Raw genomic sequence first — 57,671 nt, forward strand, 5'->3', positions numbered from 1 at the left:
CACAGCCTTGCCGGATTGGTGGCCACAGCCTTGCCGGATTCGAAAACTCACTCGCATATGTATAGCTATGGTATTGAGAGCTATACGCGGAGAGCCCATACAAGATATACTTATAGGGAATATGCGTACCCTCCGGTTGAGTCAGAAAGATTCCCGGACATTCACGGTACATTACCACCAGATCGAGGAGATTCATGTCTGAGACCCCCCGCCCGGAACGCAACTCTTCCGGAAACAACCGCCCCGCACGCAACGGCGGCCGTAAAGATTTCGGCAAGGGTAAGGGCGGCTTTGCAGGTCGCGATTCTCGCGGTGGCTTTAAGCGTTCTGACCGTGACGATAAGCGCGGCGGTTTCAAGCGCTCCGATCGTAATGAGAGCCGTGACGATAAGCGCGGCTCCAAGCCCGGTGGTAAGCACCAGGGCAAGGGCTTCAAGAAGGGTGATTCTCGCGGTCCGAAGCGTGGCACCGGCCCGGCTGAGGCGCCTCGTGAAGAAGCAGTAGTACGTTCCATTGGTGGCCGTGCAGGCTACCGCCCCTCCAAGTCCCGCGCGCCCGAGATCGATAGCGATGTGACCGGTCGTGAGCTGGACGGTGCAACCTTCCGTGAGCTGCGCGCCCTGGAGCCTCGTAACGCCGAGACCGTAGCGAAGCACCTGGTTATGGCTGGTCGCTACCTGGACATTGACCCAGAATTCGCGCTGGCACACGCCGTAGCTGCATCCCGCAGCGCGGGCCGTATTGCCGCTGTGCGTGAGGCCGTGGGTATTGCAGCCTATGTGGCTGAGGATTACGAGGTGGCTCTGCGTGAGCTGCGCACCCACCGCCGTATTAGCGGCTCGGTGGATCACCTGGCTCTGCTGGTGGACTGCGAGCGTGCGCTGGGTCGTCTGCCCAAGGCTCAGGAAATGATTCAGGAAGCTAAGGGCGAGAAGCTGCCCGCAGCTGTGCGTGTTGAGCTGGCCATTGTTGAGTCCGGTATGCTGCTGGATTCCGGCGACGCGGCGGGTGCTGTGAAGGCTCTGGAGATTGAGCAGCTGAACCCGAAGCGTGCCTTTGACTACAGTCCGCGCCTGTACACCGCGTACTCTCAGGCCCTGGAGGCAGCCGGGCGTGCGAAGGAAGCAGACCGTTGGGCTCGCCTGTCTGTGATTGCTGAGGCGGCACTGGGTCAGGGCGACTACAGCGAGCCGAGCATCTTCGATATTTTCGATGAAGAAGCTGAGCTGCTGGAACCGAAGGAAGTTGTTATTCAGGAATCTGCTGAGACTGATTCTGCTCAGGCTGAAGCTGATACTGTCGTTGAGGACCAGGCTGCAGCTGAAGAAGCTGAGCAGGGTCTGACCGAGGCTGACACTGTTGAGACTGCTGCGACCTCTGAAGAGCAGGCTGATTTGAACCGTGCTGAAGATACGGTCGGTGAAGCTGAGAAGAGCGACGCTGAGATTGAGCGTGAGAAGCACATTCAGGAAGAGATTGACCTGTTTGAAAACTAGGTTTTGAGTGTGTGAGTTGAAGGCTCCTATTGATGGGTACATCAATAGGAGCCTTTGGCGTATCTGGATATGTGGTGTGTACAACCTTGTTGTACGCGGGTATGAGTTGGGAGTGTAATTGCGCGGGAGTAAAGAGCGAAGACGACAAGTATTAGCTCTATTACATGGCGCATGGGACGATGCCCAGGGATTTACGTTCCCGACTTCACGTGAGCAAGCTTCCTGCCGGTTCGTTAGAGCATTATCCCATGCGGAAAGTCGGATACTCAGCCGTAGCCTTGCCGGATTGGTGGCCGTAGCCTTGCCGGATTGGAGATAAGAGATAGGGTGTAGAGAATATGAATCACTCAGAGCATGAAGACATAAGGTACACTAGAAGAGTTGCCTCCTTAGCTCAGCTGGCCAGAGCAGCGGCCTTGTAAACCGCAGGTCACCGGTTCGAATCCGGTAGGGGGCTCTTGTCATTTCCTGGTTCGTTCTTATGAATCAGGTTTTTTCTTAGCTCGTGCATGCCCTGTAGCACAGGCGGGGCGCGCACAATAATACAGCCGAGGATCCCTATGAGCACTGATCATCAAGCCTTTACCGGCGCTTTGTCTTCTTTGCCACCCAGAACTGCAGCACAGCAGCCTGTTTCTTCCGGACAGTCGGGTGCACAGAAGGAGACTTCTCGTTACCCCCTGGAATCGTTGCTGCCTTCGCGTGGTTTCCGCCCTGAGATTCAGGGTTTGCGCGCGTTTGCGGTGCTGCTGGTGGTGTTTTACCATGTGTGGTTTGGCCGTGTGTCCGGTGGCGTGGATGTCTTCTTGTTCATTTCGGCGTTTTTGCTGTCCTCTTCGAGTATTCGCAAGATTAATGAGGGTCGCCCGCTGCGTCTGGTGAAGTATTGGCTGCATGTCTTCCAGCGTCTGCTGCCGGTGGCGACGGTGACTATTGCCGGTACTGTGATTGCCTCGTTCTTTATTTTGCCGCCTTCTCGCTGGTCGGGTATGTTGGCGGATGCGAAGGCTTCGCTCTTTTACTATTTGAATTGGCATTTGGCGGCTAACTCTGTGGATTATTATGCGCAGAATGCGGCGGCGAAGACACCCTTCCAGCATTTTTGGTCGCTGTCTATTCAGGGTCAGATTTTTATTCTGTGGCCCCTGCTTTTTGCCCTGGTGGCGTATATGGTGCGGCGTCTGCGTTGGGGCTTGCTACCGACGGTTGCGCTGGTGTTCAATAGCGTATTTGTGGCGTCGTTGACCTTCTCGATTATTGAGACGGAGCTGAATCAGGGCTACGCCTATTTTGATACTCGTACCCGCCTGTGGGAGTTTGCTGCCGGTACTCTGCTGGCTATTGTGAGCGTGAAATGGCGCGCTCCGGAGCGTGCCCGCGTGCTCATGGGCTGGATTGGTGTTGTGGGTCTGGTGACCTGCGGTTTCTTGCTGCCGGTGCAGCGCGCCTTCCCCGGTTTCTTGGCTCTGTGGCCGATTATTTCGGGTGCGCTGGTGATTATGGCTGGCGAAACCTCCTCGAAGTGGGGCGTGGATAAGCTTCTTTCTTCTAAGCCTTTGCAGGGTATCGGTAATATTTCCTATGCTCTGTACCTGGTGCACTGGCCGATTTTGATTCTGTATTCGGCGGCGACGAATCAGGAGCGTGTTGGTTTTATTGACGGCACGGTCATTATTGTGGCGTCGATGGGTCTGTCGTGGCTGCTGATTCGTTTTGTGGAAGACCCGATTCGTTACCGTAAGGATCCTTTTGTCCCGTGGGTCATGATGAAGCTGCGTTTTAAGCGTATTTTTGCGGTGAATGCTTGGGCTGATCAGGTGGCGTTTATTGGCGCGATTTTCTTGATTGCCGGTGTTCCTTTGGCTGCCGCTCAGGCGTGGTTGAATTATTCGAATGCTGAGGCGACGGCTATTGCGCAGGAGCATGTGGATACGCGTGCTGAGCAGTATCCGGGTGCGCGTGCTATCGGCACCGAACGTATGGCTCTGGTGGATTCTCCCGTATCCTTGGGCGATATTATGACTCAGTATGAGTCCCTACCCGAGAAGTGCGAGGGTATTTTTGCTGTGGATCCGAAGAATGAAGCCCTAAAGCCTGATTGCAGCGCTCGAAGCGTGGGCGATAATTCGGCGCCGAAGATGGTATTTGTGGGTAACTCGCACTCTTTGCAGTCTGTTCCTTACTATGTACGCAGCGCCGATAAGTTGCATATGAATTTGCAGGTGTTCTGGATGGGCCAGTGCAGGTATCCGATGCAAGATGCGAATGCTAGTGCTGCGTGTGTTGATTTTAACCGTATGGTCACTGAGGAGCTGCTGCGCACTAAGCCGCAGACGGTGGTGCTGATCTCTACTATTGCGCATCCGCGGACGAATGAAGAGAGCGTGGATCCTCGCCTGGATGATACGGTTCGTCAGTTGACGGCTGCCGGTATTCAGGTGGTTGGTCTGCGCGATAATCCTCGCTATGACTTCAATATGTACGAGTGTGCGCAGAAGGCCGGCGATAATTTGGATTCTTGTGCTCGTCCGAAGTCTGAGAAGTACGCTGAGAAGAATCCTGCCGATGAGATTTTCTCTCGCTATGAGGGTGCAATTTCGGTGGATTTGAGCGATGTGTACTGCCCGGATGATATCTGCCGTCCGGTGGTGGGTAATGTGTATGTGTACATGGATGAGAACCATGTAACAAAGAGCTACGGCTACACCATGTCGAAGGTGGCTCTGGAACGTACGGTGCGCGGCGGTTGGATTCCGACCGGCCGGGTATCGTTTGATTAGCTAGCCTGTGCACTGAATAGAAATATATCGGCCCGCAACTCTTATAAGAGTTGCGGGTCGATATTTTATGAAGCAGTGAAGTGCACACCACGCGGCATAAAACAGCGCAGCGGGTGAGAAGAGATAGAGCGAGTTCGCCGGATTTCCGGCTTTAGGTCACGTTAGCACGGATAACAAAAGTGCTATTTTTGAGAGAGCAAAACCAAGGTAAAGTCAAGTTATCAAAAAGATGTGCCTAAATAAGGGTTTTAGCTTGCGCATAGCTTATTCCATACGTTAGCTTTGATAAGGCTTAGGTACATCTAAGGTACGCAAACACAGACAGCGGCATAGACCGCCCCGATATAAGGAGAGACCTCAATGGCCATCTCGCGCAGCGCCTTCCTCAAGGGCGCATCCCTGACCTCCCTCGCCGGCATCCTGGCAGCATGCTCCACCGGCAACTCCAGCTCCTCCACCTCCGGTAGCAGCTCCAGCGCATCTGCAGAAGCAGGCGCATTCCCCGTTACCATCAGCACCCAGTACGGCGATGTGAAGCTGGAAAAGGCACCCACCAAGATTGCAGTAGTCAACGCGTGGAAGAACGCAGACGTGCTGCTCTCCTTCGGCGTGATCCCCGCCGGCATGCCCAAGACCACCTGGGGTCAGAACTCCAACGACTCCACCGACTGGTTCGATGCTAAGCTCAAGAGCCTGGGCAAGGACCTGAAGGACATCACTCGCTACACCGAGACTGACGGCCCGGACTACACCGCACTGTCCCAGATCGCACCGGACGCAATCTTCGCACCCTACGGCATGATGAGCCAGGAGATCTTCGACAAGCTCTCCAAGATCGCACCCGTGATTGCAGCACCCAAGGGCGATAACTCCTACGACTCCTCCTGGCAGCACGTGACCGAGCAGGCAGGCAAGATGCTCGGCCGCCCCGCAGAGGCAAAGAAGATCATCGAAGACACCGAAAAGATGATCAAGGACGCAGCAGCTAAGTACTCCAACCTGGCTGGCGCAACCTACGTGGCAGGCTACTTCAACGTAGCGGACGGCACCCTGGGCGCATACAACTCCAAGGACTCCCGTCCCCAGTTCTTCAACGACCTGGGCATGACTATGGCATCCTATGCTAAGGAAGCAGAAGCTAAGGACCCCTCGAGCACCTTCCTGTCCTTCTCCAGCGAGAACCTGGACAAGGTCAATTGCGATGTCCTCTGGGCATGGGTAAACGACCCGGCAGAAATCGAGCAGGTTAAGTCCAACGCTCTGCTGGCTAAGATCCCCGCCGTGGCGAAGAACGCAACCGTGTTCGCGCAGGACAAGGCACAGGGCCTGGCAATGTCCGCAGCATCCCCGCTGTCCATTGAATGGCTGCTGAAGAACTCCAAGCTGCTGGAAGAACTCTCCGCAGCGGTGAAGGCATCGAAGGGCTAAAGCCCCGATATAACGCTACGGGCTGCCCGCTTGACCTCCTCGAATACGGGGAGGAAAAGCGGGTGGCCCGTTCGCCCTATCCTTCTCACACAGCATTCTCACCGATAGGAGTGAAACCGTGAGCACCACGGCTTCCACACCCCGCGAGCGCACCGATAACCCCGCCGATAGAGCCGCCCGAGCACAGGCTTCTTTGGCTTCCCTTTCCAGCGCGCGCCGTATTCGTCTGGGTCTGAGCGCCCTGATTCTGATGCTTCTGGCAGCCTGCGCCTTCTCCATTCTGGTGGGCGCACGCGCCCTGGATCCTTCCGTTTTTTGGCAGATGCTCTCCGGACAGCGCCCCGAGCACGCCGAAATTATTGACGCACGCATTGTCCGCACCATCTGGGGCCTCATTATTGGCGTGAGCCTGGGGCTTGCCGGGGCGGGCATGCAGGGCATTACCCGCAACCCCCTGGGCGACCCCGGTATTCTGGGCGTGAATGCGGGTGCATCCTTTGCCGTGGTGACCGGTATTGTCTTCTTCGGGGTCACCAGCGTGACCGCCTACTCCCTGCTTGCCTTTGTGGGTGCATCCCTGGCAGCGGTGCTGGTGTACGCCCTGGCAATGATCGGTAAGGACGGTGCAACCCCGGTCAAGCTGGCGTTGATGGGTGCTGCTATTACCGCCGGTCTGGGATCACTGACTAGCGCTTTTATTCTCATTAACCAGAACGCTCTGGATGATCTGCGCCGCTGGCAGGTGGGCTCCATCGCCGGTAAACACCTGGAGAATCTGTGGCCTGCGGGTCTGCTGATTATTGTGGGTGCGCTGATTGTGCTCAGCGGTGCGCGCACCATTAATAACTTCGCCCTGGGTGATGATATGGCCGCATCCCTGGGTGAGAATGTTGCCCTCAAACGCGTACTGATTTCCCTGGGTGTGACCCTGCTCTGCGGTGCCGCTGTGGCTCTTGCCGGTCCGATTGCCTTTTTGGGTCTGATGGCTCCTCACGCCATGCGCTCGCTGATCAGCGCCGATTACCGCTATCTGCTGCCCACCAGCGCCCTCTTTAGCGCCGTGATTCTGCTGGTTGCCGATACGGTGGGTCGCTTTTTATTGCCCCCGCAAGAAATCCAGGTAGGCGTGATGATTATTGCGGTGGGTGTGCCGGTCTTCATCTACCTGATTCGTACGAATAAGGCGGTGAATCTCTAATGAGCACCACTCTTGCATCTAGTCTTCACGGCGCGCAGGCCACCACGCTGTCGGGCGTGGCGAACCTACGCTCTATCCGCCGAGCTCAGGCACGCCGTCCCATCACGGGTCTGCTATTCCTTGCAGCCCTGGCGGTTGGTGCCTTCTTCGTGCGTACCCTGCTGGGCACCTACACCATTAGCTTCCCCGATTTTCTGACCCTGGTCTCCGGCGGTGATGTGCCGGTGCGCGGTGCAAAGTTCATCCTCATGGAGGATAAAATGCCTCGTGCTGTACTCGGCGCTCTTGCCGGTATGGCCTTTGGATGCGCGGGCGCTATTTTCCAGCTGCTGCTGCGCAACCCCCTGGCATCCCCGGATATTATCGGTATTTCCAATGGCGCATCCCTGGGCGCGGTCATTGCCATTATGTTCTGGGGCGCTAGCGGTGTGAATGTTTCTATTGCCGCGATTATTTTCGCTCTGGCAACTGCCGCGGTCACTATGGCTCTGGCGGCGGGTCAGGGCAATGTGGGTAATCGTTTTATCCTCATGGGTATTGGTGTGGCTGCCCTGGGTAGCGCCGTGGTGACCTATTTGATGGAACGCGCGTCCCTGGGCCAGGCAACCAACGCAACCCTGTGGATGATTGGTTCCTTGGGCCCGGCGAACTGGGACCGCATTAGCATTGTGAGCGTGGCGCTGATTGCCATACTGCCCCTGGTACTGATTGGCGTGCGACCGCTGAAAATGACCGCTGTGGGTGATGACCTGTCCCGCAGTGTGGGTGTGCCGGTGACCCTGATCCGCTGGTACTACATCGGTATTGGTGTGCTGCTGGCGGCTATCGCTACCGCAGCTACCGGTCCTATCGCTTTTGTGGCTTTTGTTTCCGGACCCATTGCACGCCGTGTGCTGGGTGGACGCCACAGCCTGCTCGGCGCTTCCCTGGTGGGCGCAACCATTATTATGTTTGCCGATTTCGCGGCGGCAAATCTGATTCCGAGCGTGCAATTCCCCGTGGGTATTTTTACTGGCGCATTTGGTGCACCGGTCCTGATTTGGTTGCTGGTCAAAAATCAGCAGAAAGGTAACTAAATGAAAACTGTCACCGAGCGCACTTTGCGTGTAGAGAACGTCAGCCTAGGCTACGGCGAAAAAACTATTGTTAAAGACCTGAGCCTGGAATTCCCTAAGGGCAAGGTTACCGCCATTATCGGCCCGAATGGCTGCGGTAAGTCGACCCTGCTGCGCGGCGTATCCCGTCTGCTCAAGCCCCTGAACGGTGATTTCACTCTGGACGGTAAGTCCACCCATTCCTACGCCATGAAGGAATTTGCGCGCATGGTGGGTCTGATGCCTCAGCACCCCATCGCTCCCGAGGGTATTACCGTTGCCGACCTGGTCTCCCGCGGTCGCTACCCCTACCAGGGCCTGTTTAAGCGCAATAGCGCCGAGGACGATGAGGCAGTGGCATGGGCTTTGGAAGCTACCGATACTTTCTCCCTGGCGGAGCGTCAGGTGACCGAGCTGTCTGGCGGTCAGCGCCAGCGCGTGTGGATTGCTATGGCTCTGGCTCAGGAGACCGATATTCTGCTGCTGGATGAGCCGACCACCTACCTTGACTTGGCGCACCAGGTGGAGCTGCTGGATCTGCTGGCTCGCCTGAATGAGGAGCGCGGTACCACCATGATTATGGTGCTGCACGAGCTGAACCTTGCCGCTCGCGTTGCTGATCACCTGGTTGCTATGAAGGACGGCGAGATTATTGCCAGCGGCACCGGTGAAGAGGTGCTGACCGCCGAAAACCTGGACACTATTTTTGGTCTGAAGGCCGAGGTTGCCGACCCCTTCAACGACGGTTCCGTGGTGGTTGTTCCTCACCCGCGCGCTCGCCTGGAGGCTGCGGCACGCGCAGCGGCGCAGCACTAATCATCTATGTGGCAGTCGGGACAGCCCCGGCTGCCGCTTTTCTATCCACTATCTATACGCCCGCATAGCGGAGCGTGTCGGGAGAATTGAGAAGATATGGCGCGTAAAGTCCGCACCTTTGCCGAGCACGCCTACGGTGTGTTTGAGTTGCGTGTTAGCCGTGTGCAGCATGTGAGCCCTTCTTTTGTGCGTGTGAGTTTAGCCGGTCCCTCTCTGGCGCATTTTAGTGCCGAGTTGGAGACTCAGGAGCCGCTGGATGCCTATGTGAAGTTCCTGGTACCTGCCGGTGATAAACCGGTGGAGATCGATTTTACGCCCTCATGGCGTCAGGATTGGTTTGCTCTGGAGACCGAGCAGCGTGGCGGCTGGATGCGCACCTACACCATTCGTGCCGCCCGCCTGGTGCCGGCTTCTGAGGCAGATAGCGCCCTGCCGAGTGCGCCCACTATTCCCGCCGAGTACACTGGCAGCCGTGAGCCCCGAGTGCTACCGGCAGGTACGGTGCCCGAGATCGATATTGACTTTGTGATGCACGCAGAGGTGGACGAATCGGGCGCCGAGCATATGGGTCCCGCCGCCGCCTGGGCGGCTTCTGCGTCCGAGGGGCAGCTGGTGAGCCTCATGGGTCCCCTGGCTGCTAGCCCCCTGTGGGCAAGCTGGGATGCTGAAGAAGCCGAGGATATTCTGATCGCCGTAGATGAGACCGCCCTCCCCGCGGCTTTATCGGTGCTGGGCTTCTATGCCCGCGCCGAGCTGGGGGAGAGCGCACCGCGCATCCGTCTGCTGGCTGAGGTGCCGAGCGTCGAAGATAGTTTGGAGCGTCTGAGTAGCCCGGAAGAGTTACCCACTACCCTGGAGATTACCTGGCTACCTCGCCAGAGTGAGCGGGGGAGCGCTTCGCGCGGTACTCTGCTTGCCTCGGCTCTGCGTGGCGCTCTCAATATTGCCGATGAGAGCGCCCCGGTCTGTGAGCGCGCCGCTGATGATGAAATTGTCTGGGGTGTGGCAGCTGGAGAGCACGTCGGTCGCTATATTTTTATTGCCGGGGAGGCCTCGCTGATCAAAACCCTGCGCCGCGTATGTGTTAACGAGGCGCAGGTACCCAAGGAGAATATTTCCTTTATGGGCTATTGGCGTGAGGGTAAGAGCGAGAACTGATAGGGCGTATTTGTACAAGGTCTACCGGTCGCGCGCTTTAAAGGCGCGTAGAGTAGAGCCTATAGAATATGTGAACGCAGATACGAAACGCAGAAAGCGAGAGATATACAATGAGCCGCGATTACCTCATTTCTCCCGAGGGAACGATTAACGGTCGGCCGATCCGCTATGTTGCCATGGGCGATTCCTTTAGTGAGGGTGTGGGAGATGAGGCCCCCAATCTACCCAACGAGGTTCATGGCTGGACCGACCGCCTGGCCATTGCCCTGGGTGAGCTGAATCCCGAAACCCGCTATAGCAATCTGGCGATTCGTGGCTATTTGATTGAGCAGATTATGGAGAACCAGCTGCAGGCAACCCTGGATTTGCAGCCTAATCTGGTGACCCTTTACGGCGGCGGTAATAATATTCTGCGCCCCGGTGTGGATCTGGACGCCGTGGTGGATCAGCTTGCTAAGGGCTTTAAGGCGCTGCGCGACGCCGGCGCGCAGGTGTTCACCATTACCGGTTTGGATGTCCGCGGCGAGGGGCCTTTTGCCCGTACCCGCCCCCGCACCGCTCTCTTTAATGAGCTGGTGCGCGAGGCAGCCGAGGAGCACGGCGTGCACATTATTGACTATTGGCGCATGCGCGATTTTATTGATTGGCGCCTGTGGGCAGCCGATAAGCTGCATATGAATAGCTACGGTCACACTCGTTTTGCGCGCCGCGCGCTGCAGGCTATGGCGGGGCCTGAGGTTGCCGAGCGTATTGCTGAGCCCGAGCTGCCTCCGCTTCAGGAGCTGACCTCCGGCCAGCAGCTGGCGGAGAATGTGCGTTGGGCTCGCGAGTTCGCCCTGCCCTGGGTGGGTCGTCGTTTGCGTGGTACCTCCAGCGGGGATAATTTGGAGCCCAAGTACCCCGAGTGGACCGACCCGGCGCTCATTGCCGAGGCTTACGCTCGTGATCCTTTTGAGGGTGTTAAGACCACCCTGGATGAGGTTTAAAGAGCGCTCTGCGAGCCCGCTTTAGCCTGGTGCGTGCGGTGCCTTTCTTACGGCGTAGAATCTGTTCTTCGGGGCAGCTTCTACGCCGTAAGAGTTTAAGATTTCGGCGGGGTAGAAGCACCCGGTGCGGGGCTGAAAAAAGCTGTGAATCAGCCCGAAAACTGCCTCGAATCCTCGACAAGAGCGCTTTAAAGTGAGCTTAAATCGGGGTTAAACCGGGGCATGGGAGCGGTTAATAGCGGGGAAAACCGGGTTAAAAGTCCTCTCGCCGGCTTAAGAGCGGGGGGATGAGCGCCTCTGTGGGTGGGCGGTTAAGGCGCTTAAATGCCTTAAAAACCTCCTTAAGCTGTTAATCTCACATTAAGAATTTCATCGATGTAATTTTAGCTAGCTCACATTGGCGGTCATAGTGACCAAAAACCCCGAAATTCCGGGCTAAAAAGCCCCATTGACTTGCAAAAACAGCCCAAAATGGTAGAATGGTCTAGTGCTCTTTTGAAGCCCCACAGGTACTTCCGGCACCTGCCGGTAGGGAGCGAAATCCGCTTAAAACAGCGGTTTTTAAGCTCAAAACCGGCGTGTAGGCTTGCGAGAGGGTACGGAATTAACCTAATATTTAACGCTGTTCGTAGTGGTGGAAACGCCTCTCGACACTAATAAGCTTCACCGTTTTTCCCGTGGCGGGGATTGACGACCGGCCTCTCACCCGGACGACAATCTCAAACACTCTAGCCCGGCGAATAACCCGGTGCTTCTACATTGGTGACGGGACGCTAACGAGTAACCTCGACTGCGCAACCCGTCATAAAAGTCAATCAATAAGGAGTGAAACATGGCAGCAGTCTGCCAGGTGACCGGAGCTGTTCCCGGCTTTGGACACAGCATTTCGCACTCGCATCGCCGCAACAAGCGTCGATTCGATCCGAACGTTCAGAAGAAGACCTACTGGGTTCCTTCGCTGCGTCGTAAGGTAACCCTGAACGTGTCCGCTAAGGGCATCAAGGTGATCGATGTCCGTGGCATCGACGCTGTTGTTGCAGAAATCATCGCACGCGGGGAGAAGATCTAGTAAATGGCATCCAAGGCTAAGGACCTGCGTCCTATCATCAAGCTTAAGTCCACTGCTGGCACCGGTTACACCTACGTGACCCGTAAGAACCGCCGCAACAACCCCGACCGTATGGTGCTGAAGAAGTACGATCCCGTTGTACGCAAGCACGTTGACTTCCGAGAGGAGCGCTAAGAATGGCTAAGAAGTCCAAGATCGCTCGCAATGAGCAGCGCAAGGTCATCGTAGCTCGCTACGACGAGAAGCGTAAGGCACTGAAGAAGGCCCTGATCGACGAGAACGCTACCCCCGAGGAGCGCGAAGCAGCTCGCGTGGCACTGCAGAAGCTGCCCCGCAACGCTTCCCCCGTGCGCGTGCGTAACCGCGACCAGATCGACGGTCGTCCTCGCGGCACCTTCCAGAAGTTCGGTATCTCCCGTGTGCGCTTCCGCGAGATGGCACACCGCGGCGAGCTGCCCGGCATCACCAAGTCCAGCTGGTAATATCTGGTAATTTCGCCGAATATGCTTGCGTATCCCGCGTGGATACGCAAGTATATAGGTAGAAATCCACATCTCAGGAAGGGGCACACCCACCATGGCTAAGAACCGCACCGAACTGGTTGCAGAGGTTGCAGAGAAGTCCGGCAAGAGCCAGGCTACCGTTAACGCAGTCCTCGATGCAGTATTCAAGGTATTCGAGTCTTCCGTCTCCAAGGGCGAGAAGATCACCATCCCCGGTTGGTTGGCTATTGAGCGCACCGACCGTGCAGCTCGTACCGGTCGCAACCCGCAGACCGGCGAAGCTATTCAGATTCCCGCCGGTCACGGTGTGAAGCTGACCGCTGGCTCCAAGCTGAAGGCTGCTGTAGCGAAGAAGTAATTCCTTCGATAAGCTATAGAGCTCAATAACCCCCGCAGTTCATGCGGGGGTTATTGCTTTAAGCATCATAGACAATGATCGGGATATTCAGCTCTTTAATGTGACACGCTGCGAATAAACGGGCTCAAATTTTAGGTTCGGCGGGGGAACTTGCTATCCTAGATGGGTATGGCTGCGCGCACAACGCAGCTTTTCTGTCACCGATATAAAGGAATATAGCTATGGCTTCTCTGAAGAAGACTTCCGCATTTCTCTCCCTGGCAGCAGCAGCTGCTCTGGCCCTGAGCGCATGCGGCTCCTCCAATAACGCATCCTCCAACTCTTCCTCGTCCGCAGCAGCAACCTCCGCTGCAAGCGTGTCCGCTTCCGCTTCCGCAGGTAGCGTGAAGGTTGACGACTCTGTGAAGGTAGACACCACCGACGCAGCAGTGTCCGTGGGTTCTGACGGCTCCATCTCCGTTTCTGCATCCGCTGGTGCTGTCTCCGGTTCCGGCGCTTCCTCTTCTGCAAGCGCTAAGGCAACCTCGAACTCCTCCTCCAAGTCCGGCTCTTCCGCTGCGAAGAACACCAACCCCGCACTGAACACCGTGCCCGGTCTGGCTGATGTCATTGACACCCTGGAGCCCGGCATTGCTGTGGTGAACCCCGACGGTAGCTGGGTTATTAAGGCTGAAAACGGCGACGTAACCGCTGTTCAGGCCAACGGCACCTGGGCTGTTATTGCAACCGCCGGTGACGTTATCCAGGTTCAGGCTGACGGCTCCTGGCAGCGCGCAAACACCGCAACCCTGGAAACCGCAAACGTTCAGGCTGACGGTACCTTCATTGCAACCAAGGGTGGCGCTCCCACCACTACCGCGCCCGAGGCTCCCAAGGTTCCGGCAAAGCCCTCCGACGCTAAGGCTAAGACCCCCGTGACCCCCGCAACCCCCAAGGCATAAGCCTAAAGGTAGCCTTTAAACTTTAAGACACACCGGATATTGTTCAGCACAGGCAATATCCGGTGTTTCTTTTAGAAGTGTGAGAGCTGAAAATCCGCGAAATTCCGGGGAAATACAGGGGATCCCAAAAATTTTCCTGAAATTCACGGTTTCACAGCTCAAACACAGTTTTCTACAGCTCTAGTTTAAGTTCACTTGTTAGAGTGTAGATATCAGCCCGGCACAAAGGCCGGAAACACCGCATCATAGTCTGCTGAGAGGCAGACGCACCGATAACGAAAGAAGGAGCGCACACCATGCGTACCATTAAGAAGACTTCCCTGTTCCTGTCCCTGGCAGCAGCATCCGCACTGGCACTGTCCGCCTGCGGTGCAAGCAATAACGTTTCGGCAACCGCGCCGACCAGCTCCGCATCTGCTGCAGCGACCACCTCGGCTGCTAGCGCATCCTCCACCGCTTCTGCTTCCTCTTCCGCGGGCGCAAGCGTTTCCGCTGGTACCGGTGGCGTTCAGATTGATGCGGGTGGCACCAAGATTTCCGCAGGTGCTGACGGCGTGAAGATTGACGCTAACGGCACCAAGATTGAGGGCAACTCGAACGGCGCTAAGGTTGAGTCCAATGGCACCAAGATTGAAGCAAATGGTGGCTCTTCCTCCGCATCAGCAGATAAGGGTGGCAATTCCTCTTCGAACTCTGCGGGTACCACTGATTACATCTCCTCCACCGCTTTTGAGCAGGGCGATAACCTGGACGTTGACGACGACAACGGTTCCTGGAATCTGCACAAGAAGGACGGTACCAACGTCTCCGTCGAGGCAGACGGCTCCTGGTCTGCTCACTACAAGAACGGTACTAATATCACCGTTAATAAGGATGGCTCCTGGACCGGTCACCTGAACACTGGCACCAATATCGAGGTCAACGCAGATGGCTCGATTCAGAATATCTACGGCACCCCCGTGAAGGCAGCACCGGCAACCCCGACCCTGCCCACCATGGGCAAGCCCGTCACCCCCGTGACTCCCGCAACCCCGAAGTAAACCTAAGGGCTAGCGACAAGAAATAGTGCGCCGGTGGTATCCACCGAGGGGTACCACCGGCACACTATCCCCCACGATTTTCGGCACTGCCCAGCTAGTGCCACTCGGGCTGAACCCCGGACGTTTCAGCCATTTATCACCCGCATACCCCTACGACGGGGCAACTGACAAGGAAAACCATGAACGCCAAGAAGACCACCGCACTGCTCTCCCTCGCCGCAGCATCCGTCCTGGCACTCTCCGCCTGCGGAACCTCCTCCGATACCTCCACCAGCGCACCCACCAGCGCAGCTGCTACCGCTTCGGTCAGCGCAGGCTCCAATGGTGGTGTGCAGGTCAATAACGGAGACGTCAAGGTCAACGCAGACGCCAGCGGTAATGTCACCGTGGCGGCAGATGGTGCAACCGTTACCGCAGGCGCCAATGGCAGCCTGAACGCAAATGTACCCAGCGCGAGCGCATCCGCTGCTTCGAAGTCCTCGGGCTCCTCCAGCTCTTCGGCAAACTCCGGCGCGGCACAGGGCAGCGCCAAGACCAGCGATGATACCTACACCAATGTCACCGTGAACACCGACGGCTCCTGGACCGCAACCACCGCCGATGGTGATCGTATTGAGGTGGCGTCCTCCGGCGCCTGGACCAAGACCGAAAAGGACGGCGATGTGGTGCGCGTAGAGGCATCCCGCGCCTGGAACGAAACCGATAAGGACGGCACCGAGGTGCGAGTGGATGTAGCCGGCCGCTATAGCTACACCAAGAATGGCGTGGATAAGGCAGGCGTGCCCGATATTCCGGATCTGCCCGCATTCCCCACTGCTTCCGGCGCCGCTGCGGTACCCGTAATGCCCATGGTTCCCACCGCCAAGGCATAATAAGGCATATATCGCTTGAGACTTCAGGAGGGGAGAAGGATGAAGCTGCTACAGCCCGTGCTGCTGGGAGTCGCGCTCACGCTGGCTCTGAGCGCCTGCGGTGCCGATAGTTCGATTTCTACGCAGCCGCCCGCCGCCACCAGCTCGGCAAAGGCACGCAGTGTATCTGCTTCGGCAAGCGCCGATTCTGCTACGGGTGCTTCTCAGGGCGCTTTGGCGCAGGTCAGTGCCTCCCCTTCCTCTAGCGCTCTGGTGATTTCGGGGGATAATACTCAGGTGACGGAAGCGTCAGCCTCCGCACCCGCTGTGTCCCAGGGGGCGCCTTCTCCCGCGGTTTCTGCCGCAGGGGGTGAGCAATCTCAGGGAGCTGGCTCCCACGCTCAGGGCTCGGATGAGAAGGGTAATACGCCCTTCCGCGGGGGAGATAGCGAGTACAGCAGCTTTGAGATTATGCCCTCCGGATCGTGGACGGGTACCACCGAGGATAATGAGCGTGTTTTTGTGAACTCTGACGGTGGCTGGATGCTCACTACCCGCGATGGCGAGAGCGTTAAGGTTGCCGCGGATGGCTCCTGGATGAAGAGTGATTCTGAAGGTACCGTGACCACGGTGCGAGCTGATGGTAGCTGGAGCAGCGTGAAGAACGGTAAAGCGAAGGATGACGCCACGGAGACCCCGGAAACCCCTAAGGTTCCAACTCAGGGTCATCCCGTGCAGCCTAAGGCTCCGGTGAAGCCCGCTAAAAACTAGCTCCTGTCTTGGCTCTAGAGCCTAAAAATAGAATAGTAATTCTTGGAAACTCTGGGTGCTGCCTCGAGGGACCCGGCATGTTTCCCGTAAAACGCCGTATATCCCGTGGATGAGGGATATGCGGCGTTTTATGTGCTCTGAGCCTGCCCGCGCTATGGGCAAGCGCAGCGTGTACCTGGAGTGTGTACCTGCAGTGTGTATCTGGAAACCCCCTGGGAGAGTGAGCGCTAGAGCGCACATGAGACGGCACGAGATAGTGCGCACGGTAGACTAATATCTAACGCTCGGGTATATACAGTGCGCGCCCGTGAACTCACTGCGCGCTTGCAGATAGCCGGCACAATACACATATGAATATGCTCAAAGGACACCCATGACTCTCTCTTTTCACTCAGCCCGCCGCGTACTGGCGGCACTGTTGACGGCTCTTATGCTCACTCTCGGTATGGGTGGCGCTATTACTATGGCTTACGCCCACGACGCGATGGTTTCCTCCAACCCCGCCAAAGACGCAACGGTCAAAAGCCTGCCGGCTGAAATTCGCTTGGACTTTAGCGGAGATCTGACCGTGATTGAGGGCGGTAACCGCGTGAGCGTAACCGACCCGAACGGCAAGGAGATTACCGAAGGATCCGCAACGATCAAGGGCTCCCAGATGACCCAGAAGCTCAAGACCGAGGGAGCTGTTGCCGGCACCTACACTGTCTCCTGGCGTATCCTCTCCTCCGACACCCACCCGGTCGAAGGAGCCTATGAATTCAAGCTCGAGGCGCAGGGTAGCGCCACCACCGAGGCAGCCGCGGCGAGCGCATCCGCCTCCTCCAACACTCAGGCAGCATCTTCTGATGAAGGCGGCGTGAACCTGTGGCTGGTGGCTCTGCTGGGTGTGGGTGGCGCCGCGGCTATTACCCTCTTTGCTGTGATTACTAAGGGCGGTCGTGAACGTCAGGAGCAGCTGCGCGCTCGCTCCCGCCGCTAAGGTACACCCCGCACGCCGGGCTATCGTGTGAGAACGAGCGCCCGACGGGCGGGGTTTTGCATGTAGGAATTGGAATAGGTTCTGGTGAGGACAATTCTGCTAAGGACAATGCGTCGCCACTCTTATCTGGCTCTACCCTCGATGATGGTGCTGACGGTGCTCTGCGCTGTGTACGCCGCCTGCGAGCCTGCGAGCGCCGGGGTGCTCATGGTACCCGTGCGTGCCCTGGCGCTGGGCGGTATGCTCTACGCCCTGGGAGCTAGTGCGCTGGTGCTCTGGAGCGCATTGCGTGGGGAGGGCACTGCTGTGGAGATCTCGCGTGTGGCGCAGCCTCTGATGCCCGGTGTGCGTTCGGCGCTGCTACTGAGCTGTATTGCCTTCATCAGCATGTGGTGCATGACCCTGGCGGATCTTAGCGGCGTGCCGCTGATGAGCTCAGCGGGTATTTCTGAACGCTGGGAAAACGCAGCCGAATCTTTTGCGCTCACTGACCCCGCTCGGGTCTTCTATCATCTGGGCGCAGTGAATAGTATTGCCCTTGCGCTTGCTGCTATTGCATGGTGGCGTTATACGCGACAGGCTGCAAGGCAACCTATCCCACCCGCCCCGGGGCCCAAGCCCAGGCTCATTCCCGGAAGCCGCGTATACTGGGCAATTGCTGTGCTGATGACCGTGAACCTGGGAACCTACGCCAGCAGTGGTCATGCCCTCTCGGCTGCCGATAGGGTGGGTGCTTCCAGCGGGCTGTGGGTGCATCTGATGGGTGTGGCTCTCTGGGCTGGTGGTCTGGCGGCTCTGAGCCTGCTGCTATGGGGGCGCGTGCCTTTGGAGACGGCAGAGGCAGACAACAGGACGGAAGAAGTTGCTAGCTTTTCGGAATCTGCTGATTCGCATAACTTTGATGATTCTTCTCAGCCCGCCCGTACACTTATTTCTCTCTATTCCCACTTGGCTCTCACCGGTGCCCTGCTCTGCGTGCTGGGAGGAGTTGGTTCGGCGCTCAGCCACGCGGAGCGGCTTAAAGATATAGAGCCCGGCTATTTGATACTGGTAGTGCTCAAAGCGGTACTGAGTCTGGTGATCATTGGCTTCGGTGCTATCTATCGTGTGCGCCTTATTCCGGCTCTAGTTACGGGTCCGGAGGATAAAAACACCGAGTCCGATAAGGAATATGAATTCGCGGTAGCTAGCCCTGCGCATCTCTTTCACAGAATGGTCATTCTGGAACTTGCGCTTATGGCAACCCTGAGCGTGCTCGGTGCCGTGCTGGCGCGCACCGACCCGGGTACCCTCAATACCTCCGCGCACACCAGCTATATCCGCCAGATCACCTGGTACGATCTGCCTCCGGCAATTACCGCCGAGCATTTGCTGACCCTCTGGCGCCCGGACTATTGCGCCCTGGCGCTCGCCGCGGCAATGATTGTCCTGGCGGTGCGTCTGTGGAGGCGCGACTATATTTTCCGCGCCACCGCCGCCGGACTGGCAGCCTGCATATTTATCTACGCGACGAGCGGTGCCCCGGCAATCTACGGGCGCATCCTCTATCACGCGGCGCTGGCACGATACACGGCAATATTCTGCGCGGGCGCGCTGATCGCCTGGGCGCTCATGCCCCTCTATAGAGTCTGGCGCGCAAAACGTGCTCGAGGATTGGAAACTACGCTTGCTGTACTCACGGCGTTCTTTGGGTTGCTGCCCATAGGTACCGTGGCGTGGAGTGATAGTTTCTTAATTTCTAAGCTCTTGCGTGACTTTATGAGCTATGAGCTGTACACGATTTTCACCCTGATTTCCGGTGCATTCTTCTGCGCGCTGTGCATTCTGGTACGTCCCGGAATACGAGCCCTTATCTGCGGTTTTCACGGCTTTGGGGCGGTGATCTTAGCTCTGTTTGGCTCCGATGAAATACCTGTGGGGCTCAAAGGCGGCGAAGCAGCGGATGGTTGGTATAGGAACGCCTATGTTGGCGTCAAGGAATATAGCACTTTTAGCCTGAGCTATGACGTGAATATTGGGGACTCCCTGTATATGGGCGCCAATATTATCTATGGGGTTGGATATGTGTTGCTTGCTATCTGTGGTCTGTCCATTCTGCAGGCATTCTATCGGGGTTTTAAAGCCCCGAGCACACCGAGAGAATACTCGAGCCCTCTGAATGAAGAGCAGACCCGCGTGGAGAATCAGGAATTGGAGGAAGAACTCGAGAGAATTTACGGGCAATCCTGGGATGAAGAGGAGGTGGAACCGGGCTTCGCGCGACCATAGCCTAATCACTTCTTGAATAAGTTCACGGGGTAGCGGGGGAGTGTATTGTGACTCTGCTCAATAAGTATATTGTGTATAACGAATAAATACATAAGAAAAGGCTCTGCACCTATTGACTTAAGGTTAGCTTAAGTTTAGTTTTAAGTTGTGGTCTGACCACGTGCCCGCACTGACACACCCGTTAGGAACGGCACGCGGCGCACGGTAGATATCACCGCCTGCACGCGCCGCACACGCAAAACACACGGGTGCCCACCGGCACCCACGCAATGAAGCCTATTGAAAGGAAAGGCGCCCATGGTACAGCGTCAATTCCCCCGCCCCAGTGAACTCAAGGAGTTCATGACCTTCCAGAAGCCCAGCTTCGACTTCGTCGGCAACCGCCTCAACAGCGCCCTGACCATCTACGATTTGCGCACAATCGCCAAGCGTCGCACCCCAGCCGCAGCCTTCGACTACACCGACGGCGCAGCAGAAGGTGAACTTTCCCTCGCCCGCGCACGCAAAGCCTTCGAAGACGTGGAATTCCACCCCGGCATCCTGCACGACGTCTCCCACGTAGACACCACCACCGAGGTTCTCGGCGGCACCTCCGCCATGCCCTTCGGTATCGCACCCACCGGCTTTACCCGCCTGATGCAGACCGAAGGTGAAATTGCCGGCGCCGGCGCAGCAGCAGCCGCAGGTATCCCCTTCACCCTCTCCACCCTGGGCACCAGCAGCATTGAAGACGTGCGCGCAGCAGCTCCCGGGGGCCGCCTCTGGTTCCAGCTCTACGTCATGCGCCAGCGCGAAATCTCCTACGGCCTGGTCGAACGCGCCGCCAAGGCAGGCTTTGACACCCTCTTCTTCACCGTGGACACCCCCGTGGCGGGCGCTCGCCTGCGCGATAAGCGCAATGGCTTCTCCATTCCGCCGCATCTGACCATGAAGACCCTGCTCAACGCCATCCCCCGCCCCTGGTGGTGGTACGACTTCCTGACCACCCCCAAGCTGGAATTCGCATCGCTCTCGTCCACCGGCGGTACTGTGGGCGAGCTGCTTGACAGCGCAATGGATCCTTCCATTAACTACGAGGACCTGAAGATCATCCGCGAAATGTGGCCCGGCAAGATCGTCATTAAGGGCGTGCAGAACCTGGAAGACTCCAAGAAGCTCGCAGATCTTGGTGTGGACGGCATTCTGCTCTCCAACCACGGTGGTCGCCAGCTCGACCGCGCACCCGTACCCTTCCACCTGCTGCCCGAGGTGGTTCGCGAGGTCGGCAAGGACACCGAGGTTATGGTCGATACCGGCATTATGAACGGTGCCGATATTGTTGCCTCCATCGCCTTGGGTGCAAAGTTCACCCTGATTGGCCGCGCATACCTCTACGGCCTGATGGCGGGCGGTCGCCGCGGTGTGGACCGCACCATCGAGATCCTCTCCGACGAAGTGCGCCGCACCATGAAGCTGCTGCAGGTCGAGAACATTCAGGAGCTCGAACCCAAGCACGTGACCCAGCTGCGCGAATTGCAGCCCGTGCAGGTGCACCGTCCCTAAGCGTCAAAACGACGCACAGACTCCGTAAGGGGCCGCTTAAATAGCGTCCGTTTTACGGACCGGGGTGTCTCGCCCCTGATCATCATACGAGGCACCCCATCTTCATTGCGCGATGCCCGGCATAGAACCCACGGATTCTGTGTCGGGCATCGCGGATTTTAACCTCCCATACATAGGGTGCGGGCGGGATAGTGCGTGCGAGCATGAACTTTTATGACAGAAAAAGACAGCATGAGTTCATCAAATGGCCAACAGCTACAGCCGAAGGCGAACAGAGGAGCGCAGCTGGCATAATAAGGGCAACACAGAATACACCGGCACAGGCCGAAGACCCCGAAGGAGCGTCAGATGACCAATACACCCCGAACCACACGCGTACGCGCCAGCGAACTCATTGGCCGTTCCTGGCTCAATACCGGCGGTAAAAACCTCGATCTGCAGGCACTGCGCGGCAAAATCGTGATCCTCGACTTCTGGACCCTGTGCTGCATTAACTGCCTGCACGTACTGGACGAACTGCGACCCCTGGAAGAAGAATTCTCCGATGTACTCGTAACCATTGGCGTGCACTCGCCCAAATTCGAGCACGAAGCCGACCCGCAGGCACTCGCTGCCGCCATCGACCGCTATTCCATTGAGCACCCCGTGCTTGACGACCCGGAACTGACCACCTGGCAGGCATACACCGCCCGCGCCTGGCCCACTCTGGTCGTCATTGATCCCGAAGGCTATATCGTCGCGCATCTCTCCGGCGAAGGCCACGTACAGGGACTGATTTCCCTGGTGCGCGAACTGGTTCAGGAGCACGAGGCAAAGGGCACCCTGCACCGAGGCGACGGCCCCTATGTACCCCGCCCCAAGCCCACCGGTGCCCTGGCATTCCCCGGAAAGGCGCTGGAACTACCGGCGGACTTTAGCGCACCCAATCTCTTCGGCCAGCGCGAGAAAAGCTACCTGGTCTCCGATAGCGCGCGCCACCGTCTGGTGCGCCTGGCACCCGACTTTTCAACCGTGCTGAACGTATACGGCGGCGGTGCCGAAGCAGCCGAAAACACCGGCACGAAGGGTTGGGCTGACGGCACCGGCACTGAGGCTTTGCTGAATGAGCCCCAGGGTCTGGCGCTGGTCCCCGAAGAGCTCCGCGAGCAGCTCGGCTACGATGTGCTCGTATGCGATACCGTCAATCACCGCCTGCGCTCGCTGAATCTGAGCACCGGTCAGATGAAAACCCTGGCGGGTAACGGGGTGCAGCGAGTCATTGACGGCGAACAGGCAAGCAGCGGCGACGCGAACTATATTGACCCCGCCGCACACGCAACCGACGTGGCGCTCTCTTCCCCCTGGGATGCCGTGTACTCCCAAGCAGCCGGCGCTTTTATTATCGCTATGGCGGGCACCCACCAGCTCTTTGCCTACAACCCGGTAACTGAGCGCGTGAGTATTTTTGCCGGCTCCGGTGTAGAAGGTCTGCAAGACGGCGCCGCCGATCAAGCGTGGTTTGCTCAGCCCTCCGGAATTATTCAGGCGCGCGATGGCAGCCTGTGGGTTGCCGATTCCGAGACCAGCGCCCTGCGTCATATTAGTTTCCTGGAGGACGGCGTGCAGGTGGACTCCGCCGTCGGTCTGGGACTCTTTGACTTTGGATTTGTAGACGGTGATTCGGAACATGCTCGTCTGCAGCACCCTCTGGGCCTGGTCGAGCTGCCCGACGGTTCCATTGCCATTGCTGACACCTATAATGGCGCTATTCGCCGCTGGGATCCTGCCACCGCAACCCTGGGCACCCTGGAACGCGGGCTGGAAGAACCCAGCGATCTGCTGGTCGAAGAAGGCGCCGACGGTGTACCGCGCCTGATTATTGTCGAAACCAACGCCCACCAGTTGGTACGCGCCTCCATTCCGCAGAGCGCGCAGCATGTGGACGAGGGTGCTATTACCACCTCCCGCCCGGCAACCGAACTGGCGGGTCACAGCCTGGAGCTGCTGGCTCGCTTTAGCGCACCGGCGGGGCAGAAGCTGGATACCCGCTGGGGGGACCCGACGCAGCTGCGTGTTTCCTCCACCCCGGAAGAGTTCATTCTCTCCGGCGCCGGTACCGCTCAGGGCTTGGAGCGTGTGCTGGAGCTAAACCCTGAGATTAGCGAGGCGGTATTGCACATTACGGCGCGCGCCTCCGCCTGCGATGGGGAGGCGGGCGGCCCGATTCCCGAGCACGCCGCTTGCCATCTATACCAGCAGGATTGGGGTATTCCGGTAAAGGTCACCGGTGGCGAGAATGCCGAAAAATCCCTGGTGCTGGAACTGCGCGGCGTGAACTAAAGAGCGTGTCTGATACTGATCGGCGAGGTGTTGTCCCTACTGGGCAACACCTCGCCGTTTTAGGTGACGATACGGGGTAAAAGAATAGAGCTAGAAAATAGTTACATGCACATCGGAGGTTTCCACGCTGACCGCACCGGTGAACTTAAACGGCACATCGCGCGTAATCACCTGAGTCTTACCCGAATACAAATCCAACTGGGTAAAACTAATCTGCGCCGTGCCCTCAGCAGCGCTCAACGACCAGGTGGACTCATCCTTGACGGTCAGGCTCAGCGTGGGCTCCCGGGTAATCTTCCAGGTCACCGCACCCTGCACACGACCGGCAAAATCAAAACTAAAGGGACAACCGGCAGGGTAGAGCGTATTCTTCGAAACGCACGTCTCCAAATACTCGTGTACCTGCGTATTCACCTTCTGCTGAGCACCCTCGGCAGGAGTTAGCGCCAGCTTAGCCTGCGGTAGTTCAGCGGCAGAGTCCACCAGCACGGTCTTCGGCGCGGTCGTGTACACACTTGAATCATAGGTGGTGGTGTACACGCCAGGGTAAAACACCGGGAAAGAAGCGGCACCCTGATCCACCGCAACCTTACGATTATTCACGGTTGCCGCCTGCACACCGGCAATGGACACCTGCAGCTGCGGCAGCTCGTGCGCATCAATAGCCCACTTATCAAAGAAACCCCAGTGCGTGCCCACGCGATGCACCGGGAAATCACTGTGGTTCTCGGTGCCGTTGACCGTATAAAAGGCTCGCACAACAGCCTCGTCCCCCTCGGAACTGACCACCTCGTAGCGCAGATTCGACAGTGGCGCATAGGCTCGACGCATAGGCTCACCATCCAGCAAGGAACCGTCACCCTCGGGGGAGGGCAGGTTTAGCAGCGCCAGGGCATGCGAGCCATTGCCTTCACGCAGGGCTCGGAAATACTCGCTAACCTGACCGGTCGGGCCGTACACCATCTTATTGGTTGCGTAGAGCGCACCCGAAACCAGCAGCACCGAAGCAAGAATGCTAATCGCCCACCACGCCAGGATTCGCTCCAGGGCAGAGTGCGCCGAGCGGTACTCGGCGACAGGGTGCTTGGGCAGATGAGGCTTATGCTGTGCGGTGCGAGGTGAGGACATATATCTAGGGTATCGCACCCCTTGCGCTTTCAACGGCTATATGACGCTCACGCCCGCGAATTCGCTGCCTGGCGCCGGCGCATAGGGTAGAGTTGAGTGTATGGCAGAACGCGCTCATGAAGTCCCCGCCAAGTACGGGGCAGTCACTCATATTTTCCATCCTCGTATGCGCTCCTATGCGCGCCGTGTTGAGGCGTCCCTACCGGGCACAATTACCCTGGTTGCGGCGATTATGTTCCTTGCGTATAAGCGACCGGCTCTTCCCTATATTATTCTGGTGAGCCTGATTGCCTTTTTCGCGGCACTTCAGCTGTACTCGGTGCTTAAACCCACCATGATTGTGCTAACCGATAGCCACGTGCTGCGCGCTCGCGTATTTGGGTGGCATGCGGTGGAGCGTTCGGCGATTGACCACACGATTTTTGTGGAGAAACTCTACGCGAAGAAGGCGTATGGTCAGGATTTGAAGGGCATGGTCGCGAAGATCCGTTACCGTTCTTTCCCGTCTCTGTGGGCTATTGATAGCCAAGCGAAGCCCCTGCTGCGCCTGGACGGTCGTGTGTGGGATGGCAAGACGATGCGTGAGGTATCGGCGCAGCTTTCGGAGCAGACCAGCTTGTATAAGGCGGCAAATGTGGTGGATATTGACCGCCAGCATGCGGGCCTGATTAGTTTCGGTGAGCGCCACCCGGGCTGGAAGTCCGCGGCGATTATTAGCATTTCGGCTGCTGTGGTGATTCTGCTGGCGGTGGTCTCCCTACTGCCTGAGGAGACGGCGCACGCTATTCACCTGTACTAATGCACCGAGACTAGGAGCATAAATACTCAAGCCCGGCGGGTTCACATGAACCCGCCGGGCTTGAGTATTTTATTGGCGCTTAGTGCTCGCTATTTTCTGCCTAGCTATCTTCCAGCACGGTATCTTCTAGCTTGGTTTCTTCACCATGCAGCCACGAGGAAGGAGCATTCTGGCGCACGGTAAATTCCTTGGGCAGGGGCAGCGACGACATAATAGCCTGAATTTCTTCGGGCAGGTCTTTCCCACGTATAGGGCAGGAGAACTCTGCCGGGTAGGGGAACTCTGCGGAGGGTTGAAACACCAGATCCTGGTGGGTGCTCCAGCGCATAAGCCCGGCTTTTTCTAACGAGTGCTCCTCTGCCTCAATGCCCCAATATGTTCTATAGAGGTAATCGTCGAGTCCGTAGTATACGTATGCGCTGATTGATTCAGGCTGTTCTAGCTCGTCATTATCAACGGACCGAATAAATACATCGCTTATACGGCTATTGCGTACATAGTGAAGAATCGGGTACATATCCGGCAGGACGGTTGCCAGGGTGTCGTTTTCTTCCTCAATAACGGGAGGTTCCTGCTGAATTCCGCGGTGGAAAGCCGTGGCTAGTGTGTGCATGTACTCCAATTCTTCTTCGGAGTATGCCTCGGTTCCGTGTTCTTCTAAGGTTCCATTAGCGCTAAAGGTAAGACGTGCTTCTCGGACGCTATAGGGACTGGTGTGTGCACTTTCTGAGGAAAAGTCGAGTATGAGTTTATCCCAGTTAATGATGTAGCTGATGGAGAATTGTTCGCTGTAGGTGCTATAGAGGGAGAACATAGTCCCTTGGTAGCAGCCTTCGTAGAATATAGGGGGTCGAACAATAATATAGTTTTTACCTCCATACGTATTCATGATGGCGATGACACCTCGAATATCGGAGGGGGTGTACCAGTGTATGGGGTATATGGGGAAGGGCGCGTAGATAGCTTCGACGGGGCGTATAGGTAGTCGGGGACTCATTGTGTATCAATCCTCTTAAAATAGTGGTTTTGCTCATAGTTAACGATAGTGTATATCGTGCAAACTCAAAGCTCAAGAGGTTATAGACACAATCAAGCCCGGCGGGTTCACATGAACCCGCCGGGCTTGAATATTTAAGAGCTACCCCACCGGGGCAGGTGCATCACAGACTACTTGGACAGCACAGCAACCAGGTACTCGTCGCCTTCCTTAAAGGGGTGCAGCTGCCAGGAAACATAGGTGTTATCCACGGTGAAACCGACCTCGCGCGCATCGGCGAGGAACTGCTCAAAGCTGTAGTCACGACCCGGACCGGAACCATAACCGACCACGGCACGACCGCCTTCAGCCAGCACAGTGTAGAAGTTCTCCACCACGCTCTTACGGGTGGAACGAGCCAAAAAGCCCATCACATTACCGGCGCACACCAGCAGCTCAAAACCCTCATAGCCGGGCTCAGAAACACCCACGGTCTCAGCCAAATCAACCAGGTCAGCGGTCTTCCAGGTCGCTTCGGGGCAGACACGCTGCGCCTCAGCAATCAGCTCCGGGTCAATATCCACGCCGGTCACGCGGTGGCCCAGAGCCTGCAGACGCTTACCAATACGACCCGGGCCCGAACCCGCGTCCAGAATCTTCGCGCCGCGGGACGCCATGGCGTCAATCAGACGCACCTCGCCGGCAATATCCTTGCCTTCTGCTTCCATGTCCTTGAAGCGGTTAATGTACCACTGGGAGTGGTCGGGGTTAGCTTCTTTACGCACAAGCCACAGGGACTTATCGCGCTCGCTGCTGGTGCCGGGGGTGGGCAGATCCATGGGTGCCATGGTCATCCTTTCCTTGGAGGTTAATCGGTGTTTTCGTTTGCTTCGTGGACGGCGGGTTCAGCCGCGGGTTCAATCTCTTCGGGGGCGAAGGTTTCTAGCAGCTGATCCATGAGGTCGTTGACCTCCTCAGAGCCGGTGACGGGCCCGCCAGCCAGTAGCCCGTCAGAACCGAGCACAACCGCCAGGGGCACGCTACCGCCAAAGTTATGGTGGGCCGCATGCTGCGGGTCGATCAGCACGGTCTCGTGGGAAACCTCAGCGGGCAGACGATCAAGGGTCACAGCCTGCTTGAGCTTTTCCATGCTTGCGTACACGGGGTGAATGCCGAGCATAGGCAGTTTCTCCTGCCATGCGGGCAGGTTCTTTGCCACGCGGGTGCAGCCGGAGCAGGTGGGGGAGAGGAAGAGCAACACGCGCGCTTGGGCGCGCGCCATATCGCGCAGGGTGGTGAAGCGCTTCTGGTCAGTTGACAGGTACAGGGAAGAGTGCGGGATGGGCAGGCGTACGTATTCTTCCTCGCCGTTGGCGTTGATGCTAAATTGCGCCGCCATGGGTGCGTCTTCTTCACTACGGGTCGTACCTGCCGCTTCGGAGCGGGCGAATGCCCAGAGCAGTACCGCGAGAATAAGAGCGGATGCGAGCCATACGTAGTCGCCGGCGGAAGCACGCAGCAGCTCGTGGATCAGGGAGGTGCCGCCGGTGTAGCTTGCGTAGAGGCTACCGGTTGCGGCGGTGAGCAGTGCAATATTGCGGTAGAGGGTGTAGCGGGTGACGGGCACGCTATCGCGACCGAAACAATTGCAGCCTTCGGTGCGTCCGGTTTTGAGCGCGCGCGCAATCACGAACACGTAGAATGCCATGAGCAGCCAGGTGAGCATTGCTGTCGCGCCGAAGGTACCGATGCGCAGTATCTCGGGGGTGCCCTCGGCAAGGTATGCGGGTGCAGCCAGCAGCCCCAGGGCCAGCAGAAGTTCACCGGCAGGCAGCACGATCTGCGTGAATTTGATGGGCGCGATGGGTAGCAGTCCCAGGTTGAGGATGCCTTCTTCCACGCTGCGCGGGTCGCGGAGTTTAGCGTAGCCGCTGACGGCGAGGGTGATGGCGAGGATCGCGGTGCAGAGCATGTAGCCGGGCACGGGGTTCCCTTCTGTGAGTGATGCGCTCAAGACGTTTACCACCTATTTTACGCCTGTATAGAAGAAACCCTTCAAGAGCTCTGATAGAAATCTTGAAGGGGTAGTCTTCTAGCTATACGGTCCTAGGAAACGTTCGCCGTTATAGTGAATCATATGAGTCGGGTGGTCTGCACACCAGACTTCAGATTCCCACGCAATTTTATCTACGTATTTCCTATATTCCTTACGGTCGGGGAAGCATGAAACGTATACGAGACCAGCTGTAGAATTAGCAAACAGAGTAGCTAACTCATCTTGTCGTTTTGCATCAACTGGGCCGTGCGATGAAGCTGCTTCTAGAAGAACCAACCAGTTTCGTTCCGGGATGTAGACAATGAGATCCGGCATTTTCCCGTGCTTGTCTACATGTATACCGAGTTCTTGAAGCTTATTATTCTCAAATAAAGCCCACTTGCTATCAGCGTCACCAATATATAGAATCTGTCCACCGGGGGTGAATCGTGGGCAGAAATCATCTACTATTGATTTAATTAATATATTTTGTCCACCAGGCGACAGGCTAAAATCCTCACCATTAGGTAAAGTCAAGGGTATCCGTGCCATCTCCCGGGAGGACTTGTATTTCGCTTGTAGTCCAGGAATTTCTGTAATATAGCTCTTCAGCGAAGTATCCCAGCTATCTGTTCCGAAAGTCTTTAGTAGAGATAATGCATGCCCAGTCAAACGGTAGTTCCATTTAGGAGAGTTTTTGGGACGTGTAGGGTTGTCTGGATTTTCTTCAACAAGGGCAACTTCAATAAACTGGTGCAAAGTGAAACGACGAATCGTTTCGCGACTATTAGGTGCATACCCTTTGTCATAGTGCTCCTCAATAAATTTTATAATTGCGGCAGTACCTAGCATAGGGTTTTGGGATTCTTGCCAAGTTGACTCAGCGGTTAAATCTGCCAATGCAAGTAGAACCAAAGCAGAACGTACATTGCTTCGCTCTGCATCCATCCCGATTAATTCTAGGATTATTCGTGCTTCTTCTATGCGATTATGTTTTAGGTCTTCGCGATTCATCAGAAACCTTTCTCTTTTAGTATCAGGTCTATACTTTCGGTTGTTCCGTCTGATTCTTTGCTCAACTTACGTAGATCTTCTGTACTTGGGAAGCGTAAAGTCTTGAGATCGGTTGCGTTGACTTGCGTGTGGCCCGAGAACATGCGGAAATAGCGGTCTACAAATGTTGAATTTAGCCAAGCTGTTAACCCATGAGCTAGATCCTGGTCGAGGCCAACTCCAGAGGTATGGAAAACATTCAGGTGGTTTTCGAACGCCACAGAACCCGGTTTTACGATTGGCGACCAGGTAGCTGCTACGATACGTCGGCGTTCTTCTTTGGAACTGAAACGCTTTACTACTGTGTACCACCCTTCCGGCAGCAGCAACATGTTTTCCTTATCTGATGCAGGTATAAACCATTGCGGTTTTCGACCATCAATAGGCCAAGTAACTGTGCCGTTTTTGATATTCACAGGGTAAACAAGAGGATGTCCATCTTCTGACTGTATGAAAGAGAGTGACTCCTTCGAACGGAAGTCGACAACCTTGCCAGTAGATACAGTTATTCCTAAGTCTGTAAGTGAACACGGAAGTGTAAGCATCTTTTCTGCGATTTCTGTGTCTTCTTCAGAGGTGGCTAAACGGATAAACTGGTGTGGATCGTTAGGCCTAACTACCTCGGTATAGGCTACGTGTCGCTGAACTTGATCGCCAAGGTGGTCATGGCTAACTGACAACGTAACCTTGCCCTGCGGAGTATTTTTGGAAGCTGCAAAAATAACGTTTTCTTGAAGGACACCTGTGTCGTTAAATACAGTAGACCGGGAATCAAAAACATGGATTTTATTTAGGGTTAGAGAGCGCAGAAGACGCTTTCTAAAACTACCAAAGTAGGGACCGTTGAAAAATGACCTAGGAGTAATAGCTACCAAGGTGCCCCCAGACTTCAAGGTGTCAATTGAAAGTGCCAAGAATGCGGCGTATAGATTCGGTGTGTCTAGACCATAGGCCTGTAGCGCTTTCCTATGAGGGCTCGAATTAGATATCTTCCCGTACGGAGGGTTCTCAATAACTATATCGAACTCTGCTTGGAAGTTGAGAGTAGAGTCTAAACCGGTGCTGTCGAGGATGTAGTCAGCTTCCAAGACTTGGGTAGAGACTTGGGCAGGCGCTAGTTGCTCACAAGCATGTAGGGTAGCAGTGAGAAACGGGATCATCGCTGGGTCCCGTTCTACAGCAGTAACGTGGATTATGGCATTGGGCTTTTCCCGCAGGAGACGTTCGATTAGAGCGGCGGAGAGTATACCACTGCCTGCCCCTGGATCAAGGATTTTATACTGCTCTTGGTCTGGGAAATCGATCATCGAAGCGATGAGACGTGCTGCAGGGGCAGGGGTAAAAAACTGACCAAGAGTACTTTGAGTCTTAGGATTGATGCTATCCAAGGCATGCTTTCGTTCCAGCTCAGCTATATCAACAAGGTCATGTACTTCCATAAGATAATGGTATCATTCTGCGCTTCCAGGGTGAGGAGAACTTTGGCATTGCGACCCAATGCCAAAGTATAAGATGGTAAAAGCTAAAGTAGATTCTCTATTATTAAGCTGTTGAAGATTTACTAAACCTAAATATGTGTAGGTGGAGTAGACCGATAACTTGTTGGGCGGCTTAGAGAAAACCCCGCCGGGCTTCAGAGAAGTCAATCGGCGGGGTGGATGGAGCGGCTGACGGGAATCGAACCCGCGTATCAGGCTTGGGAAGCGTGCGCTCTACCATTGAGCTACAGCCGCGTACCTGACTTTATACTAGCACAGCTATGTGCTGACATAGAGAGCAATAGCACAGCTAACCATCCTGTTCACGGGCTGAATGCATCATGCGGTAGGTTCTGCGTCTTAGGAGCGAGTAAAATCCCGTGAATTGGGGTGAAAACCAGCCCATGAAGGCGCGTCGGGGCGTTATTCTTAAAGGGTGCTACTATCTGATCGTCATATTCTAGAAGAAATCAACGCGGGCAATATTGTCCTGGAGCCTTATGAGCAGTCGATGATCCAGCCGGCGAGCGTGGATGTGCGTATCGACCGTTTCTTCCGCCTCTTCGATAACCATAAGTACCCGCATATTGACCCTTCGCAGCCTCAGGAGGACCTGACCCGCCTGGTGGAGGTCGCTCCCGATGAGCCGTTCATCCTGCACCCGGGTGAGTTCGTGCTGGGCGCAACCTACGAAAAGGTGACCCTGCCCAATAACATTGCGGCACGCCTGGAGGGTAAATCCTCCCTGGGCCGACTGGGTCTGTTGACTCACTCCACCGCCGGTTTTATTGATCCGGGCTTTTCGGGTCATGTGACCCTGGAGCTGTCGAATATGGCGACTTTGCCGATTATGCTCTGGCCCGGTTCTAAGGTGGGTCAGTTGTGCTTCTTCCAGCTCAGCTCGGATGCTGATCACCCCTATGGTTCGGGTGCTTATGGTAACCGTTATCAGGGTCAGCGCGGGCCCACTGCATCGCGCAGCTACCTGAATTTCCATCAAACGATCATCCCCACCGAATCCTAAACGGCGGGCACACCTAAAGGTATCACTCTCATGACCGCACACTTACTCATCCTCAACCCTGCCGGGGTAGAAGTATCCATTCTCTTCACCGCCGACATTCCCACCGACGCGCTCGAGGCCATGCGCCATAGCTGGGCAAATATTGACCAGCAATGGTTTGACGACGTGGACGAAGCCTACGCGCAGACCAAAACCTTCCGCCAGCTGCTGATCGTGCACGGCGAGGAAGTCTCGCCCTTCGACGACTACCAGTACATGCTGCACCGCTACATCTCCGTCGGCACTCTGCGCCACAGCAGCACCGCACAAATGATGCAAGAACTGACCGGGCGCATCACGCTGAGCCTGCTCGAAGCGCTCGCCGGCGGTCCCACCCTGCTGCACGCAGCACTGCTGGGGGACGAAGAAACCGGCCGTGCCGTGGCGTTCATTGGACCCTCCGGGCGAGGTAAAACTACCGCCGCTCGCACCCTCGGCCAGCACTACCGCTACCTGAGCGACGAAACCAGCATCATTAATAATGATCTGAGCGTGGTGCCCTACCCCAAGCCGCTTTCCGTGATCGAAACCAAGGGTGAACCTAAGGCGCAAATCCCGGCTGCCGAGCTTGGTCTGAACCCGGTGGCAGCCGATAGCACCGACTACTCGCTGGTGCGTCTGGTGCTGCTCAACCGCGACGAACAGTTCACCGAACCCACCGTGCAGACGGTGCCCTTGGCTGAGAACCTGGCCGAGGTGACCGCTCAAAGCTCCGGCCTGGCCATGCAAGAGACCGGTTTGCGTTCTATTCTGGATGTTCTGGGCGCCACCGGCGGCCTGGTGCAGCTCAACTACGCTGAAATTGCGGACACTCTGCCGCTGGTTCAGCAGATCTTCGCCGGCGAGATTGAGCCCCTGGAAGAGGATATTGAAGCGATCAATAACCGCGATATGCTCCCTCCGGTTTACCCCAACGGTACCGTGACCGTGCACCGCGGCACCGGCACCAGTGCGGCATGGGTGGGGGATACTTTCTACCTGTTCAACGGTCAGCGTCTGGACCAGCTTTCGGCATTCGCCGCTGAATGCTGGTTGCAGGCTGAGCCCGAGGTGGACCGCAACACCCACTTTGAGCGCATGGGGGAGCTTTTCCCCGGCCTACCCGAGGACGCCTACGATAATATCCTCACTGAGTTGGCACAGAATAATATGATTCATATTTACGTGACCAATGACCCGGTGTACACCGAGCCCGAGATGCTGAACGAAGAAGCCTCGAATCAGCTCGATAGCAGCCAGGGTAATGACGATATTATTGAGGAAGACTTCGCTGACTAGTCTTTGAGCTAAGGCTCTATACTGCACGGCAGATAGATTAAGACCCCGGTAGATACATGATGATGTGTCTACCGGGGTCTTTGCCTATAGCGTGGTTCTGTAGGTTATTGCCGGGTGGAGATAATCTCCTTGGCTTTTACCAGGACCGATTGCTTATACTCTTTAATTTCATTGAGTTTCGCTTGGTTTTTAATAATGAGTGGACCCTGATAGGAAGCCTCAAGGTTTGCAAGTTTTTGCGCAAATTGGAGGGATTCGCTGCATTCCGCTTCGATGGTTGCAATGCGTATTTCTTCCGCCTTAGCTTGTTCTTTGGTCAGAGATTTATTGTCTAAACCTGCTTGTATGGCGTATAGATCTTTTAGCTCCCAGCTATGAATGTCTCGCGTCGGACTTAAATTTTTGCTCTCAAGACATGCCCACTGTTCTTTTCGGAGTTTTGCCCATTCTGATGAATTTTCAGCTGCATTTGCAGCCTGGCGTTGGAGAATCCCTATAAATTTACCCTCATCTGTACCTGCAGTGCTAGCACTGAGTAGTTTTGTTATCTCAATATCCTCACCGGCGCACTTTTCCGCAAGGGCTTGTGGAACCTGGCTGAACTTTTGGCTGTCCTCAGTGATGGGAGCTGAGGAGAAACCGTACTTCTGTGCCCATGAAATATTCCAAGCGCCATAGAGATTATTTATAGGTTTTTCATATTCTGGATATGGAATATCACTATATCCATTAGCTCTATAGCAATCAACACGGGTAAAAAGATTCGCGCGGTGAAGAATCTGAGACTCTTCTTGCGTAAAGAAATATTCATCAAGCGGGAAGACTATCTGGTTATTTTCATAATCTAAACGAGCAGTCCATGATGTATCTTGCTCAAGACTGGGAGTGCAAGCGGATAAAGAAAATATAAGTATTAATATGCACAGTGCTCTTATTCTCATAATTTTATACTCCTTTGTAAAGGTGTAGGGAAATATCTTATATATTTCCCTACACCTGTTTAACCCAGTTTAGTTTAGTAGATTTGTATAGAAATCTGCTAATGTACCTTCACTGAGCTAATACGATCATTCCAGGTCTCGCCCCAATGAAGATTGGTCGCAAATCCAGTCAGGTCGTTAATGCTCCAGCTGAACTCGAACTGGCGGCCGCGGAAAAAGCCATCCTCGTAGTACGTCACCTTGGTGTTGCTGTAATTGAGAACCGAAGAAATATTGTCGTTCTCCTGACGAGGGATAACCGGGTGCTCACCGCGCCCGAAGTAACTGGCTCGAGACCAGCTATCGTAATTTGAATCCAGATAGGTCTGGATATTAGCATGTGCGCTGGGGAAGGTAAAGATACCCAGTGAGCACAGTACGGTGATGAAAGTGATGAATGCACGCAGAGTTTTCATTCCTGCTGCCCTCCTAGAGGTAGGGGTGGGAAATGCGTCCTACAGTGGCAACACTGCCCAATGTGAGTAAGTGACAGGGAATCTGCCGTGGATTCCTGCCCCTCTGAAGGTCTTAGAGCTTCTTAAAGTACCGGTGTCTGTAGACGATACACTCTAAGAGTCCTTCCCATTGCCATGTATGATACATCATAGTAGTGGTTAAATCTACTGTTATATGCAATATTATCTACATTATTTCAGAGGCACCGCTGCCTATCGAGCAGCCACCGAAACAGCACAACGGGGGCACCGGATTCTCCCGAACCCGATACCCCCGCCTCGTGCAGCCTTATGCACAGACTAGAATCACAGCATCTGAGGCTAAACCTAAGACTCAAACGGCGCACGGTAATTCTGCTGCGCACGCTGCTTCTCAATCTTCTTACGCAAACGACGCGCCTTGCGCGAACGCGTAGCACTGGGTGCCTGCAAAGGAATAGTCAGCGCCAAGCCCAAAGCAACCACCAGCATAATACCCAGCATGCCCCAAATTTGTTGACCGTACAGCGTCACAAACACACCAAAGAATAGCGGTGCCAAAAAGCTCGTTGCACGGCCAGTGGTCGAATACAGCCCAAAGAGCTCACCCTCAGTGCCCGGGTCAGCAATACGCGCCAAAAACGTACGCGACGCAGACTGCGCAGGACCAATAAACATGCACAATAGCAGACCGCACACCCAAAACATCTGCCCGCTCGGCGCCATAAACAGCGGAATAGACGAAAGCATAATCGCGCCCAAAGACAGCAGAATCAGCATCTTCGGCCCCAAATAATCATCCAGGTAGCCGCCCACAATCGCGCCCACACCCGCCACAGCATTAGCCGCAATACCAAAAAGCAGCACATCGGTGGTCGTAAACCCAAAAGAGCCCGCAGCCAAAATACCGCCAAAAGTATAAATACCCACCAGACCATCGCGGAACACGGCGCTGGCCACCAAAAACTTCAGCGTCTGCGGCTGAGTACGGCGCAAACGCACCACCGTACGCCACAACTCACGATACGACTCCACCAAACTACCGCGACGGCTCGGCGTAAAACGAGCCATACCGCGCTCCAGTGAACGACGCTCACGAACCGGCAGAACCGACGGCAAAAACTCGTTGCGGTTACGCATACGCACCAGCACCGGGGTGCAAAACACCAGCACCCACGCCGCCACAAACAGGGCAATAGCACGAATATTCAACGCATCATCGGTGGGCAAATTCAGCAGCGCAGGAACAGACTCCCCAAAGCCAATAAAGAGCAGCAGCACCAAACCTAGGGCAACAATACCCCCAAAGTACCCGGCAGACCATCCAATACCCGAAATCTTGCCAATATTAGCCGGAGTCGACACACGCGGCAGCACAGCGTTATAGTTCACCACCGCAAACTCATTAAAAATCGCCGCCACCGAAATCAGGCCAACACCCAGCCACAGATACTGCGGGCTCGGGTACACAAAAAAGCACAGGACAGTCAGTGCCACCAGAATCAGGGTATTCACACCCAGCCAGAAAATATTCCTCCCGCTACGATCAGCACGCTGACCGGTCACCGGTGCCAAGAGCGCAATCAACACACCCGCGGCAGTCATGCCGTAGGAAAGCATTTGCGAGGTATGGGCAGGGTCGCCGAAATAAACACTGGTCAAATATACGGTAAAAATAAAGGTGGTCATCACCGCGTCATAGCAGGAAGACCCCACATCCCATAGCGCCCACGCCGTCACAGACCTCTTACTGGTGCTGTGATCTGGACCGCCAGAAACACTCTGAGCCATAGTCAACCTTTCACACCCTCTACGCGCAATCAATGCGCATAGAAGAGATAAAATTCAAGGACGCGCCCGGCATGGCACCGGGCGCATCCTCGACTACCTAGAATTTAGGAAAAGAAACGACGCTGAACACGCGCAATAGCAAAGCTAACCACGGTACCAGTTACAGCAGCCAGAATCGACCAGATCAGCGCATTGCGCAGAGTGTCCTCAGAATCCGGACCGATGACCGGGGGCTCCTTACCAGTAACACCCTTCCACACCAGACCCGCGCCCTTCGACGCAATAGCAGAACCTGCCATACCAATCAGGGCGGGAACCGCCTTCGAAACCAAAGCCATGATGCTCCTCCAAAAATCCATGTATGCGAACAGGCAAAAAGCCCACCCCCTAAGAGTATCCTGTTCGCCCGCAGGAAAGCGAGAAAAGAACGCTTAACAAACTGTAAAAATGCTGGGAATTATTATCATCTATGCCACAATAGGAACAAAGGGTGCTCCCCGCGTGGCGAGTACCGCGACAGGGGAGCGCCACCGTGGCGCTGAGAGTGCACACCCGTGCAGACCCTCGAACCTGATCCGGATCATACCGGCGTAGGGAGTCGAATCTCAACGCGCGCACAATGACGCTGCGCGCGGTCCCCTTCTCAACCCAAGGGAAGGAAAACATATCGTGAAAAACTACCGCTGGCGCGTGAACGAAATCGTGGTTCTCGCCGTTCTTGCCGCCGCATGCTCCGTTCTTTTCGCCATCTGGAACACCGCAGTCTACCCCGCAGCAAAGGGTCTGCTGGTTGCAACCCCCGAATACCGCCCCCTGATCGGTGGCGTCTGGCTGCTCGCCGGCGTGCTCTGCGGCTATATTATTCGCCGCCCCGGCGCCGCTCTTGCCGGTGAGCTGATTGCAGCTTTTATCTCCTCCATGCTGCCCGGTGGTGCCGGTGCTAGCGGCGAGATTCTGCTCTCCGGCCTGATTCAGGGCATCGGTGCCGAGATTATTTTTGCTCTCTTCCTCTACAAGCGTTGGGATGCGCTGACCGCCCTGCTTGCCGGTGCTCTCTCGGGTGCGTTTATGGGCGTGAGTGAACTGATTATTTACTATGCGGGTGTCTATGAGGGCTCCAAAGCATTCGTCTACGCCCTGTGCTCCATTATTTCCGGCGCGATTCTTGCCGGAGGCGTGAGCTGGCTGCTCACCCGCGCCCTGGCTCAGACCGGCGTGCTGGCTTCCCTAGCATCGGGTGCGCAGTCGCGCCGCGCCTAGGCTTGCGCGTTACCGTGCCCTATGGTTTCGGCTGTTCTGTAGCCAGGTGAAACCATAGGGTGCGGTTTTATCTCTTCTGTACCCCACCCGATGCCCGGTGCTATCCGGCAAAAACCCTAGTAGTCGCACCCATGAACACACAGACCGAAAACCCCACTTCTATCACAGACAGCGCCGATACACGCGGCGCCCTGATCGAGCTGGACTCTTTGAGCTGGCACCACCCCGGACGAGAAAACCCCACCCTCAACTCCCTAAGCCTGACTATCAAACCGGGCGAAAAAGTACTGCTGCTCGGCCCCTCAGGAGCCGGAAAATCAACCCTGCTGCACGCCATTGCCGGTGTGCTGTACGACCAGGACGGTCAGAGCGCCAGCGGAAGCATCACCATTAATGGCGTGCCCGCTGAGCAGGCACGCGGCTTGATTGCACTCATGCAACAGGACCCGGAATCCTCCGTGGTGCTCTCGCGGGTGGGCGACGATGTTGCCTTTGGTGCCGAGAATATGGCGGTTGAACCCAGCCAGATTTGGCAACGTGTTCAAGAGAGCCTCAACGCGGTCGGTCTGGGGCATCTGGAACTCGAGCGCTCCACCGCGGCACTATCGGGCGGACAAAAGCAGCGCCTGGGACTCGCGGGTATTCTCGCCATGCGCCCCGCAGCGCTGGCACTGGATGAACCCACCGCGAACCTGGACCCTGAGGGCGTGATTGAAGTACGCGATGCAGTCCTTGCCGCAGCTAGCACCACCGGTGCAACCCTGCTGGTGGTTGAGCACCGCGTGGGTATCTGGTCGCCCTTTATGGATCGCGTGATTGTCCTCGGCACTGACGGCACTATAAGCCACGACGGCACACCCGAACAGGTACTCGGCGCCGCGCGTGATGAGCTGATCGCCGGGGGAGTGTGGGTACCCGAATACGAACCGGAGCTACCCGCATTTAGCGCACCCGCTCCGGGTCGGAGCCTCATCGCAGCCCGTAAGCTCGGTATTAGCCGAGTAACCCCGACACGTAAAAGCCTGAAAATACGCCGCGCGCAGGTCAAGAAACACCCCGAACCCATTGAGCTGAACCTTGAAGCGGTAAAGAACTACACTCCGCAGGCACTGCGGGACATCACTGAACTGAGCCTGCACGAAGGAGAGCATATAAGTCTGCTCGGCCCTAATGGCGCCGGCAAATCAACCCTGGCACTCACCCTCGCCGGGCTACTTTACCCCGTGGCAGGTCGGCTTGAAGCTAGCCGGGCACTACGGACAGCGCGCGGAGGCGAGAAAATCCAGGCTCACTGGGATATTGCCTCCTGGAACCCGGCGCAGCTGGTGAGCCGCATTGGCTATGTTTTTCAGGAACCGGAGTACCAATTTGTGACCTCCCGAGTGCGCGATGAGCTGCAGGTTGGTCCGCGCCGCGTAGCGGCTCTGGAACATCGCACGGTGGACGAAGCTGAGCTGGCGGCGCGCACCGATGAACTGCTGGAACGACTGCGCCTAACCCATGTGCAAGATGCCAACCCCTTTACCCTGTCCGGCGGAGAGAAACGCCGCCTTTCGGTGGCTACCGCTCTGGCAACTCGCCCGCAGGTGCTCATTTTGGATGAGCCGACCTTTGGGCAGGATGCGCGCACCTGGGCTGAACTGGTGCAGCTGATTCGGCGTCTGGTCTCCGAGGGGGTGGCGGTGCTATCCATTACTCACGATGAAGCCTATACCCGTGCCTTGGGTGGGGCGCATATCCGCTTAGAGAATGTTCATTCTATGACTAACGGTTTGCAGGCAGAGGAGAATACCCATGAATAACGATATTTTCTCCTCCATTATTCGCCGCGATAGTTTCTTCGGGCGTCTAAACGCTGGGCTAAAAATGGGCGTCATGTTCCTGCTGATTATCGCCATTATGATCACCAAAGACCCCGTCACCTCCCTCGGGTTCTTCGGGGCGCAGGTGCTGCTGGTCAGCCTGTGTGGCTTCAACCTGTTGCGACTGTCTTTCTATCTCTGGCCGCTGTTGGTGGCGCTACTAACCACCGGCTGGTCAACGGCGCTACTGGCACCTAAAACAGGGCAGATACTCTGGGATTTTGGGCTGAATTCAATCAGTACCGGTTCCCTGGAAGTGGCGGTAAATATGATGCTGCGCGCCCTGGCGATGACCATCCCCAGCCTGGTCTTCGTTATGAGCACCGACCCGACAGATCTGGGTGATGCCCTGGCCCAACGCTGGCGACTGCCGGCTCGTTTTGTGCTGGCGGCACTGGTGGCTTTGCGTCTGGTGGGTGTGCTCTTTGGGGAGTGGCATGCTCTCGGCCAGGCTCGACGCGCTCGCGGTTTGGGTGCGGGGCAGTCCTGGTGGGGGCGTGTGCGTACCGCTGCGGGGCAGTGTTTTGCGCTGTTGGTGCAGGCTATTCGTCGCGGTTCCCGCTTGGCGGTGACGATGGAGGCGCGTGGTTTTGGTGCGGGGCGGCGTACCTGGGCTCGTGAGTCTACGGTTTCTCGTGCCGATTATCTCGTGCTTGCGGTATCCGTGCTCATTATTGTGGCTGTCTATGGTCTCTCTGCCGCTCTCGGATCCCTGACTTTCATCTGGGGATAATGGCATATTTGTCATGGTATGGCACAAAATTAGAGTGAGAATGATTGACAGCTATACCTAGGGGGGCATACTTAAAGTGAAGAAGTCATTAACTATTCGCAGGAAACACACCCAACAGAAAGCGAGTCATCATGAAATCTTCATCCGTTTACAAGCTGCACGGTATGCGTGAACCGCGTAAAACCTCCCGTCTGCTCACCATGTGGCGCGCAGTGCCCGCATGGGTTCGCGCCCTCATTGGCTGGGCATGGAGCGTAGCAGCCGTCTGGATTATGACCAAATACACGAGGGGTCTGCCCTGGTTGGAAGCAGAAGTAATCATTGTTGCCCTGCTCTTCGGGACAGCATTCGCCGCGGCCGCTCACTGGTACCGTGCTAAGCATCCGCTTTAAAGCTGAAGCGGTCATGGCTACACGCTACACCTAATACAGGTGGTGGGGCTTTTCTTGAAGAATCAAGAAGAGCCCCACCACCTGTATTAAAAGAGAATCCTTAGGAATCCTGCGCCAAATAGCCCATAAATACGCGGGTCAGCTCAGGATCCGTAGCAATAGCCGTACCGTTCACATGGGTCACCGGCGCCAGCAGACGCACTGAAGAAACCAGCCACAGGCCGTTAGATTCCAACAAATCCTGAGGATACAGCGGACCGTACCCCAACTCCCAGCCATCGGCACGAGCAGCATTAAAAATAGCGCCCTGAGTGGTGCCCGGCAGAATACCGCGGCTCGGCTCCGGAGTGTACAAAACCTTACGGTCCCCCTCAATCTTCGCCATAATCACCGAAGAGGTCGCACCCTCCAAAATACGGCGATCATCGGTCATAAAAATACCGTCATCGGCACCCTGAGACGCCACATAGCGCAGCATCGCCATATTCATCGCATAGGAGAGAGTCTTAGCGCCCGCCAGAAGCCACGGGTACGCCGTATTCTCCGCCGGGTCGTGGCCACGAGGTAGCAAAATAGCCTTCACACCCGAGGCACGCTGAGCAATACCCTTAGCGGGTGCGGCAGCAGCCGTCACCCAGGAATGCGGACCCTGCGCGGGAGTGCCTCGAGAAATAATAATCTTCACCAGGTGCTCCTCACCCAGCTCCGTGACAGTACCCGGAACAGCCGCCTGCATGAGAGTCTGCAGCGCCGCGCGCAAAGCAACCGGGTCAGGCTCCGGCAAATCCAGCAGACGCGCAGAAGACGCCAGACGCGCAATATGCGAATCCAGCTTGCGCACACGACGATTGACCGCGAGCATCGTCTCAAAAACACCGTCGCCGCGGGTCAGACCCTGATCCTCAATACTAATCAGGGGCTTCGAGGGGTCAGCAAGCACACCGGCAGGGTGCGCGGGATCAATCATCACAACACTAATGGACATACTCTAAGCATAGCGCGGACAGGAGGAATACACATGAATATAAGCCCACACGGTGCAAGCAGCCACCGCAAACAAAAGTGCCACCCGGGGTATATCCGGGTGGCACCTCATAGATGAAGATTAGAGGCTACTTGCCGTCCGCGCTGAAATCAGAAGACAGACGCGGAGTAGTCCACAGCATGAGCGCAGTCAGAGCAGCAAAGCCCAGAATAGACAGACCCATGGGCATATACGCGTGCTCGCCACCTAGGCTCACCAGGGGAGCGGCAATACCGCCAATGAGCGCCTGAATAGTACCCATGACCGCAGAAGCGCTACCGGCAACCTCGCGCGCCTCCGCAATAGCAAGAGCCGAGGAGTTACCAAAAATCAGACCAACAGAGCAGGTCAGAGCAAAAAGCAGCACCAGAGTTACCCAATAGTTAATGCCAAAACTAAAGGAAATCATCAGCAGAACAGCCACTGTCAGCAGGGAAGAAACACCAATATTAAGCACCGTGCGCTGACCGACCTTACCCACCAGATTCGTCGCCAAAGAACTCATTGCCACAATACCGAAAGAGTTAATGCCGAACACAATGGTGAACTGACCCGGATCCATGCCCAGTACATTCTGCAGCACGAAAGTAGAGCCCGAAATATAGGAGAAGAGTGCACCAAAAGCAAAAGACATGGTCAGCATAAAACCAACATAGCGGCGCTTCTTCAGAACCACCGGCACACCCGAATAAGCATGCAGCACGCTACCTGCCAGACGACGCTCAACGGGCAGAGTCTCGCGCACAAAAAGCAACACAGCCAGCATCAGCAAAGCGGTAATCACCGTCAGAACATTAAAGACAGTACGCCAGCTACCCCAGGAGAGCACCCAACCGCCAAAGAGTGGCGCCAGCACCGGAGCAAAACCATTGATCATCATCATAATGCCCATGAGCTTAGCGGTCGCAAGACCCGTAGTCGTATCGGCAACAATAGAACGCGCCAGCACAGAACCCGCCGCGCCGCTAAAGCCCATAATGAAACGAGCCGCAATAAAGACCTCAATATTGGGGGAGAAGGCGCACAGAGCGGTCGCCACAAAGCACACCACCGAGCCAATCAGAATGGGCACGCGGCGACCGGTCTTATCCGAAAGCGGGCCAATGACAAACTGGCCCAGTGCCATACCGAGCATAAACGCCGAGAGGGTCATCTGAGCCGCTGCGGCGCTCGTGTTCAGATCCGTGGCGATCTGCGGGATGGATGCCAGGTACATATCAATACCCAGTGGGCCAATAGCCGTCAGAGACGCCAGGGTAACAATGAGTGCGGGGGAGAGCCCGAAGGAAATCTTAGCCGGAGGCTGTGCCGGGGAGGCAGGAGAAGAAGACATAGCTACTTTCTGTGTGTGGTGGGTAGTGCACCGGCGCTTTGTGCCGCCGAATCACTTGGGTCCGACGGAATGCAAGCTGAATGCACAATGTTTTAGCCTATCTCTTTTCACTCACTCTTCGTAAGCGCGCGGAGGGTCTTTATGAGAAAGTTCATAGGCTCAGCGCAGCACTCTACGGACGAATAAGGTAGGTGGTGGAGCGGGCAAGCTTGTGGAATGTGCGTTCTGTGAGTGCATCAGCGGCACTCAAAAGAGGAGAATACATGCACGCAAAATCCTTGAGGAGCTGCTCCTCCTGATCCGCCCAGCGCTGCCAATGCGGCTCATAGGTGCTGCCATCGCGAGTCAGAGCACGCTCGCGGCGAATATCAGCCGGACTCGTGCACCATAGTCCGGCAGAATGGGCGCCGGTTAGCGCGCCCACTCCCTCCGCCACAATAATGGGCGCCGGGGTGAAAAGCTCCTCAGGCAGGGCGCGGGAATGCTCCCAATCCCTGCGGGCAAAGGGCGCGGGGCGGCCGCTGGCTAGCAGGGCAGCCTGCACAATCCACTCATTAACCCCGGCGCGGAGGCCATCCCAACCGGGATAGATATCATCCAGGGTAAAGAGCGCCAGTTGGCCGGGATAATCCCGGGCGAGCTGGCCGCATAGCGCCTGGCGCAGGGTGGTTTTGCCACTACCGCTACGCCCATCAATCGCCAGAATAAACGGCTCGGTGGAGCGTGTACGATGGCGGTCAATATCTTCTCGTAGTCGAGCGTAGAGCTCATCAAAGAAGGCGCTAGCGCGTAGCGCCGCCACGCGTGGCAACGATGCTATTTGAACCATGCCGAGTACCGATAGTCGCCAGCAGCGCCCTAGAGTTTGCCCTCTTTGAGCGCGGCAATAACGCCCTTGGCGGATGCGTCCATTAGGTCGTAGGTTGTGTAAAAATCCTTCATCTCGCCGTACCAGGGGTCAAAAATGCCCTGTTCGTCCAGGCTCTTACCCTGCATATTCGGTGCGAAGGAGCGCAGCATGCGGATCTTCTCGCGATGAGCCGGGGTGGGTGCCATCTGGCTCAGGCGCAAGAAGTGGTTCACATCCAGCGCCAGCAGCAGATCATAGCGGTCGAAATCTTCCGGGGCGAAAACCTGCGCGCGGTGCGCAGAGGCATCAATGCCGTGCTCGCGCAGCACAATATCGGTGCGCGGGTCTACGGGGTTGCCCTCTTCTTCATTGGATAGACCGGAGGAGGCGACCGTCACCTGAAGTCCTTCCTGCTCGGCGTAGCGGCGCAGCAGGTATTCGGCAACGGGGGAGCGGCAGATATTGCCGGTGCAGATGGTCATCATGGAGTACATATCTCTAGTGTACTCGCAGCAAACTCCCAGCTTCGCCCGGGGTGAAATTGGGGTGATGGCGAGGTGTTTCGGGGCGCTTGTGCAGGATTTTTTCAAAAATTTCTATCCATGTGACTCAAGGTTGATTGTCTCTACTTCCCTGTAAAATCAAGGAAGTTTAAGGGTTTGCGGGAGTATGAGGGAAATATTTTTAAAAAACTTGAGTCTTTTTGACTCAACTCTATTGACAGGGTCTCCCCAAAGGCGCATACTTGTATATGTACGGTTTGACCGGGGGCAAACCCCGAATCGAATCACAGAAGACTTAACAGAAAAAACCCGCCCCGTGCAACACGAAGCGGGGCATGAACTCAAGGAGTTAGAAACAATATGGCACGTGCAGTAGGCATTGACCTCGGTACCACCAACTCTGTCGTTTCCGTTCTGGAAGGCGGCGAGCCCGTCGTTATTGCGAACGCTGAAGGCGCTCGCACCACCCCCTCCGTGGTGGCATTCTCCAAGGACGGCGAGGTTCTCGTCGGCGCAACCGCAAAGCGCCAGGCAGTAACCAACGTGGACCGCACCATTGCATCCGTCAAGCGTCACATGGGCACCACCTGGACCCAGGACATTGACGGCAAGCCCTACACCGCTCAGGAAATCTCCGCTCGTACCCTCATGAAGCTTAAGGGTGACGCAGAAGCATTCCTGAACGACACCGTTACCGACGCGGTCATCACCGTTCCGGCATACTTCAACGACGCTGAGCGTCAGGCAACCAAGGAAGCAGGTGAAATCGCAGGTCTGAACGTTCTGCGTATCGTCAACGAGCCCACCGCTGCAGCACTGGCATACGGTCTGGATAAGGGTAAGGAAGACGAGCTGATCCTGGTCTTCGACCTCGGCGGCGGTACCTTCGACGTCTCCCTGCTGGAAGTTGGCAAGGATGAAGACGGCTTCTCCACCATTCAGGTGCGCGCAACCAGCGGTGACAACCGCCTCGGTGGCGACGACTGGGACCAGCGCATTGTTGACTGGCTGCTGGGTGAAGTCAAGGCAAAGAACGGCGTAGACCTCTCCACCGACAAGATCGCGCTGCAGCGTCTGCGCGAAGCAGCAGAGCAGGCTAAGAAGGAACTCTCCTCCGCAACCAGCACCAACATCTCGCTGCAGTACCTCTCCGTGACCCCCGAGGGTCCGATCCACCTGGACGAGAAGCTGACCCGCGCAAAGTTCGAGGAACTGACCCGCGATTTGCTCGAGCGCACCAAGAAGCCCTTCCAGGATGTTATCAAGGAAGCAGGCGTGTCCGTCTCCGACATCGCACAGGTTGTGCTGGTCGGTGGCTCCACCCGTATGCCCGCAGTGGCAGAAATCGTCAAGGAACTCTCCGGTCGCGAGCCCAACAAGGGCGTGAACCCGGACGAGGTCGTGGCAATGGGTGCAGCACTGCAGGCAGGCGTGCTGAAGGGTGAGCGTAAGGACGTTCTGCTCATCGACGTGACCCCCCTGTCCCTGGGTATTGAGACCAAGGGTGGCGTGATGACCAAGCTGATCGAGCGCAACACCGCAATCCCGACCAAGCGTTCCGAGACCTTCACCACCGCAGAGGACAATCAGCCCTCCGTGTCCATCCAGGTCTTCCAGGGTGAGCGTGAGTTCACCCGCGACAACAAGAACCTGGGCACCTTCGAGCTGACCGGTATCGCACCGGCACCGCGCGGCGTACCCCAGATTGAGGTCACCTTCGACATCGACGCCAACGGTATCGTGCACGTCTCCGCAAAGGACAAGGGCACCGGCGTTGAGCAGTCCATGACCATCACCGGTGGTTCCTCCCTGTCTCAGGAAGACATTGACCGCATGGTCAAGGACGCTGAAGAGCACGCAGAGCAGGACAAGGCACGCCGTGAGGCAGCTGAGACCCGTAACCAGGCAGAGACTCTGGTCTACTCCGTCGAGAAGCTGCTCAAGGATAACGGCGACAAGCTCTCCGCAGAGACCAAGTCCTCCGTTGAGGCTGATGTTGACGCCCTGAAGAAGGCTCTGGAAGGCGACGACGATGCAGCAGTGAAGGCAGCATTCGACAAGCTGAACGAGAACCAGGCTAAGATCGGCCAGGAAATCTACGCAGCAGCTCAGGCAGAAGCAGCAGAGCAGAAGCCCGCAGCTGACGAGGATGTTGTCGACGCCGAGGTTATCGACGAAGACGAAAAGAAGTAATCATGGCTGAACAGGACAACACTCCCGAACAGGTCGATCCGCTGGAAGAGGCTTTCGCAGCACCCGCTGCTGAAGGTCACGAAGAGCCGGCTGTTGAGGCTGAGCTGGTAGACGAGGTAGCTGAGGAAGAAGTAGAAGCTAATGCTGATGCTGCTCTGGCTGCCGAGCGTCTGGAGGATCTGCTGCGTTTGCAGGCTGAGTTCACCAACTTCAAGAACCGTACCGTTCGTGAAAAGGAGCAGCTGCGCACCGTCACCATTGGCGACGTGATTACCGCACTGCTGCCCGTGCTGGACGATCTGGATGCTGCGCGTAAGCACGGCGATCTGGACGAGGGTCCCTTCGCGGCAATCGCCGTAAAGCTGGAAGAAACCCTCACCAAGCAGGGCATGGAGCGTTTCGGTGAAGTGGGCGAGGCATTCGACCCGCAGATTCACGAAGCTGTTCTGCAGCAGCCCACCGATGAGGTGGAGCCGGACCATATCTCCATGGTTCTGCGCTATGGTTACCGCGTGAAGGATCGCGTGGTACGCACCGCACAGGTGGCTGTGGCTGCGGCTCTCTAAGTCTGCTGAGCTAGAGATTATCTTAGAGATATAGATAGGGTGGGGCGTCATTCCTTAGGGATGGCGCCCCACCCTTTTTGTATAGGTGTGGGCGTGAAATTAGGTGAAAAATACTCGCCACAACTCTTCCAAAGTTGAGTCAAGTACGCTAAACTTAATGGTAGAGATAAGACTAAAACGCCGTCCCAATACACGAGGAGGGCGGCACAGATATCAAGGAGAAAAACACAATGGCAAGTGAAAACTGGCTAACTGACGACTTTTATAAAGCACTGGGCGTCAGCGAGAATGCAAGCGACGCAGATATTAAAAAGGCATACCGTAAGCTCTCCCGCAAATACCACCCCGATCTAAACCCCGATAACGCCGAGGCTGAAAAGCGCTTCAAGGAAATCTCCGAAGCCTATGATGTGCTCTCGGATGCCAAGCAGCGCGAAGAATACGACCAGATTCGCCGCTACGGTGCCGCGGGTATGGGTGGTATGGGCGGCGGCTTCCCCGGCGGTTTTGGCGGCGGAGCCCAGAATATCAATATTGACGACCTGCTCGGCGGCCTGGGAGGCATGTTCGGCGGTATGGGTGGCGGCCGCGGCGCGGGCTTCGGTGGGGCAGGCTTCGGGGACGCGTTCTCCGGCTTTGGCCAACAGGCTCCGGCACGCGGCGCCGATATTGACACCAGTACCCGCATCACCCTGGCTCAGGCGTACACCGGCGCGCAGGTCACCGTCTTCTTGCCCGGCGGCGATAACACTACCGCACGTATTCCCGCCGGCGTGAAGGATGGCCAGAAGGTGCGCGTACGCGGCAAGGGTCAGGCGGGCCCTGGTGGCAATGGTGATCTGATTGTGACCGTGCGTGTCTCTGAGGATACTTCCTTCTTACGCGAGGGTGATAACCTGATCATGCGCGTTCCGGTGACCCTGGAAGAGGGGCTCAAGGGCACGATTCTGGAGGTTCCCCTGCCGGGTGGCTCGAGTGTGAAGATGCGTTTGAATCCGGGCGGTGTGGGCCGTAAGCTGCGCGCTAAGGGTCGCGGTTTCAAGGGTAAGAACAGTACGGGCGATCTGCTGGTCATCCCCGAAGTCAGCCTGCCCGCCGATCTGAGCGATGAAGCAATGGAAGCGCTGGACGCCTTCCTGGCTCTGGTGCCGGAGAGTAATCCGCGTGAAAACCTGGGGAAGAAGGTGGCTTAATCATGGCAAAAACTCCTCACGGGCAGCAGGAGAATGAAGAACCTCTCCACAGCGCAGACCGCCCGGTCTTCGTCATCTCGGTGGCTGCGGAGCTGGCGGGTATGCACCCGCAGACCCTGCGCCAATACGATCGTATTGGTCTGGTGCAGCCCTCGCGTGCGCCCGGTAAGGCACGCCGCTACTCCCAGCGGGATGTGAACCTGCTCAAGCAGATTCAGGATCTCTCTCAAAAGGGTGTGTCTCTGGAGGGTATTCGCCGCATTATTGAGCTGGAGGCCCTGGTTGCTCAGCATGAGGAGCGTATTGCTTCCCTGCACTCTCAGCTGGAGGAGGCGCACGCTAAGCTCAGCGCCTCGGCTCGTGTTTTTGCTGCCGGTACCGCCGGTGAGGTGGTTCGTCTGGTGCGCGGTCAGCGTCCGGCACCGCGCCAGCGTTCTTCGGCGGTAGTACTCTACCGTGAGGCGCAGCGCTCCCGCACCGAGAGGGATTAAAAAGAATAAAGCTCTGGTGCTCAAGGATCTAGCCTTGAGCACCAGAGCTTTAACGCTTTAATACCTACTTGCGGCGGTAAGTTAGGTCGTGGGCGTTGCGGCCTGCTTCGCGAGCCTTGCGCTCAAAACTGGTCAGGGTACGACCCTCCCAGCGAGGAGCCCAACCACCAATCGGGTCCTCTTCGGTCACGCCCTCACCGGCGTGCACATTCTCAAAATCGGGGTGAGCATCCAACACCTCGCGCATAACCAGGGCGTACTCCTCCCAGTCGGTCGCAAGACGCCAAATACCGCCGGGCTTGAGCACACGAGCCACCTTGGAGGCGAAATCCGGGGAGACCAGACGGCGCTTGTGGTGGCGGGACTTATGCCAGGGATCCGGGAAGAATACCCAGAGCTCATCCACCGAATTTTCCTCGAGCATATTATCCAGCAGCTCGGGGGCGTTCGCCTGAGCCACGCGCACATTCTCAACGCCCGCCTGACCCATTTTCAGCAGCAGGTCAGCAATGCCGGGGGTGTACACCTCAACCGCCAGGAAATTTGCCTCGGGAACCTCAGCCGCGCGGTGCACAATTGCTTCGCCCAGACCCGAACCGATCTCAACCACCTGGTAGGCGCTACGACCGTAGAGCTCCTCGGGGTTAAAAGAAGCCTCGGGGGCCACGGAGGTGTCCGCATGGGTGCGCGGAATATCCAGCACGTGGGTGGGGGCGTAGGTATCCCACGCCTTCTGGCGGCGTGCGGTCAGTCGGTCGCCTCGGCGCACAAAGGAGTAAGGCTGACGACGGAATTCTACGGGGACTTCGCGCTTGCCGCTATCCTGTGCGGTGTTTACCTCGGGGTTTTCGGGTGCATTCTGAGTTTCTGCCATGTCTATCAGGATAACGCACCGGCTGTTTTTCTGCCCCGTTATGCCCTGTAGAGAGGGAAGAAAAACGCTCGGGGAGGGGGGTGCGGGATTGAGGATAGCCGCATGTTCATATTTCGAAAGATATGAATATATATGCCGTGTACCTCTTCCATTAGGGGAAATAGTGAGGTATGATACATAATCACAGGAAACTTTGGAAAATTTTTCGTTCCTTGGCACATAAAAACGTAGAATTTTGAGAAGGAATCTCGTTGCATACGGTGGCAAATCCTCCACCGACAGCGAGCCAGGGCATACAGCCCGCGAGGCTCTTAGAGCCTTTCACATTCCTTCCGGCGCTCGGTGTACACAAGAGAGAACATCGAAACGCTCCAACCAACGCATGAGGTGCACCGATAGAAGCGTGCAACCCCCAGCAGAAAAGAGAGAACGGTGACGCAGAACCCTAACGCATCTGCCCCCGTGGCAAAAACCGACCACCCCCAAGCATCCCCCCACCTGCAGCGCGGCCTAAGCAACCGACATATCCAGCTGATCGCAATCGGCGGCGCTATTGGTACCGGTCTATTCCTGGGCTCGGCAAAGACCCTGCAGCTCACCGGTCCCTCCATTGTGCTCACCTACGCCATTATCGGTCTGGTGATCTTCCTGGTGATGCGCACCATGGGTGAAATCCTGCTCTCCAAGACCGGATACAAGAGCTTCACCGACTACATTAGCGATATTCTGGGTCCGCGTGCAGGTTTCTTTGTCGCATGGTCCTATTGGTTCTTCTGGGTGACCACCGGTATTGCCGACGTGATCGCTATTACCACCTATGTGAACTTCTGGTTCCCAGACCTTGACCCGCGCATACCCGCATTCATTGTGATTGTGGCGCTGCTGGCGCTGAACCTGCCGAGCGTCAAGAACTTCGGCGAAATCGAATTCTGGTTCGCCATTATTAAACTGGTCGCCATTTCCCTGCTGATTCTGGTGGGCTTCTGGATGGTCATTATTGGCTTCAGCGCGAACGGTCACACCGCCTCTGTATCCAATATCTGGGCGCACGGCGGTATCTTCCCCCACGGCCTGATGGGCTTCCTGGACTCCTTCCAGATTGCTCTCTTCGCCTTTGTGGGCGCCGAACTGGTGGGCGCGGCAGTGGCTGAAACCCACGAACCGGAAAAGACCCTGCCCAAGGCTATTAACGCTGTTCCGGCACGTATCGTGATCTTCTACGCTCTGCCCCTGCTGGCTATTGTGATGGTGACCCCCTGGAACCAGCTGGACCCCAGCATTAGCCCCTTCGTCTCCACCTTCGCTATGGCGGGCATCGGTATTGCTGCCGGTCTGGTGAACTTCGTGGTGCTCACCAGTGCCGCATCCAGCGCGAACTCGGGTATTTTCTCCACCTCGCGTATGATCTACGGCCTGGCAGATGACGGCAATGCCCCCTCCTTCTTGAAGAAGCTCTCCAAGAACGGCGTGCCGCAGAATGCCCTGTACCTGACCTGCGTGCTGCTGCTTTTCAGCCTGGTCATGCTCACCTACGGCGATAGCGTGATTAACGCCTTTACCCTGGTGACCGCGGTGGCAACCCTCATGGGTATTTTCACCTGGATGATGATGCTCATTGCCTACATTGTCTACCGCGCCAAGTTCCCCGAGCGTCACGCAGCCTCCACCTATAAGGTGCCCGGCGGCGTCATCAGCGCCTGGGTGGGTCTGGTCTTCTTCGTCATTATGATCCTGGCGTACCTGGCTCAGGATGATACCCGAACCGCCCTGATCTATTGCCCCATCTGGTTCCTGGGTGTGTGGGCTGTATACGAGATTATGCGTAAGCGCCACGCGCGCAAGGCTGCTGCCCAGAGCGAGCAGCTTGAATCCTCGCAGTCCTAAAATAGTCTCGTGCTAAAACTCAAGCGGGCGCGCTATCGAATATTCCGATAGCGTGCCCGCTTGATGTTTCTTGAGGTGAATTCTTCGGCGATATCACGCCGGCAGGGAAAGCAACAGTCCCCAAATAGATTAACTACCGCCTAGCGTGCGACACTGAAACTATGAACTCTACGCTTGAGCCCAGAACCCGCGAACAGATTATGACCCGCATTGTCACCGACACGCAGATCAGTTTCCGTCGTGTCCGCGCCGCTCTGCGCCTGCTCGAGCAGGGCTACTCCGTGCCCTATATCGCCCACTACCTCAAGGCTGAAACCGGGGCTCTGCGCGATGTGCAGTTGCGTGCTATCCAAAGCCTATACACCCGGCTGCTGCAGCTTGAAGAGCAGCGCCGCGCCACCCATATGGAGCTTTTGCGTGCCCTGAAAGAAGAGCGCCTGGATCCCCTCAGCTACGAGCAGCTGCGCGAGGCACTGGATGCTGCTCAGAGTCAGCGCGCCATCCGTGAGCTCTACGCACCCTATGAAGAATCCGTGACCTCCCGCGCGCAATGGGCGCTCGCACTGGGGCTGGACGCCCTGGTGGAGGATCTGCTGGAGGTGCCCCTGGCGCAGGTGGGCGATATTGCCTCCTCCTATATCACCGGGGATGAAGAAATCCAGGAGCTGCGCTCCCTCGGATTGGACGCCATCACCAGCGTGGAGCAGGCTCTAGAGGGTGCCTACGCAATTCTTGTCGAGCGCGCCCTGACCGACCCGCAGCTGGGCGATACTCTCTATCAGCAGCTGCGCGCCCGAGGTATGATTTTCGCCTCCCGAGCTGCAGAGTCTGAGGGACAGAAGACCCCGATTTCTGAGGAAGAATCCCAGAAATTCGCCGATTATTTTGATTTTAGCGAGAGCATTGCCGATATCCGCCCCCACCGTGTGCTGGCGCTAGCTCGCGGCGCAAGTGCCGGGGTGCTCAGCTGCCGGGTGGATGTTGCGCCCGCACAGCCCGAGAGCGAATATATTCAGGCTCGCGCACCCTACGAGCGTGCCCTGGCGGCTGCCCTGCGTATTCCCGCCCAGGCGCTGAACACCGTTGAGGAGAGTACCACCGGTGGTGCCGATCAGCGCGTAATTGCCTGGCTGGCGGCAAGCGTGCGCTCCATCTGGGAGCAGAAGCTGCTGCCTCGTTTGCAGAACCGTATTTTTGAGAGCCTGCAGGATAGCGCTCGGGATGAAGCCGTGCAGATTTTTAGCGCCAATGTGCGCGATATGCTCCTGGCACCGGCAGCTGGCGAAGCGGTCACGATGGGCATTGCCCCCGGCTTTAAATCCGGTGCTAAGTGTGCCGTGGTTTCGGCTACCGGTCGCGTGCTGGAAAGCTTTGTCATTTTCCCCCTGGCGCCCCACTATGACCGCGCTGCCGCTATTGCCATGCTTTCCGGTGCCATAGCGCGCCATCAGGTGCAATTGCTGGCTCTTGGTAGCGGCTCGGCTGCCTCTGCCCCTATGCAGGCTCTGCTGCAGGATATGCTGGAGGGCTTGAACGGCGAGGCGCCGGCGATTGTACCGGTTTCCGAAGCCGGGGCTGCAGCCTACGCTACCTCAGCTCTGGGTGAGGCGGACTTCCCGGAGCTTGACCCGAGCCTGCGCGGCGCGGTCTCGATTGCCCGCCGCGTGCAGGATCCCCTGGCGGAGCTGGTGAAAATCGACCCGCAGATGCTTGGCGTTGGCCTATACCAGCACGATGTGAGCGCTGAGACTCTACGCGCTGCCCTGGCGGCAACGGTGCAGGATTGCGTGAACGCCGTGGGCGTGGATGCCAATACCGCCTCTGAGCAGCTGCTGGCGCAGGTTGCCGGTCTGGATGAAGACTCCGCCCGCGCCCTGGTTGCCTACCGTACCGAACACGGCCCCTTTATGAGCCGCGCTCAGATTGCTCAGGTGCCCGGTCTTGAACCGAAGATGTACCGTCAAGCAGCGGGCTTTATGCGCGTGTACTCTAATGAGCCCGGCGCGCACCGACTGGATGCCACCAGCATTCACCCCGAGCACTATGAACTGGCTCAGCAACTACAGGAAGAGACCCCCGATCTTAACGCTGAGCGTCTGCCCTCCATGCGCCGCGCCATGATTGAGGCCCAATACGGCCCCTATCTGCTGGGCGATATTCTCGGTGCCCTGCAGGCTCTGGAAGCCGGACAGCAGGATACCGTGCGCGCGCCCTTTAGCCCGCCCAAGCTCACCAGTACCATTAGCCGTTTTGAACAGCTGCGCGAGGGCATGATCCTGGAGGGCACCGTGACCAATGTGGCGTCCTTTGGCGCCTTTGTGGATGTTGGCATCTCCCAGGATGGCCTGCTGCATATTTCGCAGATGAGCCGTTCCTTTGTCTCCAACCCGCACGATATTGTGCGCAGCGGCCAGCGCGTGCGCGTGCGCGTGGTCTCGGTGGATGCACGCCGCCGCCGAGTCTCCCTCTCCCTGCTACTGCAGGATTAAGCTAGAGAGAGTCTTCCGTATCGGGACGGAAGAGCTCGCGCACATCGGCAACGCCCAGGGCGGTGGAACCAAAGCTTTCATCGCCCACCAGGGCGTCAAAAAGCTGCGCCTTGGATTCCTTGAGCTCCATAACCTTCTCTTCAATGGTTCCGCGCGCCACCAGACGGTAAATATGCACCTCACGCTCCTGACCAATACGGTGAATGCGGTCCACCGCCTGCGCCTCCGCCGCGGGGTTCCACCAGGGATCCATAATAAAGCAGTGGTCCGCCTCGGTCAGGTTCAGACCAAAGCCACCGGCCTTGAGCGAAATCAGGAAAATAGGTGCCGCTCCCTGGCGGAATTGATCAAGAACAGCCCCTCGATCGCGGGTGGAGCCATCCAGATAGAGATAGTCCAGAGAGTGAGCCTGCAGGGCGGCGGCAATACGCTTCAAAAAGCCGGTAAATTGGCTAAAAATCAGCACCTTAGAGCCGCTATGAATTAGAGCCGGTAGCTGCTGTAGCAGGTAGTCAATCTTAGCGCTCGACACGCCCTCATAGCGCTCCGGGTCAACCAGGGCTGCATCCAGAGCCAGACGGCGCAGCAGGGCCAGGGACTGGAAAATGGTAAAGCGGTGCTTATCAATATCCTCCAGTAGACCCAGTACCTTCTGGCGCTCGCGCTGCAGGTGAGTGTCATAAATACGGCGATGCGTGGGCGCCAAATCCAGCACCACGCGCTCATCATTTTTCGCCGGGAGCTCCTGAACCACCTGCTCCTTGGTACGACGCAGCATCAGCGGGCGGATACGCCTCTTGAGACGCTCCAGCTCGGGGATCTGCTGCTCACCCTCAGCACGGGCAGCCTCAATGGCGCGCACATAAAGCTCTTTAAACGTACGCGCGGAGGGGAAAAGCCCGTCGGCAACCAGGGCACAGAGCGCCCAGAGTTCCATCAGATTATTCTCAATGGGCGTGCCGGTCATGGCGAGCTTGAAGTCGGCGGGCACCTCGCGCGCCACTTTCCAGGCTCGAGTGGTGGCGTTTTTGACGAATTGAGCCTCATCGAGAATAAACGCGCCCCAGCTGCCGCCGGGAATATCCGGGTCAATAAATTCCTGCTCGTCCAGGCGCAGCAGAGCGTAACTGGTGATAACTAGCTGCGCGCCGGCAATACGGGACGCCACGCTATAACCACTCTTAGAGGAAGACTCGCTGAGCACCGCAACCTGAATATCGGGTAGGAAAGCCGCGGCTTCCGCCTGCCAATTGGCAACCACGGAGGTCGGGGCGACCACCAGGAAAGGGGAGAAAGGCATGGGTTCTTCGCCCGCAGCCGCACGCTGCTCATTGAGCGCCTCGTGGGTCTCTAGAGCGTGGGAGAGCAGAGCCATTGCCTGCACGGTTTTACCCAGACCCATATCGTCGGCAAGAATACCTCCCAGTCGGTGTTTATAGAGGAACGCCAGCCAATTGAGCCCCTCCTGCTGATAGGGACGTAAGGAAGCATGTAGAGCGCTACCGACAGAGGCTTCGGGTAAGATAGGCTCGTTTTCGCTGTGCGTATCGAGCAGGGTGCTCAGAGAGCGCACCTGCTCATCCCAGCGCGCTACGCTCTGCACCGAAGACGCCAGCTGCTCCAGCTCATTCCACAGGCTGGATTGGTGGCGATTAATCTCCAGCTCATGGGAACGGTCATTGAGAGCCCTAGCTTCGCTCATGAGCGCTCGCAGGGCCGCAAATTCGGGGCGCAGCAGGGAGAAATAGGTGCCATTGCCCAGCAGCATACGGTCCTGCTGCTTATCCAGCGCCTCGAAGACTTGGGAGAAGGGAACATGCCAGTCGTTGACCTTCAGCGCAATGCCCAGACCGAACCAGTCACGACGAGAGGTATCGGTGACTTGAATCTCGATGATCGTATTATCTACTTCGCGGAATGAGGGAACCTCACCGCGCAAACGCACCTGAACCCCCGGAATACGGCGCAGAACCGGCAGCAGGCGCGAAAGAATCTCCATAGTCTCCCAGCCCTCGTAGCGGCTGGGCTCAAACCCGGAATCCATAAAGGAAAAAGGCGCGCGGGCAAGGCGCACGGCACGCATAACCTTCGCCTCATACCGGCTATCGCGCGGCACGGGAGTCTCCTCACCCGCATAGCCCACCGCGGGCAGCACGCACATAGACGAGGCACTATCGCTTTCGGTGGGATCGGCAGGGTATTCCCACGCCCAGCTTAGGCGCGCATCGTGAGCAATCTGCTCATCAAAATCTATGCTCAGCACCAGCTGAGGCGGGCGCACGCTCGGCAGAGCCAGCGCAGGATCGGGGGTCAACGCCGGAATGGAACGCACCAGAGAGGGCAAGAATTCGCGCACAAAGCTGGGGCGCTCGGCAGCGGGAATCACCAGGGAATCCGTATTGACCAGGGAAGCGGCAATATCATCCAGAGGCTCGGTCAGGGGAATAAAGAGCAGATCTACACCCGCAGGAATATCCGGAAGCTGAGTGCTTAGCTGAGCTGCAGACTCTACAGACTCGGTGCCTGACGCAACCTTCGACTCAGCGGCGGGCTCAGCATCGAGAGTAAATTCAACCAGATGCGCTTGATCGGCAGCGCCTGCCTTGACGCTATTCCACAGGGCAGCAGAGGCAGCCTGCTCATAGTCCTTCTGCGCCTGAGCACCCAGAGCAATAAAACCGGTGCGAGGCTGACCGACCGGGTGCGCCTCATGAGCGGGCACAATCAGTTGACGAACACGCTGGTTCTCGCGAGCCTCCCAACTCAAAGCCGCGTGCAGACTCAAATCCTCGGAATTCTCCCCGGAGGCAGAAAAGAGAGTGCGCATCTGTGCCGGCGGCATGACGGCATAGGAAACCTCCCGCCCATCCAGCAGTAGGGGCAGATCAATAGAACGCGCTCGCTCCAATAACTCCCAGAGCAGAGCCGAGGAGGTCGAAGAGAGGGAAATCCAATACCTATGGGAGCTATAGGCCGATTGCCAGGGGCGCGCCAAGGAATAGAGCTCGGTGAAGAAACGATCATGCTCGGGGTATATACCGCTACGTGATACGGGGCTCACGCCGCTGAGGGCAAAATTCTCCCAGCTCAAGCCGCCCTTGACCCAGCGACCGGTATGAGAACGCTTAACCGGTCGCGCCATGAGATTAATGACGGGCTTCTGACCGCTCATAGCTCGACCCATAGCGCGGGAGGTGGAAATATTCAGGCTCAAATCCAGGGCAGCGGGAACCAGAGCACCATCGTGAATAGAGGCTAAGGGGCGAGCGGCAAGAATATGGGATAAATCCCTCTTCCACGCGCTCATACGGGAAGCAGACTGCTGTTCCCGCGCAGAAGGCGCCGAAGAAGCCAGGGGAGGCAGTGCCTCCAGATCCAGAGTGCCCTCTACCGCAGTTCCCCGTGCGTCCGC

Annotated in this window: 49 protein-coding genes, 2 tRNA genes and 1 riboswitch (1 of these 52 running past the window's edge); of the genes, 34 read left to right on the plus strand and 17 right to left on the minus strand. The window is 56.8% G+C overall.

The genetic code is table 11. The annotated features are described in order from the left end of the window. Positions 1 to 194 precede the first annotated feature (194 nt). From Q4P78_RS03125 to Q4P78_RS03225, 21 genes are all read left to right on the plus strand, one after another. Positions 195 to 1,496 (plus strand): M48 family metallopeptidase, encoded by a 1,302-nt coding sequence (locus tag Q4P78_RS03125; RefSeq protein WP_303338864.1) that lies wholly within the window; start codon positions 195 to 197, stop codon positions 1,494 to 1,496. Positions 1,497 to 1,879: 383 nt separating this feature from the next. Next, positions 1,880 to 1,953, plus strand: a tRNA-Thr gene (locus Q4P78_RS03130). Between the two features lie 103 nt (positions 1,954 to 2,056). After that, positions 2,057 to 4,276, plus strand: coding sequence for an acyltransferase family protein (locus tag Q4P78_RS03135; RefSeq protein WP_303338865.1), 2,220 nt, complete (start codon positions 2,057 to 2,059; stop codon positions 4,274 to 4,276). A 360-nt stretch (positions 4,277 to 4,636) separates the two neighbouring features. Continuing rightward, entirely contained in the window at positions 4,637 to 5,704 is a 1,068-nt protein-coding gene (locus Q4P78_RS03140; protein WP_303338866.1) for an ABC transporter substrate-binding protein, read from the plus strand. Between the two features lie 118 nt (positions 5,705 to 5,822). After that, positions 5,823 to 6,902, plus strand: a complete 1,080-nt coding sequence (locus tag Q4P78_RS03145) for an iron ABC transporter permease (RefSeq protein WP_303338867.1) — start codon at positions 5,823 to 5,825, stop codon at positions 6,900 to 6,902. Further along, positions 6,902 to 7,978, plus strand: coding sequence for an iron chelate uptake ABC transporter family permease subunit (locus Q4P78_RS03150; protein WP_303338868.1), 1,077 nt, complete (start codon positions 6,902 to 6,904; stop codon positions 7,976 to 7,978). The genes Q4P78_RS03145 and Q4P78_RS03150 overlap by 1 nt, the downstream gene beginning before the upstream one ends. Beyond that, entirely contained in the window at positions 7,979 to 8,812 is an 834-nt protein-coding gene (locus Q4P78_RS03155; protein ID WP_303338869.1) for an ABC transporter ATP-binding protein, read from the plus strand. A 96-nt stretch (positions 8,813 to 8,908) separates the two neighbouring features. Further along, positions 8,909 to 9,970 (plus strand): siderophore-interacting protein, encoded by a 1,062-nt coding sequence (locus Q4P78_RS03160; RefSeq protein WP_303338870.1) that lies wholly within the window; start codon positions 8,909 to 8,911, stop codon positions 9,968 to 9,970. Positions 9,971 to 10,080: 110 nt separating this feature from the next. Next, entirely contained in the window at positions 10,081 to 10,956 is an 876-nt protein-coding gene (locus Q4P78_RS03165; protein ID WP_303338871.1) for an SGNH/GDSL hydrolase family protein, read from the plus strand. Between the two features lie 832 nt (positions 10,957 to 11,788). After that, entirely contained in the window at positions 11,789 to 12,025 is a 237-nt protein-coding gene (rpmB, locus tag Q4P78_RS03170; protein WP_279790730.1) for a 50S ribosomal protein L28, read from the plus strand. Positions 12,026 to 12,028: 3 nt separating this feature from the next. Beyond that, positions 12,029 to 12,199, plus strand: a complete 171-nt coding sequence (gene rpmG / locus Q4P78_RS03175) for a 50S ribosomal protein L33 (RefSeq protein WP_004005967.1) — start codon at positions 12,029 to 12,031, stop codon at positions 12,197 to 12,199. Between the two features lie 2 nt (positions 12,200 to 12,201). Then, on the plus strand, positions 12,202 to 12,507 hold the full coding sequence (gene rpsN, locus Q4P78_RS03180) for a 30S ribosomal protein S14 (RefSeq protein WP_303338872.1): 306 nt from the start codon (positions 12,202 to 12,204) through the stop codon (positions 12,505 to 12,507). 94 nt (positions 12,508 to 12,601) lie between these two features. Further along, entirely contained in the window at positions 12,602 to 12,886 is a 285-nt protein-coding gene (locus tag Q4P78_RS03185; protein WP_303338873.1) for an HU family DNA-binding protein, read from the plus strand. A gap of 221 nt (positions 12,887 to 13,107) precedes the next feature. Further along, positions 13,108 to 13,827, plus strand: coding sequence for a hypothetical protein (locus Q4P78_RS03190; protein ID WP_303338874.1), 720 nt, complete (start codon positions 13,108 to 13,110; stop codon positions 13,825 to 13,827). A 296-nt stretch (positions 13,828 to 14,123) separates the two neighbouring features. Then, positions 14,124 to 14,867 (plus strand): hypothetical protein, encoded by a 744-nt coding sequence (locus Q4P78_RS03195; RefSeq protein WP_303338875.1) that lies wholly within the window; start codon positions 14,124 to 14,126, stop codon positions 14,865 to 14,867. Positions 14,868 to 15,046: 179 nt separating this feature from the next. Continuing rightward, on the plus strand, positions 15,047 to 15,739 hold the full coding sequence (locus Q4P78_RS03200) for a hypothetical protein (protein WP_303338876.1): 693 nt from the start codon (positions 15,047 to 15,049) through the stop codon (positions 15,737 to 15,739). A 39-nt stretch (positions 15,740 to 15,778) separates the two neighbouring features. Further along, a complete protein-coding gene (locus Q4P78_RS03205; RefSeq protein ID WP_303338877.1) occupies positions 15,779 to 16,489 on the plus strand; it encodes a hypothetical protein in 711 nt (236 codons plus the stop codon). Positions 16,490 to 16,862: 373 nt separating this feature from the next. Beyond that, on the plus strand, positions 16,863 to 17,468 hold the full coding sequence (locus Q4P78_RS03210) for a copper resistance CopC family protein (protein WP_303338878.1): 606 nt from the start codon (positions 16,863 to 16,865) through the stop codon (positions 17,466 to 17,468). Between the two features lie 108 nt (positions 17,469 to 17,576). Next, positions 17,577 to 19,736 (plus strand): CopD family protein, encoded by a 2,160-nt coding sequence (locus tag Q4P78_RS03215; protein WP_303338879.1) that lies wholly within the window; start codon positions 17,577 to 17,579, stop codon positions 19,734 to 19,736. A 297-nt stretch (positions 19,737 to 20,033) separates the two neighbouring features. Continuing rightward, on the plus strand, positions 20,034 to 21,278 hold the full coding sequence (locus Q4P78_RS03220) for an alpha-hydroxy acid oxidase (RefSeq protein ID WP_303338880.1): 1,245 nt from the start codon (positions 20,034 to 20,036) through the stop codon (positions 21,276 to 21,278). Between the two features lie 348 nt (positions 21,279 to 21,626). Next, positions 21,627 to 23,597 carry an NHL domain-containing thioredoxin family protein gene (locus tag Q4P78_RS03225; protein ID WP_303338881.1) on the plus strand — a complete coding sequence of 657 codons (1,971 nt, stop codon included), beginning with the start codon at positions 21,627 to 21,629 and terminating at the stop codon, positions 23,595 to 23,597. A gap of 90 nt (positions 23,598 to 23,687) precedes the next feature. Here the strand turns inward: Q4P78_RS03225 and Q4P78_RS03230 are convergent, their stop codons facing one another. Next, the gene (locus Q4P78_RS03230; protein WP_303338882.1) at positions 23,688 to 24,725 is read right to left on the minus strand and encodes a hypothetical protein; all 1,038 of its coding nucleotides are present in this window, start codon (positions 24,723 to 24,725) and stop codon (positions 23,688 to 23,690) included. Positions 24,726 to 24,825: 100 nt separating this feature from the next. On the opposite strand from Q4P78_RS03230, the gene Q4P78_RS03235 reads away from it, so the two are divergent. After that, on the plus strand, positions 24,826 to 25,524 hold the full coding sequence (locus Q4P78_RS03235; RefSeq protein WP_303338883.1) for a hypothetical protein: 699 nt from the start codon (positions 24,826 to 24,828) through the stop codon (positions 25,522 to 25,524). Positions 25,525 to 25,624: 100 nt separating this feature from the next. On the opposite strand, the gene Q4P78_RS03240 is transcribed toward Q4P78_RS03235, so the two are convergent. From Q4P78_RS03240 to Q4P78_RS03265, 6 genes are all read right to left on the minus strand, one after another. Continuing rightward, entirely contained in the window at positions 25,625 to 26,338 is a 714-nt protein-coding gene (locus tag Q4P78_RS03240) for a hypothetical protein (RefSeq protein ID WP_303338884.1), read from the minus strand. Between the two features lie 353 nt (positions 26,339 to 26,691). Beyond that, on the minus strand, positions 26,692 to 27,354 hold the full coding sequence (locus Q4P78_RS03245) for a bifunctional 2-polyprenyl-6-hydroxyphenol methylase/3-demethylubiquinol 3-O-methyltransferase UbiG (protein WP_303338885.1): 663 nt from the start codon (positions 27,352 to 27,354) through the stop codon (positions 26,692 to 26,694). A 14-nt stretch (positions 27,355 to 27,368) separates the two neighbouring features. Beyond that, positions 27,369 to 28,514 carry a peroxiredoxin gene (locus Q4P78_RS03250; protein WP_303338886.1) on the minus strand — a complete coding sequence of 382 codons (1,146 nt, stop codon included), beginning with the start codon at positions 28,512 to 28,514 and terminating at the stop codon, positions 27,369 to 27,371. Positions 28,515 to 28,592: 78 nt separating this feature from the next. Continuing rightward, positions 28,593 to 29,549, minus strand: a complete 957-nt coding sequence (locus Q4P78_RS03255; protein ID WP_303338887.1) for a BsuBI/PstI family type II restriction endonuclease — start codon at positions 29,547 to 29,549, stop codon at positions 28,593 to 28,595. Further along, positions 29,549 to 31,027 (minus strand): N-6 DNA methylase, encoded by a 1,479-nt coding sequence (locus tag Q4P78_RS03260; RefSeq protein WP_303338888.1) that lies wholly within the window; start codon positions 31,025 to 31,027, stop codon positions 29,549 to 29,551. The genes Q4P78_RS03255 and Q4P78_RS03260 overlap by 1 nt, the downstream gene beginning before the upstream one ends. Positions 31,028 to 31,247: 220 nt before the next feature. Then, positions 31,248 to 31,321, minus strand: a tRNA-Gly gene (locus tag Q4P78_RS03265). 181 nt (positions 31,322 to 31,502) lie between these two features. Here Q4P78_RS03265 and dcd point away from each other — a divergent pair. Together dcd and Q4P78_RS03275 are read left to right on the plus strand one after the other, a co-directional pair. Beyond that, a complete protein-coding gene (gene dcd, locus Q4P78_RS03270; RefSeq protein WP_303338889.1) occupies positions 31,503 to 32,090 on the plus strand; it encodes a dCTP deaminase in 588 nt (195 codons plus the stop codon). 30 nt (positions 32,091 to 32,120) lie between these two features. Beyond that, the gene (locus tag Q4P78_RS03275) at positions 32,121 to 33,407 is read left to right on the plus strand and encodes a septin family protein (RefSeq protein WP_303338890.1); all 1,287 of its coding nucleotides are present in this window, start codon (positions 32,121 to 32,123) and stop codon (positions 33,405 to 33,407) included. A gap of 104 nt (positions 33,408 to 33,511) precedes the next feature. Here the strand turns inward: Q4P78_RS03275 and Q4P78_RS03280 are convergent, their stop codons facing one another. From Q4P78_RS03280 to Q4P78_RS03295, 4 genes are all read right to left on the minus strand, one after another. Then, positions 33,512 to 34,348 (minus strand): hypothetical protein, encoded by an 837-nt coding sequence (locus Q4P78_RS03280; protein WP_303338891.1) that lies wholly within the window; start codon positions 34,346 to 34,348, stop codon positions 33,512 to 33,514. A 98-nt stretch (positions 34,349 to 34,446) separates the two neighbouring features. Then, positions 34,447 to 34,803 carry a hypothetical protein gene (locus tag Q4P78_RS03285; RefSeq protein ID WP_303338892.1) on the minus strand — a complete coding sequence of 119 codons (357 nt, stop codon included), beginning with the start codon at positions 34,801 to 34,803 and terminating at the stop codon, positions 34,447 to 34,449. Between the two features lie 366 nt (positions 34,804 to 35,169). Next, entirely contained in the window at positions 35,170 to 36,510 is a 1,341-nt protein-coding gene (locus tag Q4P78_RS03290) for an MFS transporter (RefSeq protein ID WP_303338893.1), read from the minus strand. 206 nt (positions 36,511 to 36,716) lie between these two features. Continuing rightward, positions 36,717 to 36,950 carry a DUF4235 domain-containing protein gene (locus Q4P78_RS03295; protein WP_303338894.1) on the minus strand — a complete coding sequence of 78 codons (234 nt, stop codon included), beginning with the start codon at positions 36,948 to 36,950 and terminating at the stop codon, positions 36,717 to 36,719. 170 nt (positions 36,951 to 37,120) lie between these two features. Then, positions 37,121 to 37,226: riboswitch (TPP riboswitch) on the plus strand. Positions 37,227 to 37,281: 55 nt separating this feature from the next. Between Q4P78_RS03295 and Q4P78_RS03300 the strand changes: the two genes are divergently transcribed. The 4 genes from Q4P78_RS03300 (at position 37,282) to Q4P78_RS03315 (ending at position 40,859) form a co-directional block, all read left to right on the plus strand. After that, positions 37,282 to 37,872 (plus strand): ECF transporter S component, encoded by a 591-nt coding sequence (locus Q4P78_RS03300; RefSeq protein WP_303338895.1) that lies wholly within the window; start codon positions 37,282 to 37,284, stop codon positions 37,870 to 37,872. Positions 37,873 to 38,003: 131 nt separating this feature from the next. After that, the gene (locus Q4P78_RS03305; RefSeq protein ID WP_303338896.1) at positions 38,004 to 39,674 is read left to right on the plus strand and encodes an ABC transporter ATP-binding protein; all 1,671 of its coding nucleotides are present in this window, start codon (positions 38,004 to 38,006) and stop codon (positions 39,672 to 39,674) included. Next, positions 39,667 to 40,467 (plus strand): energy-coupling factor transporter transmembrane protein EcfT, encoded by an 801-nt coding sequence (locus Q4P78_RS03310; protein ID WP_303338897.1) that lies wholly within the window; start codon positions 39,667 to 39,669, stop codon positions 40,465 to 40,467. The genes Q4P78_RS03305 and Q4P78_RS03310 overlap by 8 nt, the downstream gene beginning before the upstream one ends. Positions 40,468 to 40,598: 131 nt before the next feature. Next, a complete protein-coding gene (locus Q4P78_RS03315) occupies positions 40,599 to 40,859 on the plus strand; it encodes a hypothetical protein (RefSeq protein ID WP_303338898.1) in 261 nt (86 codons plus the stop codon). 100 nt (positions 40,860 to 40,959) lie between these two features. Here the strand turns inward: Q4P78_RS03315 and Q4P78_RS03320 are convergent, their stop codons facing one another. The 4 genes from Q4P78_RS03320 to Q4P78_RS03335 all read right to left on the minus strand — a co-directional run bounded on the left by Q4P78_RS03320 (position 40,960) and on the right by Q4P78_RS03335 (position 44,551). Further along, a complete protein-coding gene (locus Q4P78_RS03320; protein WP_303338899.1) occupies positions 40,960 to 41,844 on the minus strand; it encodes an aminotransferase class IV in 885 nt (294 codons plus the stop codon). Positions 41,845 to 41,971: 127 nt separating this feature from the next. After that, a complete protein-coding gene (locus tag Q4P78_RS03325) occupies positions 41,972 to 43,216 on the minus strand; it encodes a multidrug effflux MFS transporter (RefSeq protein ID WP_303338900.1) in 1,245 nt (414 codons plus the stop codon). A 172-nt stretch (positions 43,217 to 43,388) separates the two neighbouring features. Further along, on the minus strand, positions 43,389 to 44,045 hold the full coding sequence (locus Q4P78_RS03330; RefSeq protein WP_303338901.1) for a hypothetical protein: 657 nt from the start codon (positions 44,043 to 44,045) through the stop codon (positions 43,389 to 43,391). Positions 44,046 to 44,074: 29 nt separating this feature from the next. Then, positions 44,075 to 44,551, minus strand: coding sequence for a low molecular weight protein-tyrosine-phosphatase (locus Q4P78_RS03335; protein WP_303338902.1), 477 nt, complete (start codon positions 44,549 to 44,551; stop codon positions 44,075 to 44,077). A 378-nt stretch (positions 44,552 to 44,929) separates the two neighbouring features. On the opposite strand from Q4P78_RS03335, the gene dnaK reads away from it, so the two are divergent. The 4 genes from dnaK (at position 44,930) to Q4P78_RS03355 (ending at position 49,012) form a co-directional block, all read left to right on the plus strand. Then, on the plus strand, positions 44,930 to 46,762 hold the full coding sequence (dnaK, locus tag Q4P78_RS03340) for a molecular chaperone DnaK (protein ID WP_303338903.1): 1,833 nt from the start codon (positions 44,930 to 44,932) through the stop codon (positions 46,760 to 46,762). A 2-nt stretch (positions 46,763 to 46,764) separates the two neighbouring features. Next, on the plus strand, positions 46,765 to 47,328 hold the full coding sequence (locus Q4P78_RS03345; protein WP_303338904.1) for a nucleotide exchange factor GrpE: 564 nt from the start codon (positions 46,765 to 46,767) through the stop codon (positions 47,326 to 47,328). 230 nt (positions 47,329 to 47,558) lie between these two features. Next, entirely contained in the window at positions 47,559 to 48,521 is a 963-nt protein-coding gene (locus Q4P78_RS03350; protein ID WP_303338905.1) for a DnaJ C-terminal domain-containing protein, read from the plus strand. A 2-nt stretch (positions 48,522 to 48,523) separates the two neighbouring features. Then, positions 48,524 to 49,012, plus strand: a complete 489-nt coding sequence (locus Q4P78_RS03355; RefSeq protein ID WP_303338906.1) for a heat shock protein transcriptional repressor HspR — start codon at positions 48,524 to 48,526, stop codon at positions 49,010 to 49,012. Positions 49,013 to 49,076: 64 nt separating this feature from the next. On the opposite strand, the gene trmB is transcribed toward Q4P78_RS03355, so the two are convergent. Further along, complete coding sequence (trmB, locus tag Q4P78_RS03360; protein WP_303338907.1) at positions 49,077 to 49,886, minus strand: tRNA (guanosine(46)-N7)-methyltransferase TrmB; 810 nt, start codon at positions 49,884 to 49,886, stop codon at positions 49,077 to 49,079. Between the two features lie 432 nt (positions 49,887 to 50,318). Between trmB and Q4P78_RS03365 the strand changes: the two genes are divergently transcribed. Further along, positions 50,319 to 51,770, plus strand: coding sequence for an amino acid permease (locus Q4P78_RS03365; protein ID WP_368660890.1), 1,452 nt, complete (start codon positions 50,319 to 50,321; stop codon positions 51,768 to 51,770). A gap of 161 nt (positions 51,771 to 51,931) precedes the next feature. Continuing rightward, on the plus strand, positions 51,932 to 54,259 hold the full coding sequence (locus tag Q4P78_RS03370; protein ID WP_303338908.1) for a Tex-like N-terminal domain-containing protein: 2,328 nt from the start codon (positions 51,932 to 51,934) through the stop codon (positions 54,257 to 54,259). 1 nt (position 54,260) lies between these two features. Here Q4P78_RS03370 and Q4P78_RS03375 read toward each other — a convergent pair whose 3' ends face one another. Continuing rightward, positions 54,261 to 57,671: the 3' portion of a DEAD/DEAH box helicase gene (locus tag Q4P78_RS03375; RefSeq protein ID WP_303338909.1), read on the minus strand. Its footprint extends 507 nt past the window's final position; the window shows 3,411 of its 3,918 coding nt (coding positions 508-3,918); its start codon lies off the right edge, out of view — the gene reads right to left on this strand; it ends in the stop codon at positions 54,261 to 54,263.

This window comes from Rothia sp. (in: high G+C Gram-positive bacteria), from assembly GCF_030540545.1.
Taxonomy (GTDB): domain Bacteria; phylum Actinomycetota; class Actinomycetes; order Actinomycetales; family Micrococcaceae; genus Rothia.

What these genes read in the sequence shown, in the direction of transcription:
- Q4P78_RS03125 (WP_303338864.1), top strand. Translation starts at nt 195, where the DNA reads ATGTCTGAGACCCCCCGCCCGGAACGCAACTCTTCCGGAAACAACCGC.
- Q4P78_RS03135 (WP_303338865.1), top strand. Translation starts at nt 2,057, where the DNA reads ATGAGCACTGATCATCAAGCCTTTACCGGCGCTTTGTCTTCTTTGCCA.
- Q4P78_RS03140 (WP_303338866.1), top strand. Translation starts at nt 4,637, where the DNA reads ATGGCCATCTCGCGCAGCGCCTTCCTCAAGGGCGCATCCCTGACCTCC.
- Q4P78_RS03150 (WP_303338868.1), top strand. Translation starts at nt 6,902, where the DNA reads ATGAGCACCACTCTTGCATCTAGTCTTCACGGCGCGCAGGCCACCACG.
- Q4P78_RS03155 (WP_303338869.1), top strand. Translation starts at nt 7,979, where the DNA reads ATGAAAACTGTCACCGAGCGCACTTTGCGTGTAGAGAACGTCAGCCTA.
- Q4P78_RS03160 (WP_303338870.1), top strand. Translation starts at nt 8,909, where the DNA reads ATGGCGCGTAAAGTCCGCACCTTTGCCGAGCACGCCTACGGTGTGTTT.
- Q4P78_RS03165 (WP_303338871.1), top strand. Translation starts at nt 10,081, where the DNA reads ATGAGCCGCGATTACCTCATTTCTCCCGAGGGAACGATTAACGGTCGG.
- rpmB (WP_279790730.1), top strand. Translation starts at nt 11,789, where the DNA reads ATGGCAGCAGTCTGCCAGGTGACCGGAGCTGTTCCCGGCTTTGGACAC.
- rpmG (WP_004005967.1), top strand. Translation starts at nt 12,029, where the DNA reads ATGGCATCCAAGGCTAAGGACCTGCGTCCTATCATCAAGCTTAAGTCC.
- rpsN (WP_303338872.1), top strand. Translation starts at nt 12,202, where the DNA reads ATGGCTAAGAAGTCCAAGATCGCTCGCAATGAGCAGCGCAAGGTCATC.
- Q4P78_RS03185 (WP_303338873.1), top strand. Translation starts at nt 12,602, where the DNA reads ATGGCTAAGAACCGCACCGAACTGGTTGCAGAGGTTGCAGAGAAGTCC.
- Q4P78_RS03190 (WP_303338874.1), top strand. Translation starts at nt 13,108, where the DNA reads ATGGCTTCTCTGAAGAAGACTTCCGCATTTCTCTCCCTGGCAGCAGCA.
- Q4P78_RS03195 (WP_303338875.1), top strand. Translation starts at nt 14,124, where the DNA reads ATGCGTACCATTAAGAAGACTTCCCTGTTCCTGTCCCTGGCAGCAGCA.
- Q4P78_RS03200 (WP_303338876.1), top strand. Translation starts at nt 15,047, where the DNA reads ATGAACGCCAAGAAGACCACCGCACTGCTCTCCCTCGCCGCAGCATCC.
- Q4P78_RS03205 (WP_303338877.1), top strand. Translation starts at nt 15,779, where the DNA reads ATGAAGCTGCTACAGCCCGTGCTGCTGGGAGTCGCGCTCACGCTGGCT.
- Q4P78_RS03210 (WP_303338878.1), top strand. Translation starts at nt 16,863, where the DNA reads ATGACTCTCTCTTTTCACTCAGCCCGCCGCGTACTGGCGGCACTGTTG.
- Q4P78_RS03215 (WP_303338879.1), top strand. Translation starts at nt 17,577, where the DNA reads ATGCGTCGCCACTCTTATCTGGCTCTACCCTCGATGATGGTGCTGACG.
- Q4P78_RS03220 (WP_303338880.1), top strand. Translation starts at nt 20,034, where the DNA reads ATGGTACAGCGTCAATTCCCCCGCCCCAGTGAACTCAAGGAGTTCATG.
- Q4P78_RS03225 (WP_303338881.1), top strand. Translation starts at nt 21,627, where the DNA reads ATGACCAATACACCCCGAACCACACGCGTACGCGCCAGCGAACTCATT.
- Q4P78_RS03230 (WP_303338882.1), bottom strand. Translation starts at nt 24,725, where the DNA reads ATGTCCTCACCTCGCACCGCACAGCATAAGCCTCATCTGCCCAAGCAC.
- Q4P78_RS03235 (WP_303338883.1), top strand. Translation starts at nt 24,826, where the DNA reads ATGGCAGAACGCGCTCATGAAGTCCCCGCCAAGTACGGGGCAGTCACT.
- Q4P78_RS03240 (WP_303338884.1), bottom strand. Translation starts at nt 26,338, where the DNA reads ATGTTCTCCCTCTATAGCACCTACAGCGAACAATTCTCCATCAGCTAC.
- Q4P78_RS03245 (WP_303338885.1), bottom strand. Translation starts at nt 27,354, where the DNA reads ATGACCATGGCACCCATGGATCTGCCCACCCCCGGCACCAGCAGCGAG.
- Q4P78_RS03255 (WP_303338887.1), bottom strand. Translation starts at nt 29,549, where the DNA reads ATGAATCGCGAAGACCTAAAACATAATCGCATAGAAGAAGCACGAATA.
- Q4P78_RS03260 (WP_303338888.1), bottom strand. Translation starts at nt 31,027, where the DNA reads ATGGAAGTACATGACCTTGTTGATATAGCTGAGCTGGAACGAAAGCAT.
- Q4P78_RS03275 (WP_303338890.1), top strand. Translation starts at nt 32,121, where the DNA reads ATGACCGCACACTTACTCATCCTCAACCCTGCCGGGGTAGAAGTATCC.
- Q4P78_RS03280 (WP_303338891.1), bottom strand. Translation starts at nt 34,348, where the DNA reads ATGAGAATAAGAGCACTGTGCATATTAATACTTATATTTTCTTTATCC.
- Q4P78_RS03285 (WP_303338892.1), bottom strand. Translation starts at nt 34,803, where the DNA reads ATGAAAACTCTGCGTGCATTCATCACTTTCATCACCGTACTGTGCTCA.
- Q4P78_RS03290 (WP_303338893.1), bottom strand. Translation starts at nt 36,510, where the DNA reads ATGACCACCTTTATTTTTACCGTATATTTGACCAGTGTTTATTTCGGC.
- Q4P78_RS03295 (WP_303338894.1), bottom strand. Translation starts at nt 36,950, where the DNA reads ATGGCTTTGGTTTCGAAGGCGGTTCCCGCCCTGATTGGTATGGCAGGT.
- Q4P78_RS03305 (WP_303338896.1), top strand. Translation starts at nt 38,004, where the DNA reads ATGAACACACAGACCGAAAACCCCACTTCTATCACAGACAGCGCCGAT.
- Q4P78_RS03310 (WP_303338897.1), top strand. Translation starts at nt 39,667, where the DNA reads ATGAATAACGATATTTTCTCCTCCATTATTCGCCGCGATAGTTTCTTC.
- Q4P78_RS03315 (WP_303338898.1), top strand. Translation starts at nt 40,599, where the DNA reads ATGAAATCTTCATCCGTTTACAAGCTGCACGGTATGCGTGAACCGCGT.
- Q4P78_RS03320 (WP_303338899.1), bottom strand. Translation starts at nt 41,844, where the DNA reads ATGTCCATTAGTGTTGTGATGATTGATCCCGCGCACCCTGCCGGTGTG.
- Q4P78_RS03325 (WP_303338900.1), bottom strand. Translation starts at nt 43,216, where the DNA reads ATGTCTTCTTCTCCTGCCTCCCCGGCACAGCCTCCGGCTAAGATTTCC.
- Q4P78_RS03330 (WP_303338901.1), bottom strand. Translation starts at nt 44,045, where the DNA reads ATGGTTCAAATAGCATCGTTGCCACGCGTGGCGGCGCTACGCGCTAGC.
- Q4P78_RS03335 (WP_303338902.1), bottom strand. Translation starts at nt 44,551, where the DNA reads ATGATGACCATCTGCACCGGCAATATCTGCCGCTCCCCCGTTGCCGAA.
- dnaK (WP_303338903.1), top strand. Translation starts at nt 44,930, where the DNA reads ATGGCACGTGCAGTAGGCATTGACCTCGGTACCACCAACTCTGTCGTT.
- Q4P78_RS03345 (WP_303338904.1), top strand. Translation starts at nt 46,765, where the DNA reads ATGGCTGAACAGGACAACACTCCCGAACAGGTCGATCCGCTGGAAGAG.
- Q4P78_RS03350 (WP_303338905.1), top strand. Translation starts at nt 47,559, where the DNA reads ATGGCAAGTGAAAACTGGCTAACTGACGACTTTTATAAAGCACTGGGC.
- Q4P78_RS03355 (WP_303338906.1), top strand. Translation starts at nt 48,524, where the DNA reads ATGGCAAAAACTCCTCACGGGCAGCAGGAGAATGAAGAACCTCTCCAC.
- trmB (WP_303338907.1), bottom strand. Translation starts at nt 49,886, where the DNA reads ATGGCAGAAACTCAGAATGCACCCGAAAACCCCGAGGTAAACACCGCA.
- Q4P78_RS03370 (WP_303338908.1), top strand. Translation starts at nt 51,932, where the DNA reads ATGAACTCTACGCTTGAGCCCAGAACCCGCGAACAGATTATGACCCGC.